The sequence below is a fragment of the Bartonella pachyuromydis genome (assembly GCF_039543065.1).
Classification (GTDB): Bacteria; Pseudomonadota; Alphaproteobacteria; order Rhizobiales; family Rhizobiaceae; genus Bartonella; species Bartonella pachyuromydis.
Genome location: NZ_BAABJA010000002.1, coordinates 230,686 through 283,059, shown reverse-complemented (window position 1 = coordinate 283,059; position 52,374 = coordinate 230,686). Strand labels below are relative to the sequence as shown.

Sequence of the window (52,374 nt, the reverse complement as noted above, 5' to 3'; positions counted from 1 at the left end):
AGAAAGAGATCTTAGCCTTTACTCCAGAGAAAAATGCGGATCAAATAACAACAAATTAGATAAAATTGTATAAACTGTAATAGGTGGACTAAAAGGTGGTCTAAAAATCGTTATTTAAAGAAAAAAATCTATATATTTCAATACGTTAAAAGCAAAAAATGGTGCCCAGACGCGGATTCGAACCACGGACACGCGGATTTTCAGTCCGCTGCTCTACCAACTGAGCTATCTGGGCACGTTTCACAAAACACGTGAAACGTGTGCGGTTATAACATTAAAATTTTATCTGTCCAGTCATCAAAAGAAAAATAATGAATTTTTTATGAGTTTATCTCCATATTCTAGGCAATATAACGATGCGTTGTTATAAAATAAACTTGCTAGCTATATTACGATACGTTACTGTACCCTGATAGAAATGCTGTCTTATCGTGGTGATAACACGAGAAAATCTTTTGAAAGAATCAATATGAGAAGCATAATTTAAGAGGGATATTTTTTACAAGGTTTCTATGTATCTTAAGCTTACGAAATAAAGAAAAAGCATTTTTGATTTTTGTCTAAAGGGAATATTGGCTTTAGTCTTTATAATAATTCATTAAAGAAAGACAAGCCGTCTAAAAGGGGAGAAATAATGATCATGTTGAAAAAACCAAGTTGTCGTCCAAATAATCCGAATTTTTCTTCAGGTCCTTGTAGCAAAAGACCTGGCTGGACTTTTGAAGTTCTTAAAAATGCATTAGTTGGACGTTCGCATCGATCAAAAGAAGCAGAGTTAAAACTTGCTGAAGTTATTGATTTAACTCGTGAGGTTCTTGAAGTTCCTTCTGATCATCGTATAGGGATTGTTCCTGGTTCAGATACTGGTGCTGTTGAAGCGTCTTTATGGTCTTTATTAGGTGAGCGTGGCGTAGATATGGCGGCATGGGAAAGCTTTGGTTTTGGGTGGAACACAGATGTTGTTGAGCAATTAAAGCTTTCTGATGTGCGTCGTTTTGAGGCTCCTTATGGTGAGTTGCCGGATTTAACACAACTTGACTTTGATCGTGATGTTGTTTTTGCATGGAATGGGACAACTTCTGGTGTGCGTATTCCTAATACAGATTTTATTCCAGAAAAGCGGGCTGGATTGACAATTTGTGACGCTACATCTGCAGCTTTTGGGCAATATCTTGACTTTTCAAAATTAGATGTTGTTACTTTTTCATGGCAAAAAGTTTTGGGTGGTGAGGCAGCACATGGGATGGTGATTTTAAGTCCTCGTGCTGTTGAACGTCTTGAGAGTTATATTCCAGCTTGGCCGATGCCTCAACTTTTCTACATGACCAAAAATGGAAAATTGAATGAAGATATTTTTAAAGGGAAAATAGTTAATACACCTTCAATGCTTTGTGTTGAGGATTTTCTTGATGGGTTGAAATGGGCAAAGTCTTTAGGTGGTGCACCGGCGCTAAGGGCACGTGTCGAGAAAAATTTTGCTGTATTTGATGCTTTTGTTCGCAAAACACCATGGCTAGAATATTTGGCAAAAGATCCTAAAGTACGTTCTAATACATCTGTTTGTTTAGATATTGTCGACCCAGTGATTACTTCTTTAGATACTGAAAAGCGGGTATCTTTTATAAAAGCAATAGTGAATCGTCTTGATGAGGAAGGAGCTGCTTATGATATTGGTTCGTATAGAGCGGCTCCTCCAGGGCTTCGAGTGTGGACCGGTATAACAATTGAGGCTTCTGATCTTGAAATTTTAACACAATGGCTTGAATGGGCGTTTCAGGTTGAAAAAGCGCGACTTTAATGAATTGTTAGCGATTTTTATAACGCATTTTTTTCAGCAAAAAAATATGGGAGATTATGACAATTTTGCATATTCATCTGTTAAATAGACAATCTTCAAATGTTGCATGGATTGCTAAAGCGTGTGAAGGAAAAATGCATGATCTATTAAATTGGTGAAAATCACAACCAAAAATTCTCAATATTTTTGCTTTTATAGCAAAAAGGACTGATTGAAGATGAAGATATTTTATATCAAGAGTGTTTCTTTGTCTTTAATTATCGTAGATTTAAAAATTTAACTATCTGAAGATTGGGAAAAAGTCAAAATGAAGAGTCGCACTTATTCGAAGCTTTCGTTATAAGAAAACGTTTGTTTTTGAATGCTGGTTTTATTTGACAAAACACGACGGAGAAAGTTATGGCCAATGTAGTAGTTGTTGGTACACAATGGGGCGATGAAGGTAAAGGGAAAATTGTAGATTGGTTGTCTGAGCGGGCAGATATTGTGGTGAGATATCAGGGGGGGCATAATGCAGGACACACATTGGTTATTGATGGGGTTAGTTATAAATTATCGCTTTTACCGTCTGGTTTAGTTCGTGGAAAGTTATCCATTATTGGTAATGGGGTTGTTGTTGATCCTCATCATTTTGTAGAAGAATTAAAAAAACTACGTGAGAAGGGTGTGAAAATTACACCAGACATTTTGCGTATTGCTGAAAATGCTCCATTGATTCTTTCTTTGCATCGTGATCTTGATGCAATTCGTGAAAGTGGTTTATCGGGGTTAAAAATTGGTACGACAAGACGTGGTATTGGACCGGCTTATGAAGATAAGGTTGGGCGTCGTGCTATCCGCGTGATGGATTTGGCAGAAGCTGATACGCTTATGGCTAAAATCGAACGGCTTTTGGGACATCATAATGCTTTGCGTCGTGGAATGGGAGTTGCAGAGATTGATTCTCAAGCACTTTATGATGAGTTGATGCAAGTCGCCGATGAAATTCTACCCTTTATGGATTGTACGTGGCGTCTTTTAGATGACAGTGATCGGATGGGAAAGCATATCCTTTTTGAGGGTGCACAAGGTGCTTTATTGGATAATGATTTTGGGACTTATCCTTATGTGACATCATCCAACACAGTAGCTGGACAAGCATGTATTGGTTCAGGAATGGGGACTAGATCAATCCATTATGTTTTGGGTATTGCAAAAGCTTATACAACACGTGTTGGAGAAGGGCCATTTCCAACAGAGCAGATCAATGATATTGGTGAATTTCTTGGGATGCGTGGTAAGGAGTTTGGTGTTGTAACTGGTAGAAAACGTCGATGTGGTTGGTTTGATGCTGTCTTAGTACGTCAGATGGTAGCAATTTGTGGGGTTCAGGGTATCGCACTAACAAAACTTGATGTTTTAGATGGTTTGGATGAAGTCAAAATCTGTGTTGGTTATGAACTTGATGGTAAAAGAATCGATCATTTACCGTCATCCATGGGGGCACAAGCCCGTGTGAAGCCCATTTATGAGACATTAGAAGGCTGGAAGGAAGCAACAGCGCATGCTTTGAGCTGGGAGGACTTACCTATGCAGGCTATCCAATATATACGCTATATTGAAGAATTAGTTGGTACGCGGATCGCTTTATTATCGACTAGCCCTGAGCGCGAAGATACCATTCTTATTACAGATCCTTTTGAAAATTAATGATTATTTTTAAACTTCTGTGTAGATTTTTAATTTGCCTCTTGTCTTCTTTTCTATGAAGAATGGATTTAAGAATGAAAGAAAGATGCAAAAGAGCATTGTTTATTTTTCACATTCATTTTACATTACTGCGACAGTTGTATCAATATACAATATCAAGGACTATCAATTTAGAGGATTAAAAGAGAGACGTGTTGGGCTTTACAACTGGGATTTTTTCTCAGGTTGAGAAAGATTATAAAAGATATGGTAGATTTCGTTGGAATCTTAAAAAAAACAATCAATGCACAAAGCAATGCTACATCACAAGTGCGCGAACAGATTTATAAACGAGCTATCGAAACACTAGAACATCAGTTTGCAGCAGCGACAATACCACAAGCGATGGCTGATGAGCAAAGAAAGATTTTGCAAAGTGCTATTACAACCGTTGAGGAAGCATATTTAGCAGTTGAAAAGAAGCGATTTTCTTCAGTCGTTGGGTGGAGTTTTATAGATACAGCTGAAGATAACCAAAACATACAAAATTCTCCGTTTCCAAAAGAGAATGCGATTCTAGGGAGAGAAATAGAAGCAAGACAAAGTTCTGTTACAAGTTTAAAGGATAATAAGGCATTTAATGAGTTTTGTGCATCGGGGATACCAGATGCAGAACCTGTCAATATAAAGGATTATTTAGTTTCTCAGCATGTTGATGAGGAGATATTAAAAACTTCTCTTTTAACTCCTTCTTCACAAGGAGATAATCCACATATTGTTTCGCATATTTTTTCTCAAGCTGTACGTCGGGCTAATCAGTCATCGATGCAAAAGCGTGTTGTAATAAGTACTGCTGCTGTTGCTAGTTTTATTATTTTAGCTGTTGGTCTTTATTTTGTTGGTGAGCGTATATTTGTATCAAATAGTCATCAATCGTTGAGAGAAAATCTTCAAGTTTCTCATACATTACCAAAGACACTTTCAATCACGAAAAAGTTAACGAAACGCTTGTTAGAGGATGGGAGTGAAATTGATGTTGGTTTAGATCAAACAACAGATTCTTCAAATGAAGAAGGAACCTCAAAAGTTGTTACCAGCAATTTGCAGCCAGTTGAACAGGCGGGTGAAGCTATCTTTTATCAAGCACGTACAAATTATGATGCAGAAAAAGTAGCAACGGGAAGTGCTCGTTGGGCACTTATAAAGGAGTCTTACGGGAAAGGAGTTCCGGAAGAAACTGCGATACAAGGTGATATAACAATTCCCGATGAAGGGTTATCATTACGGCTCATTTTACGTCGTAATACGGATGTCTCTTTTCCTGCTGCATATATTATGGATCTTGTTTTTATTCCTTCTGATAAATTTTCAGGTCAAGCTATAAATAATGTTCAGGCATTAACTTTCAAAGCAAGTGAACATTCTATTGGTCAGGCTTTAGCAAGAACTGTTTCAACAAAGATTGGCGATGATTTTTTTCTTGTTGCATTGAGTGGCAATCGTCCATTTCTTGACCGAAACTTACAATTGATAAGGGAGTTGGATTGGATACGTTTGATATTAACGGATAAAAACGGACGCATAAATGAATTAACTTTTGCAAAAGGGCCAAAAGGGCAAGCTATTTTTAATGAAGTGATTGGACAATGGCTTGCGCAATCAAATAAATTAACAGTTCTTGGTCAAAAAAAATAAAACACTAACAAGGATGAGATAAAAGAGCACAAAAAGAACTCTCACAATCAAAACAATTTTATAGGTCAATTCAGAAGTGTAAAGCCAACATAGCACTACTTTAACTCTATTTTGAGAGTGTGCAAATAATTGGCTTTATACTTAGTTTAAGGATTTTACACATAATTTTGAGATAAAGCAGAGGCTCTAATAGAATCTTGTACTTTTTCAAAGGCACGCATTTCAATTTGTCTTACACGTTCCCGACTGATATTAAATTCATTTGAGAGTTCTTCTAGTGTTAATTGCTGATCATTTAAACGACGTGCTATGAATATGCGTTTTTCACGTTCATTTAGGCTATCTATAGCATTTGTAAGCATAGAACGACGATTTTCTAATTCACTTTGTTCAATCAAAGTTTGTTCTTGATTGTTGGAGTCATCCACCAACCAATCTTGCCATTCACCGTTTTCACCTGCGTTTGTGCGAAGAGGTGCATTAAGTGAAGTGTCACCACCAAGCCGGCGGTTCATTGAGACAACTTCATCTTCTGTAACATTTAATTTGATTGCAATTTCTTTTACTTGTTCTGCGTTAAGATCGCCACTATCAAGGGCTTGAAGCCTACTTTTTAATTTACGAAGATTGAAAAACAAACGCTTTTGATTGGCGGTTGTCCCTATTTTCACCAAACTCCAAGATCGCAACACATATTCTTGTATTGACGCTTTAATCCACCATATAGCATAAGTTGCAAGCCTAAAACCCCGTTCCGGTTCGAAACGTTTGACAGCCTGCATAAGCCCCACATTACCTTCTGAAATGACCTCTCCAATAGGCAATCCATAACCTCGATATCCCATTGCGATTTTAGCCACTAGACGCAAATGACTGGTTACCAATCTATGTGCAGCTTTTAAGTCATTATGTTCGCGGTAACGCTGAGCCAACATATATTCTTCTTTTGGTTCAAGCATTGGAAAACGACGCACTTCTTCTAGGTAACGATTCAATCCTCCGTCACCCGTCGTTACTGATAGTAAATTCATCTGGGCCATATAGCACCCTCCTTTTATGCGAATTCCCTTATAAGGCAAATTCTATTTCCGGATATTGTAAATATCTTTCTAATTTCATTCTAGCATAATTTTCAATTTTGTTCAAAAAGAGATATTTTATTGTGAAATCCTGAAAAGATGAAAAGTTTCAATTTATTTTTTTAAAATGCTGGATAAGTTCAGCCATATCTTGAGGGAGTGGTGAAGAAAAAGACATAATTTTAGCTGTCTCTGGATGTTCAAAAGTCAGGCTGGCAGCATGGAGCGCTTGCCGGTTAAATTGATCGATTGCATTCTTAATAATAGGATGAAGCTTATTCGTTTTTGTTTTAAAAGCACTACCATAAACGGTATCACCTATAAGTGGGTGTCCGATATGTGCCATATGGACACGGATTTGGTGAGTACGTCCAGTTTCTAGACGGCATTCTAGAAGACTAGCAACAGATGTTGAGTCCGCATGCGTTCCATATTTTTCTAAGAGAGAAAAATGTGTAATAGCATGGCGAGCATAGGGATGTTGGTTATGGACGACCGCCTGCTTTATTCGGTTATGGGGAGAACGTCCAAGAGATGCGTCAATTGTCCAAACATTACGGTGAGGTGTTCCCCAGATCAAGGCATGGTAACGCCGATCTAGTGCACTGGTACGTCCGTGGTCAGAAAATTGAGCACTGAGGCTTTTATGAGCAAAGTCATTTTTGGCGACGACCATGACACCACTGGTATTTTTATCAAGACGATGGACAATACCAGGGCGCTTAACCCCACCAATACCAGACAAACTCTTTCCACAGTGATGGATAAGAGCATTCACTAAGGTTCCTGTCCAATTGCCATTGCCAGGATGAACAACAAGACCAGCTGGTTTATTGATAACAATGACATGATCATCTTCAAAGAGAATGTCCAATACAATGGCTTCACCGCTAGGTTCTGCATCACGAAGAACAGGCATTGTCAATTCGATGATTTGGTTGGGTTTTAATTTTGTCTTTGGCTCTTTTATAAGGTGACCGTCAACTTTCAGATAACCTTCACGGATGAGGGTTTGTAGACGTGAACGTGACAAAGCATCATGATATTGTTTAGCAAGCCACTGATCAAGTCGTTGCCCAAGAGCACCTTCATCTGTTATTTTCTGTGTAACCATACGCTTCCTATTAAGTGTTTAATAAGACCCTTTTACCAGCATGAAATTGCTTTGGTATCAAGAAATTCTTTGATTCCCCAGTGTCCGCCTTCACGAGCACGTCCCGAAAATTTTACGCCTCCAAAGTAACTTCCACTGGGCAATCCACGTCCATTCACTTCTACCATACCAGAGCGTACTTGTGCAGCGATACGATGACATTTGTTGCGATCTTGCGATTGTATATAATTTGTGAGACCGTATTCGGTGTCATTAGCCAAGGCTATGGCTTCGTCTTCTGTATGAAAGGGAAGGATTGAGAGGACTGGACCAAAGATTTCTTCTCGAAAAATACGCATATAAGGTTTTACATGAGCAAAGACTGTGGGGCGTACATAATAACCACGCTCCATTCCCATTGGTAAACCAGTTCCGCCTGCGATAAGGGTTGCACCTTCATCAATTCCAGATTGAATAAGATCTTGAATTTTATCGTATTGTTGTTTAGAAACGACGGGACCAATATGATCTCCTGCTTGATGGTTTGGCCCCACTTTCGTCGTTTCAGCAATATCTTTGGCTGTTTTGATAGATTCGGCATAGATGCTTTGTTCGACAAGCATGCGTGTTGGCGCATTACAGCTTTGTCCACTATTATAAAAGCAGTGTCGTACACCGCGTTGAACAGCATCAGAATCAGCATCAGCAAAGATGATATTTGCTCCTTTACCACCAAGTTCCAGACAGACCCGTTTTAAAGTGTTGCTGGCATTTTTAGAGATATCTTTCCCTGCTTTGGTTGATCCAGTAAAGCTGATCATTTCTAGATCTGGATGGGCTGAAAGGTAAGCACCAACATTGGCGCCATCGCCGTTAATTAAATTAAAAACGCCTGCAGGCAAAGCAGCTTCATCTAAAATTTCTGCAAACAGCATAGCAGAAAGAGGTGCAATTTCAGAGGGTTTTAAGACCATAGTACAACCAGCCAAGAGAGCAGGGATAACTTTAAGAGTCACTTGGTTCATGGGCCAATTCCATGGGGTAATTAACCCTACAACGCCGATAGGATCATAATGAAGAATCGCTTGCTCATTTCCTTCTATTAGAATCTTTTGAAATGAAAACTCTCTGTAAGCTTTAATAAAATTGCGAATATGAGAACTACCGGTTGCGGTTTGTGCATGAAGTGCCATATCGATAGGTGCTCCCATTTCCATGGAAATGGTTTTTGCCATATCGCCTGAGCGTTTCTCATAGATTTCTAGAATTTTTTCAACGAATCTAAGACGTTCTTGAGGCAGAGTTGTTTTCCAACTCTGAAAAGCTACTTTAGCAGCATTAATTGCTTTATCTGCATCTTTTGTGCTGCCAAGGCTAATAACAGCACAAGCTTCTTCTGTTGATGGATCAATGACATGAAAATCATGAGGCGTGCTTGGATCGTCCCATAGACCATTGATATAAAATTTCCGCTTATTAAACATGATGAGCTCCCTATTTTTTCTATTTTTGTATGATTAAATTTCGTCCTATTTGAGCCTTTTTAAACAAAAATAACAAGGATAATCTTCTCGAAGGTAAAGGAATTAGCTTATTTTATAACAACAAGGTTAGAGGATTTAAAGCGCACACCCCCATTGTCTATATGACTTGTATTGAATGAAATGGGAAGGAAAGAGACATCTGAGCAATTTCTCTTTCATTTTTTAATCATAGGATTTTCTTTACGAAAAATTAACTATAACTCAATGAGATCCTAAATTCGGCAATTTATTCAATATTTATAGGAGAATTTTCATTAAGAAAAATAAGAACATTGTTTTTTGTTAAAAAGTGACAGTCAGCAAAAGGTTATTAACCTTCATATGATAATCTCTATGCATTCTTTTTGAAGAAATAACTATTCTCATTGCTATAAGTTTGTTGGATAATTATGCACAATTCGAAAAAAAAATCTATTTCTACGCCTTCTTTTTCTGATGAGACTACAAAATATATCTCAGAAGAGAATGAACCTGCTAAGATTGCTGAGATATTTTCTTATCCGGAGATATGGAAAAAGGCATTTGCCCTTGGACAAAATGTGCGCTTTACGCGAACACCAGAAGTTGAGATTTTACGTCGTCGCATAGAAACAGACCCAGTTTTTGCAAAACAGTTTAAAGTTTTTACAAAAAAAAAGCAGGAAAATCTTACGAATATTGTACACTGTAATAAGAATATAGAAAATTATCCTTCAGCACAAAAGGTCATCAATCCTCAATCGATAGAAAATAAAGCGTCAATTCGTCATACAACAGCTTTAAAGCAATTATCACAGCAAGCTATTCACAAACCACTTGAGAAGGTAAGCAGGGAGCATAAATTACCAGTAGAAAATATGATGCAAAAAACAAAACCTGTTTTGCATCTTTCTGATGATGCATTTTTCGAATGTGGATCTTTTATATTAGAACAGCTTGATGCACAAACTTTAGGAGAGCATGTAACATCGATTGATTGCACGAGTGAGCTTACACCCGATATAACTTCTACCTTTGATGAGTCAATTACTGCTCTTTACCGTGTTCTTGAATACCGCTTTCCACAATTTTATGATTCCATTACATCAGAATCTCCGGCCGAAATGACTCGGGAGATCGAACAAATTTCTCATTTAAAGCATGCAAAGAATAGTATTTTTAAAGAGAGTAACCCCTGTCATTCTGGGCGTACTGTTAAAGGGACTTTTGATAGATTAAGCGATGAAGAAACAACGAATAAGCTTGAAAATATGAGCAATGTTATTGAAGATACAACAGAAGGTATCACCAAAAACTTAGAAAAACTTTCTATATTGCAACCAAAAAGTAAAGTCTTCCGATCTGCTAACACATTGTTAAGCAAAAGTGATTCTATTTTTGCATTAAATATTCAGTCTTTTGACGATAATACTTATGAGTTTCCTCCGATCGATTTATTACAAGAACCTGTTTTTCATGAAGGTACGATGATTCCGCAAGAAACATTAGAGCGCGGTGCTGGACTTTTGGAAAGTGTTTTGGAAGATTTTGGCATTAAGGGTGAAATTATCCATGTTCATCCAGGACCAGTGGTAACAATGTATGAATTTGAGCCAGCCGCTGGAGTAAAATCATCGCGGGTTATTAATCTTTCCGATGATATTGCTCGTTCTATGTCTGCTATTTCTACGCGTGTTGCTGTGATTCCTGGACGCAATGTTATTGGCATTGAATTACCCAACGCGGTTCGTGAAACTGTTTATTTACGGGAATTAATTCAATCAAATTCTTTTCGTGAAAGCCAATTTAAACTCGCTCTTGCTTTGGGGAAGGGCATTAATGGTGAGCCTGTCATTGCAGAATTAGCAAAAATGCCTCATTTATTGGTTGCAGGAACAACAGGATCAGGTAAATCCGTTGCAATTAATACAATGATTTTATCGATTCTTTATCGCATGTCACCACAACAGTGCCGTTTGATTATGGTTGATCCTAAAATGCTAGAACTCTCTGTTTATGATGGCATTCCACATCTTTTAACGCCTGTTGTGACGGATCCCAAAAAAGCAGTAACAGCTTTAAAATGGGCAGTTCGTGAAATGGAAGAACGTTACCGAAAAATGGCTAAGTTAGGTGTACGTAATATTGATGGTTTTAATGCACGCGTTGCACTTGCAGTACAAAAAGGCGAAACGATCATGTGTACCGTACAGTCAGGATTTGATAAAGAAAGTGGAGAAATGCTTTACCATGAAGAAGCAATGGATCTCACACAACTTCCTTATATCGTGGTAATTGTTGATGAGATGGCTGATCTTATGATGGTGGCAGGTAAAGAAATTGAAAATGCCATTCAACGTTTAGCACAAATGGCACGCGCGGCAGGTATTCATCTTATTATGGCTACGCAGCGTCCTTCAGTTGATGTCATTACTGGTACGATTAAAGCAAATTTTCCTACCCGTATTTCTTTTCAGGTTACATCGAAAATAGATAGTCGTACAATTTTAGGAGAACAAGGTGCTGAAACACTTTTGGGGCAGGGGGATATGCTCCATATGGTAGGTGGTGGGCGCATTGTACGCGTTCACAGTCCATTTGTTTCTGATGCAGAAGTCGAAGCTATCGTTGCGCATCTTAAAATGCAAGGAAAGCCTGATTATTTAGCCACCGTAACGGATAGTGAAGAGGAAAATAAAGAGGATGCAGCCATTGATTCAGATGGTGGAATTTCTACGGAAGAAAATCTTGGTGATGATGGTGACGAACTTTATATGCAAGCTGTAAAGATTGTTATGCGTGATAAAAAATGTTCAACCTCTTATATTCAACGCCGGCTTGCAATTGGTTATAATAAGGCAGCTTCTCTTGTTGAGCGCATGGAAGAAAAAGGCATTGTTGGAGCTGCTAATCATATTGGGAAGCGTGAAATTTTAATAAATGATTACAGTAAGTAAGCAAGATAGTTTTTTAAATGATGACTTAAAAAATACGGAATGGTTGTTATTTTAGAGATTAATGTTTGTTTGGTTTTATAAGAACAAGTGTTACCACGCACTTGTTTTTTATTGTGAAATATTAAAAACATGGAATGGGGAGTAACAAAATAGAAGCAATATTTTGTATGAATGCTGCTTTTGTGCAGTGTAGAATGATACAAAAAAGGGTTGGAGATGTCTTTAACATTTTTAGATTATCTGGAATGTAAAGAAATTAAACAAGCCTTTATGCGAGGAAAGATGGTATTGGTTCTTTCTTCTGATTGTAAAAATATTCTTTGGTCAAATGGTGCGGCGGCATATTTTTTGGGCTTTTCTTCTGTATCGGCTATCATGAAAGAAAGCTCCTTTTTAAACCAAGTGAAATATCACAAGATATTGAAGGATGCGCAATGTGCAGGTGTTGTCGTATTGGACGGTTTAAAGCGCACAGCAGAATTTTCTGTAGTTTCTATTGATAGTATAGATTTGGGCAAGGTTTTTTTACTGGAATCTTTGCTGGCAGAAAAGATTTCTCTTATTGCTGGATTGGATGAGGCACCAATGTCCGTTGCAATAATTGATGAAGATGGGACAGTGTTGGAGGCTTCCTCTCATTTTTCATTTATTGATGAAACGGTCAAGATTCTCCTACAGACGGTTGATGATGAAATGCCAGTCAAAACCATTTTATCTATAGCAGATGTTCGTACACAAGTTGGCATTATACGTTTAAAGGTGAAACCAGCACATTTTTTAATTTTATATGCGCCACTAGAATCGGATGAGTTAAACAGTGATCAAGAAACTTTTCATTTTACGCCCCAATTTCTGCCACAACGGTTTACTTGGAAAATGGATAAGAATGGACGGTTTTGTGATATTTCAAAAGAGTTAACTGAAATTGTTGGGCCTCTTTCTTCCTCTGTTTTAGGATTAAGTTTTCATGAACTTGCTCATCAGTTTAATGATGAGCGATATCAAATCCTCAGTGGTTTTATTGCAGAAGCTTTACCTTGGAGCAAACAAATCGTGTGTTGGCCTGTGGATGGTTGTCGAGAACGGCTTGATGTTGAATTGTCTGCGGTGCCAATTTTTAATGTTCAACAACAGCTTAAGGGTTTTCGAGGCTTTGGTATTTTGAAAATACAAGAGGAACAAAAGAAAAAAGATGAAAATCTGTATATGAAAACGTCGAATCTTTCAGAAAGTGAACGTTCAGCTTTTCATGAGATTGCAGAACGATTGCGTGGAGAATTGCATTCATCTGTAGATAGATCGCATTTAATTGAAGAAACAGTTGTTCAGTTGCCAAATGTACAGATATTATCAGAAAATACTACAGACCAAACTCAGATAAAAGAGCCGGCCGTTGTTTTATCATTGTTGGATACAGCGACGAAGGGTGTTTTTTGGTTGGATGGACAGGGGGATATTCAATCGGTCAGTCGTGCAGCTTTAACGCTAACGGGTTATGAAATAAATGAATTATTAGCACAGCCATTCTCCTCATTATTCACTTCACAAAGTCAATCTTTAGTAGAAAAATATTTTAAGTTAATCTGTATGAAGGGGAAAAATCAGGTTTTTCATCACGATGAAACAGCTATTTTAGTAACAAAAAGGCACAAAAATATAAGAGTTTCTATGACGATTATATCTCTAGCACGACAAGATGATTATGCTGTTATATTACGTGATATGACAGGATCAATTTTACCAAGTGATAAACGAGTAGAAGAGAATAAAACAGTTGGTGTTGTTCATGAAATGCGGACACCTTTAAATGCTCTTATTGGTTTTGCAGAAATTATGAGAGATGGTCGTTTTGGTGTGATAGATAATGAGCGTTATCGTGGATATTTACGTGATATTATCTCATCTGGAAAACATATATTATTACTGATTAATCAATTACTAGAATGCTCGAAAGCCAATTATTCTAGCTCAAATAATCAGATCAAGGCACCTCTTATATCTGAAGGATTTGATGTCATAGCTTGTTTGCGTGCGAGTATGGCATTTCTTGAGACACAGGCTAATCATAATGGCATTATCATGCGTATTGTTGCTCCAACGCGTGTACCATCTATTGGTGTATCACAACAGACATTTCGGCAGATTATATGGAATCTTCTTTCTAATGCCATTCGTTTTACACCATCAGGTGGGCAAATTATTGTTCATGTTTCTTATGAAAAAAAAGAGCGTGTAAAGATTTCCGTGAGTGATAACGGTATAGGGATGAGTGATGAGGAGATCGTACAAGCACTACAACCTTATGGACAGATAAAGCGCAAAGATGGGCGCTCTGGTGACAGCGCTTTTATGGGAACTGGTTTAGGGCTACCAATGTGTAAAGCTATGGTAGAAGAAAGTGGTGGCCAACTTTTGTTATTTTCAAAACCCAATCATGGAACAACTGTGGAATTGTTTTTTCCATATGTTTTATGAAACATTCAAAATATTGATTTATATAGATAATTTATCATTATGCAGATTGAATTAAAAATTCAAATAGTGAAGATTCTCTCATTCCAAATCTCTCTGTGTTAAATCAACAAAATCATTCTCCTGCAGGTCATAAGTGGAATGAGCGTGCGGATGAAATTGTATAAGAAAGGACAAAAAATACCTCTTATGAATATTCTCAAATGCAAGAGTCGTCGCACCATTGGGGACATGCAAATATAACAATGATGCTAGCTTGCTTCTCCACAAGCGTAAAGATATGGGGGCTCAGCAGACCACGTATAAATTCACTTTTTCTTAGCCAAAAGATCTCTGATTTCTGACAAAAGTTGTCCTTCTAAAGACATCTCTTTAGAGCTTTCCTCTTCTTGTTGTTTTCGACGGAGTCTATTCATAGCTTTAACAAAGAGAAAAAGCACCCAAGCAATAATAAGAAAATTGATAAGTAAAGTGATAAAGTTACCATAGCTAATGGTTGCCCCAGCTGCTTTAGCCGCACTCAATGTTGCTTGTTTTTCACCGGCAAGCTGAATAAACATATTAGAAAAGTCGATCCCACCTGTAATAAGCCCAATGATTGGCATAAAGATATCATTAACGACTGAATTGACCAAGCCACCAAAAGCACCTCCTATAATCACACCGATAGCAAGGTCAATCATATTCCCTTTTAGGGCAAATTCTTTGAATTCTTTAAGCATTACGTTTTCCCCTTTATGAAAAGATATACGATAATTTTAATTACCGCTTTTGATGAAAAAGAAAAGGGCGGTTTTCATTTTCTTAATAAGCATCATATTACAAAGAATAAAATTTTTTGCCAATAATATTATGGTATATCAAAAAATCTCATGAAGACTTCTATATGAGTTAAATAACTTCTTATAGAGTTTAGAATAACAAAAATATTTTTTAAATAAAGATTTATCAGTTTTCTACTAGAGAAAAATACACTTAAGTTATAAAATTATTACAAAATGTTTATAATAACTTTTTGCAGAAGATTTTAATTTTCAATCTCTACACAATTGCGAAAAAGTAAGAAAAATTTTTCTCAAACCAAAATGCTTTTTTCTTCTTTACAGTGTGTAAATATAAACGTGAAGGGCAATGATGTTATCAACTTTCAGTTATATTATAAACTTTCTTGTAGTAGTGGTACGTTGTTAATTGAGATGATATGCCATCTTTATCAACGATCTTTTATATTGAAAGATTTACGTGATGTGCAGTAGATTAGTTTTGTGTTTGGAGAAGAATTCATGAGTTTCTTTCGTTGTATTGGTCGTTCTGCTTTATTTATGTTGGACCCAGAATATGCGCACCGTTTAGCAATTATAGGTCTAAAAAGTGGACTGAGCAATTGTGACAAGATTTTCGATAAGCGTTTTTCTGTGACTGTTGCGGGTCTTGAGTTTGAAAATTTTATCGGTCTTGCCGCGGGTTTTGATAAGAATGCAGAGGTTGTCGATGCTATTTTTCGTTTAGGATTTGCTTTTACTGAAATAGGTACAGTTACGCCAAAGCCTCAAGCGGGAAATCCTAAACCGCGGCTTTTTCGCTTAAAAAAAGATGAGGCGATTATTAATAGAATGGGCTTTAATAATGATGGGCATCACATTGTTTACAAAAGACTTCGAACGTATAATCAATTTGGTATTGTAGGAATCAATATTGGAGCTAATAAGGATACGATCAAGAAAATTGACGATTACACTGCTGGTATTGCGCACTTTTATGATGTTGCTGATTATTTTACAGTGAATATTTCTTCGCCAAATACACCAGGTTTACGCGCTTTACAAGCGCGTGATAGTTTACATCTTTTGGTAGATGCGATTTCACAAGCGCGTGGTATACAAAAGGAAAAGCATGGATTTTCTGTTCCTATTTTTTTAAAAATTGCTCCTGATTTATCGGAAAAGGAGTTGGATGATATTGCTGAAGAAATACAGCATTCTGATTTTGATGGTGTTATTGTTTCCAATACCACCCTTTCACGCCAAGGACTTAAAAATAGCCTCTTAAGTACTGAGGAGGGGGGACTTTCTGGGCGTCCACTCTTTGAGCTTTCTACTACTGTACTGGCAAAAATGCGTAAAAAATTAGGGAAGGACATTGCAATTATTGGCGTTGGTGGCATAAAAGATGCACAAACAGCTTTGGAAAAAGTGAAAGCTGGTGCAGATTTGGTACAATTGTATAGTGGAATGGTTTATGAGGGACCAGATCTTGTAGTAACTATTCTCAAAGAAATTTTGCAGTTTATGCAGCAAGATGGGATTGATAGCATAAAAGCTTATCGTGATCAGAGTGTTGAAGATTGGGCAAAACGTGCACTTCCTTTGTGAGGAAACTATTTTTTCTGATGAAAACTATGAGATTTTTTTAAAGGGGCTTGCAAACTCTTTTGATCTTCCTTATGTCACAGGGGTAAGGAATAACTATTTACACAGTAGTAAACAGTTATGGTACATTTGCTTTTATGCGGTTGTAGCTCAGTTGGTTAGAGCGCTGGTTTGTGGCACCAGAGGTCGTAGGTTCAAATCCCACCAACCGTACCATTTTCCTTTATGCAACTATTCTCATTTCTTTTGTTTTTTTGCCCTTAATAACTCCGCACTTCTTGGCCTTTTTTTACGTGTGAGTAGTAACAGAACAAAAAGCCTTTCTTTCGTGTTTTTCCTTTTTTTGTCCAAAAAAAACAAAGCGTCTTAATGAGCAGAGATCTTGTCTAAAAAGGCATTTGCTCGATTTATTATTTATTTTCAATGGAATAGAGAATTTCTGCTTTTGAGTGTGCAAGTGCACTTTATGATGAGACATAAGATGCGAATCTGTAAGCTTGGATGTCAGTAGGCTTATAGTAACAACAAGCTTAGATATATAGTTGGCAGACACCGTCATGATTTGAGTTTTTTTTCTAGATTGTGTTTAGCTATGCTGCATGTGAAGCAATTTTAAATTTATACGTGGTGATATGTCGTCAAATTGGAGATTCAGTGCTTCGATTTCTCAGAAATGTGACGTGCACCAGAATATAGCCATATTGAGGATGGGCTTGCGCCAATTGATAAGCTTATTGATAATGTTTGTAAGTGCCATAATAGCGCGCAAAAAGAAAGAGAAAATCGCTGTCTTTATTATGCGAAACAGCGCGCCAATTTAAAACGCGAAATGATTGCTCTTGCAAAGCAAGGTAAAAAAGCAAAATGTCAAAATGTGGTAATGCGAATTGATCTAGCTGACTTGCGTAAGCGAAAAGAGATAAAACAAGCACAAGAAACTTTGAAAAATAAAGAGAACAGCTTATACGAGACTTTGCATGAAAGTAAATTTGCAGAGGATATAGAAATAAATAGGATAAAAGGAATTGCGACGTACAAAAGAAATATTCATAGACATATTTTATACTAAGCATAACGGAGAAGCACAAAGATGAGTATAATAGCGGGTGATGGATTAACTGGAGTATAAGTGGGTATTGCTAGGGCAGAGTTTTTGGTTAAGAATTGCACTCCGTACGCTATAAGCTCTTTGCATCCTTTATATAGGCGTTGAGGTTATCGCTCAATGCAACGTAAATGGTCTGTTTTGCCTTTAGCGCTTGTTTGGCTGCGTCCATAGTGCTGCTGCTCTATCAGCCGTTATGGTGATAATTTCCTCGTCCAAAGAACAGATCAATTGATTGCGTCATAGGGTATGTGTGCCTTTTCCGACCAATGTTTTTTTTAAAGCAGCTGTTACCTCGTGGCAGGGTTGGGTGTGCCTATATGATCAGCTTTCCAAAGAAATGGAAGCGTTATCGCGATAGCCACCAATAGTAGTCCACCGATAAAGGTAGTTGAAAATTGCAATGATATAAAAGAACTAAGGATGCCAACCAAAAAGCTTCCTACCGGCATTCCAGTATAGCCTATCACCCGAAAAGCAGAATTAGCTCGCCCGAGAAGCTGCTTTGGTGTGAGACGCTGCCTGAAGGCGGTAACACCAATAAACCATAAGCTTGCTCCAACGCCAGCAATAAAGGTGATACCCCATACGACGAGAGCACTTTTTGAAAAGGCAGGAATAAGCAGCAAGGCAACCGTTCCTAAGCCGTCAGCGAGAACAGCTAGGCGCACCGGTGCATAGCGTATACGCGGCGCAAAGAGAGCACCTGCCATTGTACCAAGCGCGTAGGCTGCAAACATCACGCCATATTGGCTGCTATGGAGGCCCAGATACCGACCGTCGGTAACGAAGAAGATGAACGAGGTTAGGAATGCACCAAATACCACCGATAGAAAGAATGTGAGTACTGTAAGGGAAATAAGATGCCGATTTGAAAAAATGAAATGAAAGCCGGCAATTATATAACGGAAAGTGAAGTTTTCTTTATTAAATGCTGGCGATGTCGGAACAGCACAGCGAGCGGTAAAAATCAACGTGATAAAAAGCACGATTAACAGGCCGAAAAATAGCAATGTGCTATGCGCTAAAATGCTGCTTGTTATGATAGGGGCAAGAAAAAAGGAGACACAGAAATCTAAAAACAAAACAATTGAGTAGAAGGACATTAATCGTTCTCCCTCCATGATAAGTGGTGGAATTGTCATGATATAAGCTTCGGCAGAAACGACGATGAATCCAGCAATGGTTGCATAGAAGAAAATTTGTTCGGCTGGAGAAATCAGTATCATAAGCAGTACGAACAGTACAATATGCAGTAGCATGAAGATGAGGAGAGCAGAGGTGGCAAGTTTTATTTTGTCGCAGCGATCAAGTAAAGCACCTGCAAGGATGCCGAAAATTGGCCACGCTAATGAGAAGAGACTTTGCGCCCAACTTACTCCGACTACGCCATATCCAGATTGTCTTGCTAATAGCGGAATGGCAGTGCGCAAAGCACCGCTGAGTAAGGTGAGCAGAATAACTGTTAGGCAAAAATAACGTATGTTCTTATTGGCAAAAAGCGTGAACATTCTTTTCTCCTTAAGATGCCACACAGATTTCCGCTGGTCTATCAAGTACGGCGGTTGTATTCAGCATGTTTGCGATATAGTCATCGAAGATATTCCTATCTGCTTGAGGTAGAAGAAAACACATGAGGTTGGAATACTATTGCCAACCACACTGAGTCAGCTAGAGATCGTTACCACTTTCTACGATAAGGTCTGCGTCTATGAGCTGTTGTAGATTATTGTATACGAAAAAAGGGAATGCGGTCCAGTCAATTCTTTCTTTGTTGGCATAGTCGTTATAAGGTAGCCGCATACACAAATCCTTAGAGACTTGTCGCTCCGCTGATACCCAATTGTAGTATACTTTGGATTTTCCTTTAAGTTGTATGTCGGTAATGTATCCGCTTCGACTGGGATTGGTTCGTGTGACGAGTGAGCCGAGAATCGATAGTGCTGACGTCCCGAAGCCAACCACCTAATCGTCATGATAATTATGCAAATATTTGTGATATCGGAAATAATTAGCGGAACTTGTTTTAGCGAGCATTAGAGGAGTGTTATTAGCAATTTTGATATAGGAATGTCGGCTTGCTTGTGTTGATTATTAGGGTTGGATGATGTGAGTATCTTAGTACGTTTTCATCAATCCAAAACCGACTTATTTTAGACAAGAGTTAAATGTGTCCTTTGGGATTATTATTATGATTAGTCATAGGCACCCTTTTAAAAAGGGGGCCATATGGATGAGCTTGGAACATGGTATTTTATGGGGGCACTTGCCTGCATATGCATTTTCGTATAGGTTGATTGAGCAGTTGGCTTTATGATCGAAGCCGTTGTATGTTTTTCATGTTTTTGCTCTCATGCAGATGATAAGATAATCGCGGAATGTGTGCAGCGTAATAAAATTGATTCCACATCTGTAAAATGAGGTCATAAAAGGCGATCATATGGCGGTCGTGGGTCTGCGGAAAAGTGTTTATGATCATGTGATTTGTGAGAGCGTACTGAGAAAGAATTTGCGCAAAATCTCGATAATGTTTCTGATGTAAGATTATTTTTTTAACTGCCAAGAATTTTTAAAATAGCAACGTTCATTGGCTCTTATACGTCAGATTGAGCAGTATGAGCGCGCGAGGGCGAACAAAAGCTTTATTTTGGCTGGAGACAAAAGGAGCAAGCAGCGAGTTTGATTTGCGGCTTAAAGAATTGATGAAGATCAAATGCGGCAAGGCACATTTTGAAGCACTAGAAACGGACGTGGCATATAACCAGATGCCGGTGTCCAGTTGGCACGACTATAAGCGCGGGGTGAGGGCAGAGCTGGCAGCTGAGGCGGGTAGTATTACCGCGCAGCGCGTAAATGATGCTAACGCGCATGTACTAAGCACCACCGTTGCCGCACAGTAGGGAGACAAGCACATATGGGCAATTCCGAGTATTCACTCCTTTTGATTGTACTGTATCGTTTCTTGTATAAGAACGTGAGCTGAAGGTTAGTGTATGTAAGTTTGTATATTACATACTACATTTATATAGTAGTTACCGTATATTATATAAATTTTCTTTATATTTATAAATAACAGTTTTAAATCACTATTTATTGTTATAAGTTAACATGTATGGAGAACGAGGCATTAAATGGGGAGGGGTAAATGCTTACAGTACTTAATTCAGTGCGTGACCAGCAGTTTAAGAGAGATGGTTTGCGGTTTGAAGCCAATTTTGTAACTGATATAGAAGCTCCGTTTGGTTAGTTTAATCAGAAGATTATGTCTAGCGAAGGTCCGCTTATTTCTGACTTTGTGACGCATGAGAGCAGTTTTAACTACAGCACTTATGGTATCCACATTGGGCAAGATGACCGTCTGACCTTCATGGGAGATAATGGTAAGTATATTCATGGGCATTTTGTTGATTGTCGGGAAGGAAGCCCAACTTTGCATCATCATGTAGCGATAGCATTTGCACCGAGTGTCTATCGCCGGCTTATTGTTCCACGAGGTGTCGCTCATACTTTTGATAACATAGAACGTATCGTGACACGGGATGAGCCTATTTGATATAGTGATATTGATAATCCTGCGTAAAATATCGACAATGATGTTATCTCTGTGGATAGAAGTAAAGAGCTCGAGTCTTTTCCTATAGTGAGGGGTAATGCGCATAGGTTGCCTGATAACGGACATCTATTCTTGTCTAAAATATCACAAAAACTTCTTAAGAACCTAAGAGTTATTTAGCGCATTACCCTGTCTATATTGATGGAGAAGAAAGATTTATTATGCTAGAGCCGAAGGCATGGGCGGATGATAGTACAGAGCTAGAGCAATTATTAATGGTTCCATCTGCGCTAGGGATGGGAGTGGGACGCAACCGTTATGCGCTTACGGGTGCGAAGTCTTGGACGCTGGTGCCGAATACGGAAGCATGTGTAGCAGATATTTTGAACCTTTCTGCATGCTGTGATGAACGACAAGTGCATAAAACCAAATATGTACATGCACGTACAAAAAAGTTGTACACTTTTCTTAACCACCAAGGATTAGAGCTTGAACTTGAGTTTGTTGATTTACGCAAGGGCTCTCAAAGTTTTGGGACTGTTTCGCGACTACAAACAATCTGCGATCCCCGATTTCATGTTTCTATTGAGCTAGGCGTAGCTTATTCGGCTCGGTGTGCTAAAGATGTTTTGGTTCGCTGTGAAGGGCAAGTTTTTGTATATGAGAATGAGCCGCGGATGGATATTCCAATGTTTGGTCAGGACGCTATTGTGGTTACCGATGCTTTATTAAGAGATGGTCTCAATTGTCCCAAATTGCGCTGCCCAGATACGATCCTTTATCAAATGGCTAAATATGAACAACAAAACAGCTAGGCTGTTGTTGTAGAGTCTGCACTCGCTGCTGAACATTAAAGAGAAGGAGAATAAATATGGAAAAGTAACAAAATTTAGAATTAAAACTATGGAAAGAAGAGTTAGAGCTTCTTGTAGCCTCTGCTAAGGATGAAGGCGAGCTTGCGGCATTGGAAGCTTTTCAAAAAGCTATGAGTCCGCATTTCGATGATCCAAGTGCTTTGCGAACGCTTTTAGGAAAAATTACTATGAGCCTATTTTCTTTGGACCCTAATTTAGGTGTGCAGAATTTTGCATCGCTAGAAGAGCTAAAAGCGGCACTGCCAGCTCATGTAGAGTTTGTCGCCGCTTAATATGAAAGAAGCTGGGATGCAGGTTCGCTTTTTCAGTGAAGAAAGAAGAAAACTTTCGATTTTTATCGCGATCGGTTGTTTTCTTCTTTTATCGGAAGCCATTTATGATCTCGTTTTTGCCAATATCGCCTACTCGCTTACAGGGAAAACGACTTCCGTCACAACTACTTATGCGATTGGGTATGTTGCTGAAATCATCGTGATGATATTGGGGGCGGGTTTTATAGATCAGTTTAACAAATGGCGCTTATTCATCGCTACGCAAATATTAAATATTATGGTGTTTGCGTTGGTGATGATTGTTTTGTCGCGTGATTATATTCATATTATCTCTCTATGGGGTTTTGCTTTTTTTGTTGATCTTATCCATCATTATTCGCGGCTGATTTTTTTTCTCTTACGCCTTTTCTTTTTATTAAAGAGCAAATCTTTTTGGTTAATTCTACTAAAGCGGTGGCCTATGGCCTTGCTAATACTATTGGCCCTACTTTAGGTGCTTTGGCCATTCTCTATATAGGCTTAAACACTTCTTTGTTAGTCTCTATTGGTTTGATGTTGGCCAGCCTTATTTTTACGCTTAGCATGGCGGTGCGCAGTCCTTTAGAAGAGCAAATTAAGGGCATACAAACAGTTCAAAAAGCTGGTTTAAAGGAGCGGTTTAAGAAAAGCATATGGGGTACAGCGTGCGCTGTTTATCAATTGTTGAAGCATCTTCGTTGGCGTGTATTTCTTTTGAGCTATTCGAGTTGTGTTTTAGTGATTGGTGTTTTGGTGTTGTTGTGGGTATCATTTTTACGTGGTTTCCATGGCTTTGCAACCCAACAAACAGGCTATTTATTTAGTGTTGCAACAACAGGCGGTATTATTGTCGCACTGGTTTTCCGCCGCTATGGGCAGAAAGCGGGTATAGTGATGGTTTTACAGCTGTCACATTTTATCATGCTAGGAGGAGTTGTTTTGGCGCTTGGGATACGAGGGAATATTTATATGGCGGGTGTTGGCATGTTTATTTTTTCCTTTGGCTCGTCCTTATATTTTCGGTCAACAGAAAGCGTTATGCAAATAGCGATTCCAAAAGATGTTTTTGGCAGCTGGTATGGTGTGATTGATTTTATCACGCGTTTTTTGGGCTTGCTTGGTATTCTTGTAGCTGGTTGGGCTTTTGATACTCTGGGCGCTTACGCCCTTTATAGTGTTCTGCTTGGTTTGTTATTTGTAGCGGCCTTTGCGTGGCGTGGTAATAAAATAGCATGGATATCGGCCTTGCCAAAAACAGAAGCAGATATTCGCTAAAATCTTATTTGCATCGGGTAAAGTTTAGTAGATAGATTTTTCAGTTATAAGTCTTTTGCATCTTTTTAGTCTATGGGGTGCAGCTGGATTGCACTCCGTTACTTGCGGCGGGATAAGTAGTTTTTATTTCTTCCTTTGTACTTCAAATTTTTACTATAGAAGGACGCCTAGCGATAAAATGATTACTGACGTTTATAGCACCATAGGGGTCAAACTTGATCCTGCTCGGACACTACATATTGGCATGACTTTTTTGGCAAAGCAGGATTGAAATTGGATCAAGAAAAAAATGATGAATTATTGTCTTGTCCCTATAAAGAGCGTAAAGAAAATCTTCGTAGATATATGAGAATTGAAAATAAGTTCACGTGTCAGCTTGAGGAAAATATGCAGGATGCATTTTATGAGCGGTATCTTGCTATCTATGCTCCTCTTAATGCTCAACGAGATTATCAGGGAGTTACCATACAGTTATGGCGCAAAAATAGTAGCTCAAAATATCATCACGGCAACTAAACGACTGTGTGAACGCCAGCCTTATGGAGACGAGCCATTTTTTATATTCGATGTTGATTCTGCGCTGGAACGGGTTCTGCGTTTGCAAGCGGTCTGTCAGCAATATTTTCCGGACCCAGTTATCGCTGTTTCGGTTAAGTCATGCTCGTTAGGTTTGTTGTTGCGACTAATCGCTGAGCACGGACTTAGCGCAGAAGTATGCTCGGCAGATGAGCTTCAGCTAGCTTTAAAGGCTGGTTTTACTGGCGATAAGATTGTATTGAATGGGCCTTATAAATCTCTCAACGATTTTTCTCAAGGGATTGCTAAAAATGCACTGATTCATGTCGACAGTCCGCACGAACTCAAGGCCATAATTGATCTGGTTTCTGCTACTGACCGCGTAGTGGGTCTTGGCTTAAGATTGGCGCATTTTTACAAAGATAGCCAGCGTTCTCGTTTTGGAGTGACAGTGGAAGAATTTGAGGAAGAAATCGTTCCCTTGCTGCAATCTTGCAGGAATGTTTATCTTAAGGGCTTTCATCTTCATATCGGTTCAAATCTGGAAAGTCCGGCACGAATTATTGAGAATTTTCGTGATTGGCTTCCTTTCCTTTTAAAAAATATGCCTAAGGGAGGATATCTTGATATAGGGGGCGGATTTCCAGCAGACTCCTTCTCAGCAGATGCTGAAGTTATGGCTACGAAACCACGGGAGTTTTTCCAAGGAATTTTTAATGTTTTATCTGAACAAGACCCCACTTTACCTGCTAGATGGAAATTGTTTTTTGAGCCTAGTAGGTATATCAGCGAAGATCATGGTTATACTGTAGGGAGAACTGTGAGTATTAAAAAGCGCGGTCAGGTCGATATTATACAGACAAATCTTAGCATTAACTGGATACCTTCTGTGCGTGTTTGGCATCATTCGCTTGTGCCGTTAGAGGAGAAAAAAAACGCTTGTGGTAAACATGCGTCAGATACTAGCAGGTTTTAGCGGTTTTGAAAATGATTGTCTTTTTTTTAGGGAAGATTATGGTTTGGGCAAAGATCAGTTGTTTATTATTCGCGGTTGCGGTTCTTATGATTTACAAACTGCTCATGAATGGACGCGTCTTAAACCTCCCGTATATGCTTTATACAAAAAAGATATCGTAACAGCTAGGCTTGCAGAAAATGCCTTACCAGCTGGATGAGTGGATTTATTGCATGCAGAGGAAGCTATTAGTGTGGATAAAAATATTCAACTCGCACCCGCTTCCTCGAGATACGCTTCCGAACTTTTTAATATCATAGATCGTAATAGAAAGGAATTCAGTCAATATATGGCTTGGCCACGTTATGTTATGAATGAACATGATGAAGCTATTTTTCTTGACGTTTGCTTTTTGCAATATCAGAAGAATGATGGAAAAACATATGCTATTTTGTTTGATGAAGCTCCAGTGGGATTACTTTCTTTCAATAGGATTGATAGTGGTAATAAGATCGCTTATATTGGCTATTGGCTATTGGCTATTGGCTATTGGCTATTGGCTATTGGCTATTGGCTATTGGCTATTGGCTATTGGCTATTGGCTATTGGCTTGATTTAAAAATTCAAGGAAAAGGGATTATCACTAAATCTGTGAAAGCCTTGATACAGCCTTATTTGAAATCTGGCGAAATAAAAAGATTTGGCATAACATGCTCAGTAGACAACCCAAAAAGCAACGCAGTAGCGCAGCGCTGTGGCTTTGAGCTTGAGGGCAGATTGAGAAAAGCTGAATTGTTGAACGGCGTTTTTCATGATCAGAATATTTATAGCTTTATAATGTGTGATTAGCTAAAAAAGTATTTCTTGATATATTGTATGGACTGTACCGATGAGGTAAATTGTCAATACTGAATAAAATTCAGTTGCGCAACTAAGAAGTCATATATACAGCGTCTGGAGAGAGGCAAAAAAAATCATTGAGGGGGTTAGTGCTTTAAATCAAGCTAGATTTGTTATCAGAATAGGAAATTTGCCTTTCGTTCATCTGTCCACCAATGCTGAGTGTTTCTCGTTGTCTCAAGCGTTTATCGCAGTTGCGGTAAGGCGCAGTTAATGAGACGTTATGATTGGGTATCTTACTGTATAGATTTAGCAAGCAGAAGTGGTGATGTATATCGCTTTTTGTGGCCATGAAGAGTAGAGATGTCATAATTACGCTGAGCATCCACTATAAGATTTTATACGATTATTGCTTGCCAGAATGGCTTTAGGACTTTTGTTTTTTACAAACAGAACGTTAGCGCCGATATATCGTGTGCAGTGCCATTTTTCACTATGTTTAATATGATAAGCAGTTTATAATGATAACAAGGTCTCTTTCGCCTTGATGAGAGTTGCATATTCTCTAAAATGAAGTTGATAAGAATTTTTAGTAACGCTTAAACATGAGATGATACCATAAGAGCGGGCTTTGATTGTTTTTTTAATTGGTGTGTTATGGCTGTGAAAAATGGTAAACAAATGAAAAAAAAGGGTTCTAAGCCTGTCGCTCGTTTCCTAAAAAATTTAAGGGGTGTAAACAATTGGGAGCAAGTTTCGCAGTGGCTCGCTTTCCGTAAGGTAGAAGATATTGAATGTATTACGCCTGATCAAGCGGGTGTGCCTCGTGGCAAGATGATGCTTTCTAAAAAATTCACCTCGGAAACATCATTGGCATTACCTTCAGCGGTTTTTGTTGCAACAATTTCGGGAGATTATCCTGAAGATGGTCATGGTTTTGAATATCCCAAAACAGATGGTGATTTACGCCTTGAGCCTGATTTGTCTACATTAAGCATTGTACCGTGGGAAGATGCTCCCACAGCACAAGTGATTTGTGATCTTGTCTATCAAAATGGACAGGTTGTGGATTACACACCACGAAATGTTTTACGAAAAGTCATTGATTCTTATACGAAAATGGGACTAAAGCCTGTTGTTTCACCGGAAATTGAGTTTTATTTGGTAGAAAAAAATCCAGATCCTGATTATCCTTTAGTTCCTCCAGTTGGCCGTTCTGGACGTTCAATTGGTGGGGGACAAGGGTATTCGATTGCCGGTGTGAATGAATTTGATGAGTTCATTGATGATATTTATCATTTTTCGGAAGCACAAGGGTTGGAGATTGATACACTCATTCATGAGGAAGGGGCAGGTCAATTTGAAATCAATTTACGCCATGGTGATCCAATCGAATTAGCTGATCAAGTTTTTATGTTTAAACGAACAATTCGTGAAGCAGCACTAAAGCATAATATGTATGCCACTTTTATGGCCAAGCCTATTCAAGGGCAGCCAGGTTCTGCGATGCATATTCATCAATCAGTTGTTGATAAGAAGACGGGTATGAACATTTTTACACAAAAGGATGGTGAAGAAAGTGTTTGGTTTCGTCATTTTATTGGTGGGTTACAACGACATATGGCAGGAGCACTTGTAATGCTTGCTCCTTATGTAAATTCTTATCGACGTCTTATGCCGGATATTTCAGCACCTGTTAATTTACGATGGGGATATGATAACCGCACCACAGCGTTTCGTGTACCTCGTTCTGCTCCTCAAGCTCGGCGTGTTGAAAATAGGCTTCCCTCGTCAGATGCTAATCCTTATTTAGCTCTTGCAGCTTCTTTGGCTTGCGGTCTCATTGGATTACAGCAAAAGCTTGAACCCGACGAACCAACAACAAGTAATGTGAATGCTGATAACATTGAATTACCGCGTGGTCTTATTGAAGCGGTCAATTTATTTGAACAAGATACAGCGATACGTGCTATCCTAGGAGATGTGTTTGTCAGTACTTATGCTGCAATCAAACGACAGGAATTTGAAACTTTTATGGAAGTAATTAGTCCGTGGGAGCGCGAATATCTCTTGCTTAATGTTTGAGGTTTATCACGATGATTGATTATAATCCGATTTCTCCGGGAATTTCGTGGTATGAGGATACTTTAGAAGAGCGCCCCTCTTATCCATTTTTAAATGAAAATATACAGTGTGATGTCATTATTATTGGAGGTGGATTTACCGGCCTTTCAGCTGCTTATCATTTAGCGAAGTCGGGAGTGCAGGTTGTTTTATTTGAAGCTTCCCGTTTTGGTGATGGTGCTTCAGGGCGCAATGGTGGACAATTAGGAACGGGGCAACGACAATGGGTAGAAACACTAGAGAAAAAATATGGTTTTGAGCGAAGCAAGGCTCTGTTTGATTTGGCTGAAGAAGCCAAAAGAGATATCTTATCTTGGTGTGCAAAGCCTGATTGCCAATGCGATTTTATGGGAGGGCAGCTTTCTGTTACTCATAAAAAACGTGAACTAGCATCTTACCAACGGCATATAGAGACAATGCAACGTTATGGTTATCACGGTCTTACTTTTATGGACAGGGATGAAACTGCAAAACGGCTTGGCTCCTCTTTTTATCATGGTGGTATTTATGATGCGAATACGGGCCATATTAATCCCTTAAAGCTTATTGTTGGGTTAGCAAAAAATGCGAAAAATGCTGGTGCTAAGCTTTATGAGAAAACACAAGTAACAGGAGTAGAACGCGGTGGTAGCCATTGGAGGGTGATAACAAAACGGGGGAATATAAAGGCGGAGCATGTGTTACTTGCGACCAATGCTTATAAGCTTGGACTTCAAGGATTGATTGAGAAAAAGATTTTTTCTATTCGCTCTTATATCGGAGCAACGAAACCTTTGGCAAAAGAGAGTCCGATTCTTCGAGGAGGAGAATCGGTAGATGATTCTCGTTTTATGGTTCGCTATTTTCGCAAAAGCATTGATAATCGCTTATTATTTGGTGGAGTAGAAAGCTATGATAATCAGTATCCTGCAAATTTAGAAAAACGTATAAGACGTCAGATGACTGAAATTTACCCTCATCTACACTCTGTTAATCTAACCCATCATTGGGGAGCAACTGTCGCCATTACGGTTGAACGTATGCCTTATGTTCGCCAACTTTTCTCAAGGATGACTTATTGTGGTGGTTATTCGGGCCATGGCGTTATCCTTGCTCCTTTTATAGGGAAATTGTATGCTGAATGGTTGACGGGAAAACGCGAGCGTTTTGCTTCTTTTCAAAACTTAAAAATTTCGTCTTTTCCAGGGGGAAGAATTTTGCGTTATCCGTTGGTGTTTTTGGCAATGCACTGGTTTTCTTTGCTAGATCATTTTTAATGAATTACCCTTTACAATGAAGAAAATTAATGGCTTGTTTAAGATCTATCTGCTTTAATGATGTGAGCCTCTCTAAATTGTTCCAGCTTTTATAATTGAATGGGAAGATAGACAAATTTATGGTAAGTAAAATTATTCCAGTCTCTCCATTTGATTGTGTTGTTTTTGGTGGTAATGGTGATTTAACATCACGCAAACTTATACCTGCTCTCTATCATTGTCAGTGTGTTGGACAATTGAGCGAGCCAACGCGTATTATTGGAGTTGCGCGTTCAGCATGGAGTCATGAAGAGTATCAAAATTTTGTTCGCACTTCTTTAGAAAAACATGTTAATCAAAAAGATCTCAATCAAATTGAACTTCATCGTTTTCTTGCGCGTTTAAGTTATGTTTCTGTTGATGTTACCTCAAACCGAGGATGGCAAGATCTCGCTCTATTGCTGTCAAAAGATTCAGCTGATATTCGAGCTTTTTATCTAGCGGTTGGTTCTCCACTTTTCCGTGATATTGTGGAAAGATTAGGGCAAAATAATCTAGTGACGCAGCAAACACGGATTATCATTGAAAAACCTATTGGCCATGATACCAAAACAGCAGTTGAACTCAATGATATATTTGCAAAAGTATTTCATGAAGATCAAATCTTTCGTATTGATCATTATCTTGGCAAGGAAACTGTTCAGAATTTGATGGCATTGCGATTTGTTAATACGCTTTATGAGCCATTATGGAATTCCAATTATATTGATCATGTTCAGATAACGGTTGCTGAATCTCTAGGGTTGGAGGGGCGTGCAGAATATTATGAAAGTGCAGGTGCACTACGTGACATGGTGCAAAACCATATGTTGCAGTTGCTCTGTTTGGTGGCTATGGAAATACCATTTACTAATAGAGCGAATGCTGTGCGTGATGAAAAACTGAAAGTTTTGCATTCTTTAACGCCTCTTGGTATTCACAACGTAGAGCAACATACTGTACGTGGGCAGTATCTTTCCGGTATCTTGGACGGTGTTCTTATGGGATCTTATCTTGATGATCTGGGAAAAAAATCCAGCAAGAGCGAAACATTTGTAGCACTTAAAGTTAAGATTAACAATTGGCGTTGGGCAGATACACCTTTTTATTTACGAACTGGTAAGCGGATGTCCACGCGGATGTCTGAAATTGTTGTTGTTTTCAACCCCATTCCTCATAACATTTTTAATGTAGATTCGGATGAGATTTTTTCTAATCGGCTTGTTATTCGTCTTCAGCCTGATGAAGGAGTAAAACAATGGTTGATGATTAAGGATCCAGGTCCAGGTGGCATGCGATTTCGTCATATTCCATTGGACATGAGTTTTGCGTCTGCATTTTCTCAGCGTAATCCTGATGCTTATGAACGCTTATTAATGGATGTTATTCGTGGTGATCAAACACTCTTTATGCGTCGTGACGAGGTTGAAGCGGCTTGGCGTTGGATTGACCCTATTCTTGAGGGGTGGCGGGTAAGAAAGCAGCCTATTCATGGATATGGTGCTGGTTCATGGGGACCATCTGCTTCAACGCTTTTGATGGAACGCGATGGACGGATGTGGAATAATTTAGTTTAGAGCAATAACGATGCATGGAATAAATATTGACCATTTAAATTTTAAAACACCAACAACCCTTGCTTTGGCGTTGGCCGACCATGTTGCAGCAGAACTGAGTGTAGCGATTCTGGAGCGTAAGCGTGCGATTTTAGCAGTTTCTGGTGGAAAAACACCAAAACTATTTTTTCATTATTTATCAAAAGCTGATATCGATTGGCAAAATATTATCGTCACTTTGGTTGATGAACGTTTTGTACCTGCTCATCATGAGCGTTCAAATGAACATATGGTACGGCATCATTTGTTACAAAATTTTGCCGCTAAAGCGCATTTTGTAGGGCTTTATCATGAAACACGTACCGTTGAGCTTGCTGCTTTTTCAGCAGCTAGTCGAATCAATACTTTATCTCAGCCCTTTGATATCACTGTTTTAGGAATGGGAAATGATGGACATACTGCGTCCTTTTTTCCTGATGCGGATCGTCTAAAGCAAGCACTTGATCTTCAAACACGAGCACTTGTTTTACCACTTCATGCAAAAAGCGCCATTGAGCCAAGACTCACCTTAACTTTGCCAGTTATAATTCAATCGCGTTGCATTATTCTTCATTTTGAGGGGGGGCAGAAACGCGATTGTTTTGAAGCGGTTTGCCAAGATGGATCTGAAATGGAAATGCCTGTTCGCGCTGTTTTACGCAATGCCCATCATCTTGTTCAGGTTTATTGGTCTCCGAATGAAAATGAAATAAACGAAGTGAATACATGATCTCTCATCATTGATGATGAGATCTGTAAGTAAAAAGGGGGGGAAACATGGCACTTTCCAAGACAATTGCTCAGGTTACACAAAGGATTTATGAACGTTCTCTACTAACGCGAGAAATTTATTTAAATCATATTGCGAAAGCACAGACCAATCGTCCCAAGCGAAGTTTTTTGGGTTGCGCCAATCAAGCGCATGGTTTTGCTGCTTGTAGTCCAATAGACAAAGAGCGTTTGAAGCGTAATATTGCTGGGAATATTGGTATTATTACTGTATATAATGATATTCTTTCAGCACATCAACCTTTTGAGTCTTTTCCTCGCCTAATTTAAAGAAGCTGCACGCTTAGTGGGTGGTGTTGCACAAGTCGCAGGCGGTGTTCCCGCGATGTGTGATGGTGTAACACAAGGGAATGCGGGGATGGAATTTTCTCTTTTTTCACGAGATGTGATTGCAATGGCTACCGCTATAGGCTTATCATACGATATATTCGATGCCGCACTGTATCTTGGGGTTTGTGATAAAATTATACCTAGTTTAATGATTGGTGCGCTCACATTTGGTCACTTACCGGGAATTTTTATACCAGCTGGCCCCATGACGAGTGGTCAAGGGAATGATGAAAAAGTGAAGATACGCCAGCTTTACGCGGAAAATAAGGTAGATCGTCAAACATTGTTAGAATCAGAAGCACGTTCTTACCATGAACCAGGAACATGTACATTTTATGGGACGGCTAATTCAAATCAGATGATATTGGAGATGATGGGGTTACAGATGCCAGGTAGCTCTTTCATCAATGCGAATACACCATTGCGTGATGCTTTAACAAGGGAAGCTACAAAGCGTGTACTTGAAATGACAGCTCTTAGTGATAATTATAATCCACTTGGTATGATAGTGGATGAGCGTTCTTTTGTGAACGCTATTGTAGGCTTAAATGCAACGGGAGGATCTACCAATCATACGATTCATTTGATTGCTATGGCTGCTGCTTGCGGTATTCGATTAACATGGCATGATATTGCAGAAATTTTGTCAGTTGTCCCTCTTTTAGCACGAATTTACCCCAATGGTGTGGCTGATATCAATTGTTTTCATGCTGCTGGTGGTGTGGGATTTGTTATTCGTGAGCTCATTGAGGCGGGATTAGTGCATGAAGATGTTTGTACAGTTTTTGGTACAGATCTCAATTCTTATGCAATTGAAGTAAAGCTTGATTCTGATGGTCATATAGTCCGTGAGCCTGCTATCAAGGAAAGTGCTCATCATAAAATATTAGCAGGATGGAGAAAACCATTTCAGTCTGAGGGTGGGATTCGTGTTTTATCGGGCAATTTGGGGACAGCTATTATGAAAGTTTCATCTGTTAAGCGTGAGCATTGGCGTATTGAAGCTCCTGTTCTTGTCTTTAATGATCAAGAGGAATTGCAAAAGGCTTTTAAATCTGGGGTATTGAATAACAAAGATTTTATCGCTGTTATTCGTTATCAAGGGCCAAAAGCCAATGGCATGCCAGAACTTCATAAATTAACAACAATTTTAAGTGTTTTACAAGATCAGGGGCAAAAGATCGCATTGGTAACGGACGGTCTCGTATGTCAGGTGCATCAGGAAAAATTCCTGCCGCAATTCATGTGACCCCAGAAGCTTTGGATAATGGTCCTCTTGCGCGTTTGCAAGATGGTAATATTATTTGTCTTGATGCGCATGTGGGAAAGTTAACTCTTTTGGAAGATTTATCAAAATTTAACGCACGCGCAATTGTAACGCCTGATTTTTCAAAGAATGAATACGGTGTTGGGCGTGAGCTTTTTCATGTTTTTCGCAAGTGCGTTAACCGCGCGGATCAAGGGGCATCTGTTCTTATGACATGAATAAAGTACGAAAAGAACGACAGCGATATTTATACAATCAATATTTAAAATTTGGGCACAGGTAAATTATGTGCTCGAGCAGCCGCTTTGAGCGTATTAACCATCAGCATAGCAATTGTCATCGGTCCAACTCCTCCTGGAACAGGGGTGATTGCAGCTGCTTTTTCTTTTATTTCTTCAAAATCAACATCACCAACAAGACGCGTTTTCCCCACACCTTTTTCTGGAGCAGCAATGCGGTTAATGCCGACATCAATTACAACGGCACCTTTTTTAATCCAGTCTTTTTTGATCATTTTTGGGCGCCCTACAGCTGCTACTAAAATATCGGCGCTACGACACACATCATCAAGATCACGGGTACGACTGTGGGCTATTGTTACAGTGGCATTGGCTGCTGTTAAAAGGGCGGCCATAGGTTTTCCGACAATGTTAGAGCGACCAACGACAACAGCATCAAGACCAGATAAGTCTTTTCCACATTGTTGTTCAATCATCATCATGGCGCCAGCTGGTGTACAGGGTATGATAGCATCATCAAGGGCATTGGCTGCTAATTTTCCTATATTGATATAATGAAAACCATCAACATCTTTTTGGTAAGCAACAGCTTGTGTGATACGATCCGTATTGATGTGGGAGGGTAAGGGCAGTTGCACTAAAATGCCATGAATTTTAGGATCGGAATTTAATGTTGTAATAAGTTGAAGGAGTTCTTGTTCTTGCGTTTCTTTGGAAAGCATATGCTTGCTTGAAAAAAAACCACACTCTTCAGCCTTTTTGCTCTTTGATGTCACATATACTTGGCTTGCAGGGTCATCACCAACAATGATAACGGCAATACCAGGTTGTATATTACAGTGATTACGGAGTTTTGTTGTTTCAGCCTTAACCTTTACAATAATCTCTTCAGCGAGTTTTTTTCCGTCAATAATATGATTCATGAGAGAGATCCTTTCGATAGGGCTATTTGTTTTTGTGTAAAGCATTTGCTGACAATACAATAGGGTTTTATAGCAATACTCATATAAGAACTATAAGAATGGTTCGATAGTGTTATATGGATTCTATAGTTTTTAGAAGATTTTAAAATAATTGCTTTGTAAAAAAGCAGCAATATTGCTGTTTGAATAAACTTTGGATAAAAACAAGAAGAATGAAGTTCTCAAATAAGATAGAGCAAAGTTTAATATTATAAGAAGTTTTTTTACAATCATTTAGATTGTTTTTTATCTGTTGCTGGGGTGAAAGTGTAGAGGAATATTGTGCGCGCCAGAATAATAAAATTTTTGAGCGGAATTTTTGTTACCATTACTTTTGTGTTTGGAGTTGGTATTCTCATTTTACCTTATCTTGTGTCTACAGATGTGATCCGTATTCGTTTAGCGCAGGAGTTGAGTGCATGGACAGGCTATAATGTGCAATTGCGAGATCCTCCGCGTTTGAATCTTTTTCCCTATCCTAAAGTATACCTTTCCGGTGTTACTTTAACAGCAAAAATGAATCACATTGTACCATTGATGGAAGCTGAATCCATAGAAGTTGATCTATCTTTGATAGATCTTTTGTGGGGGCATATTTCTTTTTCAGAGACGCGTATTGTACGTCCCCAATTTGTTATGGAAAGACCTATTAAAACAGTAGCAGATTTTTTTGAGAGATTTCCACGCTCACAAGGTGCGTTAGGATTAGCAATACGCAATGCACGTGAAATATTGAAGCATAATCCGGATGATCCAGATATAGACCGCCTTTTGAACCAGCCTTTTGGGCGGATTGCTATTGAGAATGGTGTGCTCGTATATCATGATAGTATCTCCAATATAGCAGAAAAAATAACAGGACTAAATGCGACTTTAGATTGGTCAGAATTGAGCAAAGAAGCTCGGTTTCGTGCAGATGCTCGTTGGCATGGGGAATTAACAAAATTATCTATTGATACCGATCAAGCGTTGCTGCTTTTAGCAGGAGGGAAAAGCCAAGTTAAGGCAAGTCTCAATTCTGTACGTGGTGGTATAACCTTTATAGGACAGGCACAATTGTCTGAATATTATATTTTTGACGGAAAAGTATCGATGCATTCTCCGGGATGGAATCAGACGTTATCTTGGATTGGAGGAAGTCAGTTTTGGGGACATAGGTTAACAGAGCCTATTGTATGGGAATCTCGTTTTTTAGCGCGGCCGATGCACATCCAAATGGATAATGTTACATCTATGATAGGAACAGTAAATGCGCGTGGAGCTTTGGAAATTGATTTTTATGATCGTGTACCAATTATAATGGGATCTTTAGCATTTGATAACCTCGATTTTAATCTCTTAAGAGCAGCGTTTTCTCCCGTTAACAAGAAGAGTCTACTCCTTGATATGACAATTTTTGATCGTATCGGGGTGGATGTAAGGCTTTCTGCACCGCAAGCAAAAATAGGCAATATCACGCTTACCAATTTAGCTGCTGCAATACAAATAAGAAATGGGCATGGTATTTTTGATCTTGGTCATGTAAATATTTTGGGTGGATCCCTGCAAAGCAATATAGAAATTGCACCAGCTGGTGAGAAAGTACGACTTGAAGGACGCGCGACAGGGACTTCAATTGATATGAAAACTGCTTTGGAGGTTTTGGGGATTGTCCCATTTGTACAGAGCAAAACAAACTTTACTATGACAGTACGAACGTTCGCCCGTTCTTGGTCAGAATTTTTTGCAAAAATGCAAGGTGAATTAGCACTGAATATGTCTTCTGGTCGGCTATTAGGATATGATTTAAATGATTTACAAACAAAGCTTTCAAAAAGTGAACAATTTCTTTTAATAGGTAATAATACCCTTTTAACAGCGTTTGATCTTTGGAATATTCAAACCAGCTTTTCTGATGGTACGATAAAGATAACAGAATCATTGATGCGTACAGCAGACTGGAATTTATCGATTTGGGGAATAATTACATCTACTATCATGCAAAATCAGCAGAATGCTTTTACATTACAGGCACAGTTGCGAAAAAGTCATAGTTCAGAAACTCTATGTAGAGATGTCGAGTGTCTTGCTAATAGCCTTGCACAACCTTCTACTTTTTCTCTTAGCTCTCAAGGACAAAAGCACGGTAATTTCTGGATTGTAAAAGATATCGATGCAGATTAACAGCTCGTAGCAAGAGTTTTAGAAAATTTCTAACAAATAGAACATTGTTGTAGAATTTTTAAAGATAAGCTAACCTGCATTTATTGAAACTTTAGAAGAAATACCATAACCATCTTTGCTGATTGTATGATCCTCATCAGCTCCAACGGAGCCAATTCCTACAGTAATGAGAACAAAGGCTAACAGAGTAGTAATAGTAATAATTGTAGCTTTTTTAGCAGTCATATTTTCCCTCCAATCATACAATCAATGATTGAATATAATGATAAACGGTATGTTGTTATAAAATTGTAGATAAACAGAATCGTTTATTGTTCGATTTGTTCCACAACTACCTCATAAAGCTAAAAAATTCTATAATTCTTTCATATGTTATAGCTCTATAGATATAATTTTTTCTTTTTGTTATATGTTTTTTTCATTTTCTCGATAATTATAATGGGTTTTGGTACGATTTTTTATGCGCATAAATTATAAACTTAAAAGATTATTTATCCGACAACCACTTGCTTTGAATGAAGAAATAAAGATAGAGGGGGAGCAAGCTTCTTATCTTGTACGTGTTTTGCGGATGCAAGAAGGAGCGGAAATTTTACTTTTTAATGGACAGGATGGTGAATGGCTTGCTAAACTCATTATGATTAAGAAAAAATTTGTTGTGGCTCAGCTTATCCATCAAGAAAGATTACAAACGACGCATTCGAATCTCATTTACTGCTTTGCTCCAATCAAAAACGCGCGTTTGGATTATATGGTGCAGAAAGCTGTTGAAATGGGGGTATCGACTTTGCAGCCTGTTATAACGCATCACACACAGGTTACGCGTATCAATATGGCGCGCATAGAAGCTAATGTTGTCGAAGCTTCTGAACAGTGTGGCATTTTATCTTTGCCTGAATGTGCAACTGCTGTTTCATTGGCAGAACTTTTAGCAAATTGGAATACAACGCGACCGTTATTTTTTTGTGATGAAGCATGCAAATCCTATAATCCATTACATCTTCTACAAAGGCACGAAATTACAACATCTGGTGTTCTCATCGGACCAGAAGGCGGTTTTAGTGAAAAAGAGCGAGACTTTTTAAAAAAGCACTCTTTTGTAATTCCAATATCTTTGGGACCACGTATTTTACGTGCTGATACTGCTGCTGTTGCTGCTTTAGCTCTTCTTAATGTTACGGTGGGGGATTGGTCAATTAATTGAGAAGCGTGTAAGAATTATTCTAAACGATTCATTTAAATGATGTCACTGATGATAGGATACAATAAGTTATGGCGCTTGATATAAATGATGAGAGTGAAATTGATAACTTAGATTCCTTGGTGAGATATTTCCAAGGGGGATGTAAAGAAGAGCATGATTGGCGTATTGGTACAGAGCATGAAAAATTTCCGTTCTACATAGATGGTTTTAGCCCCGTTCCCTATGAGGGTTCAAGTGGGATTCGTGCACTTCTAGAGGGAATGCAAGAAGCTTTAGGATGGCAACCTATTTTAGATGAGGGGAATATCATTGGGCTTATAGGATCAGTTGGTCAAGGTGCCATTTCTTTAGAACCTGGAGGACAATTTGAATTATCTGGTGCACCACTCAAAACAATTGGTCACACTTATTGTGAGCTCATGGAGCATTTAGTGCTTCTCAAGAAAATTGCAGCACCATTGGGCATTGGTTTTTTGGGAATGGGTGCTAGTCCAAAATGGACCTTAGCACAAACTCCGCGAATGCCTAAATCACGTTATAAGATTATGGCTAATTATATGCCAAAAGTGGGTCATAGTGGTCTTGATATGATGTATCGCACATCGACAGTTCAGGTTAATCTTGATTTTTCATCTGAAACTGATATGCGGCGAAAAATGCAAGTCTCCATGAAGCTACAGTCTGTTGCGACTGCATTATTTGCCAGTTCACCTTTTACAGAAGGGAAGCCAAATGGCTTTTTATCTTGGCGCTCTGAAATTTGGTGCGACACGGATAATCAGAGATCTGGAGTTCTTCCTTTTGTGTTTTCTGAGAATTTTGGTTTTGCTGATTACGTTGAATGGGCACTTGATATACCCATGTATTTTGTTGTGCGGGACAGCCATTATTACGATTGTACACATATAACATTTCGTCAGTTTATGAATGGAGCATTAAGAGGGCAGATTGCAAATTTAGTACCCAATATGGGAGATTGGATTAATCATTTATCGACTTTATTTCCTGAAGTTCGTTTAAAAAGATTTTTAGAAATGAGAGGAGCTGATTGTGGCTCTTGGCAACGTATCTGTGCATTGTCGGCTTTTTGGGTTGGACTTCTTTATGATAGTGAAGCACTAAATGAAGCTGAGGCATTGACAAAAGATTGGTGTTTTGAAGAAGTTTTGGAGGTGCGTGAACGTGTTCCTAAAGAAGGATTAAGAACACCTTTTCGTCAGACCACTATTTTAGAAATAGCCCGTCAAGCTGTTGCTATTTCATACAAAGGCTTAAAAAATCGCAGACAGTATGATGCTGATGGTTTGGATGAGACAATTTTTCTGGATCCTTTAGAAGAAGTGATTGCAATGGGACAGACAGATGCGGATAGGTTTTTGTCTTTTTTTCATTCACTTTGGAGTGGTAGTGTAGAACCTCTATTTTTAGAATGTGCCTATTAAATTTTTAAAGAAAAAGACTGCTTTGCATTTTTAAAGAGATGCGTATTGTTATTACTCATTTATGGCTTCTCTTTAGAGAGGTATTGCATCTGGCTATCAAACCCATTTCCCATCCGAATTCAATGAAAGGGTATAATGTTAACAGTGATTGGGCATTGTCATTTTACTTAATAGATGTAATGGATTGGCACCATTATAATATTACTTCAATAAAAATTGTATATCTGCTTTTAAAATTAATATGGCTCATAAAGAGGCATGAGCTATTTCTTAAACGTCTCTATCAACATAACGATTGTTCATTCGTAATGCATAAGAAGACAATTTTTAAATTTACATAATGTGAATTCAAAGTAAAAAATTAATTATAATAAACTTAGTTTTATTTTTATATTAAAATATAGCATTTATGCCATATTTTATATGATAAATTATGGCATTTGAAATAAAATCATAAGCACAAATTTTTGTGCTAGTAAGAGAGATAAAACCTTTATTATTAGATAAAAGAATATATTTCCCTATTTCTATCTTTTAATACAGTATATCCTGCAAAATATCTGTAAAGCAAAAAGGCACACAATGGCTGTATTTTACGAGTTAGAGGATTGAGTGTTATCATTCTCTCGTATCCGTAATATGCTTCTATCGGTTGATCTCAATAGGAGAATTAGAGTTTTTGTATACTTAAACATTGAACTATGAAAGTCCATTTTACATTTTACTAAAAAAATCTCTGCTAAATTATTCCAATCAGCATCGTATTTAATTACATTAGCTTGGAAAGCCTTAATTATTTTTAAGCTGTTAGATACGAAGGACAGCCTTTTCATCAAAATCAGCAAAATGTCCGCAAAAAAGCAAGCGTTTAAAATAATATTTTTAAATGTCTAGCTCTAAAGGCTTAATTGTCAACACTATTAAATATTTCTCACAGTATTTATTGTTATATTCTTTAGATATAACGAGTTCAATTTCTCTTTTTAATACCATTATGTATCTTTTATCGGTCTTCTAATATCTTATAAAGCATATTATATTAAATGAGGCTATAATTTTAGTATATCCAAATAATACCAATACAGATAACAAAACTTACTTAGGAATCAAAAAATTGAGTTTTTATTTATAATAAACAGAAAAATTTTAAATAAAATGACTATGGTACCAAATGTTGCTTAATTATTTTATATCGATTGTATAGTATGTGCTATTTTATTGATAATTTATTCCAATTTATCTTAAACACTATACACAATATTTATATAATAAATTGATTTATAATGCTAACTTATTGTTTTTCATATTGAATGAAAATTTCCGGATATTATAAAATTTTCTCATTTTAAATCCCCTGATGGTAAAACAATTAAAACCATTTTTTGCATATTGCAAGCGAGATTGATGTGTAGATAAAGCTATTGAAAGAAGGAGTAAAAATGCCTCTTATAAGCCATCTAAATAGGAGGGGTTTCGAAAAATTTGGAGCTAGTAACTAGTAAACAGTATGATTGTACCGGCTTATATCTTGATAATTTTTAAAGAGATCGGTGCCCAATGTCTTTGCATTATACTATTCAAAGGTTACATTTTTGCGGTGGACTTTGGAGCGTTGAGAGATATTTCTTTAAAACCAATGTACGAATGCGCAGCACAACAGCATACTATGGTGCTTTATAAGGGGTGTGATTCCATTAAAAGAACGCGATAAATAAAAGAAAAGGAGTTTTCATCTAAAGCCGAGGAAAGATATATAAAGGTTCTTTCCAATAGAGTGATGGGTATTTTAAAAGAAATGATAATAAAAATAATTTAAAATATTGCGCATAAAATTGGCAAAGATGATGTAGGGATATATGAAGGAAAATAAGCTATAAAATTATCCAACAATTTAGATAGCTTTATGAAAAATTTTGTTTTTTTATAAAACAGAAAAAATGCTCATATTATTTATCTAATCAGTTATACTAGAATTATGTTTTAGTTTTGAGATATAATGTACACTCTATTTAATTCATAAACGTTTATGGATTAAAAGAAGGATAATTTCAATTAATTTTTTATCTTAGTTAAACAGCTATTAGTAGATAAAAATTCCTCTTTTAGCCGATAAATTAAAAAATAATGATTTTGTAAAATATTTGTAAGCTTTATATTTCATTTTCGAATATCAAGCATTGATTTTAAATTGTGCATATTATTCATCTCAAGCATAACAAGAGTGGGCATAAACAATGACATTTAATTTTTTTATTAATCTATTTCTATTTGTTATTTTCTTATTATGGCTTGCACAAAGTAAGAAAATGGAATGGAGCCTCTCACTACGTGTTATGCTAGGGCTTATTCTTGGTTTGATTTTTGGAAGTGTTTTGCAGATTATATATGGAGAAGGTGAAGCCACTTTGTTGAAATCCGTTGAATGGTTTAACATTGTTGGTAATGGCTATATTTTATTACTACAAATGATTGTGATGCCATTGGTTTCTATCTCTGTCGTTTCAGCAGTTGCTCATTTACATTCTGTTTATGCTGTTGGCAAAATGAGTATAATGACAATTTCAATATTGCTTTTTACCACGGCTCTTTCAGCGTTGGTTGGCATTTTAGTCGTTAATGCCTTTGGGTTAACAGCAAGTGGTTTGATCTATGAAGGGCAAAATATTTCTGCTGTTCTCGGGGATCGTATTTCTCAACTTGGAGATATGAATGTTCCAAAGATGATTTTATCTTTGATTCCTAAAAATCCTTTTGCTGAGTTAAGTGGAGCTAAACGTACATCCATTATTAGTATTGTTATTTTTGCATCATTTTTAGGCGCTGCGGCTCTTCTTTTAAAGAAAGATGATCCAGAAAAGGGAGAAAAAGTACTTTTATTTATTCAAGTGACACAAGCTTGGATTATGCGGTTGGTCCGTATTATAATTGCTTTGACGCCTTATGGTATTTTTGCACTGATGACTAAAGTAGGAGCATCTTCGCACGTTTCAGATATTTTAAATTTATTGGTTTTTATTATTGCGTCCTATGTTGGTATTCTTCTTATGTTTGGCATTCATGGTGTGTTGCTTGGCATATCAGGAATTAATCCCTTTCGTTTTTTCAAAAAAGTTTTACCGGTTTTAATATTTGCTTTTAGCAGTCGTTCGAGTGCTGCGAGTATTCCTTTGAATATTGAGGCTCAAACGCAATGGATTGGTGTACCGCAATCAATAGCCAGTTTTGCAGCTTCTTTTGGAGCAACAATTGGACAGAATGGTTGTGCAGGTCTTTATCCAGCAATGCTTGCATCTATGATAGCTCCTTCTATGGGGATTAATCCTCTTGATCCTATGTGGATTGCTACTCTTGTTGGTGTTGTAACCTTGAGTTCTATTGGTGTAGCTGGTGTTGGTGGTGGTGCTATTTTTGCTGCATTAATAGTATTGCCCATTATGGGTCTTCCTGTTTCATTGGTTGCTGTACTTATGTCCATTGAACCTCTCATTGATATGGGGCGTACAGCTCTCAATGTAAGTGATTCAATGTTGGCTGGAACGATAACCAGTCAGATGTTACGGACAACGGATAGAAGCATCTTTGAAAAATAATTTCCGTGTTGAATCTACAGTTTTTTAGACTGTTTTACTAAAACATCAGCAAGAGATATTTGTGCTGATCCTGGCTTTATGGGTTTTTGCTGATTTGGATGAGGAGCCCAACCAGACAGCCAAATGAAAGAAAAATGCGCACGAATGCGGCCATCAGGATCGCTAAATTGCTTTGCATAAATTTCAGCTGCGCGGAGAAAAAAGCGTTTGGATACGGGACGCCGTGAGCGATTGATGAGCGCATTTTGCATGCCCATAGCTTTAAGATCATTGATGAGATCAAACATTGTATTATAGCGTATGGTAACATCTTCAATATCTGCGACGGGCAGAGCAAAACCAACACGCTGTAAAAGAGCACCTATCTCACGAATATCGGCAAAAGGATAGATCCTAGGGCTTGCTCCGCCATAGATTTCCATTTCAGCTTGTAGAAGACACTCACGTAATTCTCTAAGCGTACCAGCTCCTGCCATAACAGCCAGAAATAAGCCATCTGGTTTAAGAATATTTTTTATCTGATTAAGAACGCCAGGGGTATCATTGGTCATTTGTAATGAAAGAAGTGATACAATAAGGTCACAATAATGGGGCGGAAAATCAAGAAACTCTCGAGAACGTAAATGAAATTTTTTGTCATGGCTTTGATAAAGCATATCGGTTTCAACACGTTCTATAAAATGGACTTTTTCAGATTTCAGGAGAGCTTGCGCGGCAAGATCTGTATGGCTGTGTAGATCGAGCGCTAACGTAAAGAGACGATCAATAGTACTAAGGCGCCTAAAGAGATCTTCAGCCATATAGGATAGTAAAAAGTCATGTCCTTTTTTTGCTTTTTGGAAAGCACGTTTACGGAATTGTTCAATGCGGTCGTGATCAAAAATGAAAGGATGCGACATATTGTTAAAGTCTCTCAATTTGTAATGCGTACATTTTGAGAAGGTTCATTTTTGTGCAAGCTCTGTCAAGCTTAGGATGTGAATGAAAAACAAATTTATAAGAAGTAAGAGTTTTTAAAGGAATTAAAGTTAAAAAATGTAAAAGGATTTTTTGTATAGGGAAGCTATAAAAGCCTAAATTAACGATGTTATGCTTGCAAGAAGTGGCTTTAAATGGCGGGGGTTTATTAAGTAAGTTCATTGAGCGCTTGCTCACAGTTTTGTATCCGCCTCTTTGTCCTGGATGTAAGCAAAGAGTTTCTGCTTGTGGTACGATTTGTCCTGAATGTTGGAGAGGGCTCCAATTTATCACAAAACCCTATTGTCCTGTTATGGGAATTCCTTTTGTTTGTGATATGGGGGATGGTTTTCTCAGTGGTGAAGCTCTTAAAAATTCCCATCCTTTTTCGCGTGTTCGTTCAGTTATTGTTCATAAAGGTGTGGCGCAAGCTTTGGTAACGCGGTTGAAATATGGAGATCATGTAGAACTGGCATCTTTCATGGCGAATTGGATGATATCTGCTGGGCGCGAGATTATAGATGATTGTGATGTTATTATTTCCGTTCCTTTGCATTTTCGTCGTTTTTTGAAGAGACGTTATAATCAATCTGCTGAACTTGCTCGTTATATTGCAGGAGCGCGAAAAAAAATTTTTAAGCCTGGCTGGCTTGTGCGTTGTCGACATACCCGTCCTCAGGTGAATTTATCGGCAAGGGAACGAAAACTGAATGTATTGAACGCCTTTGAGGTTCCTGATAAAGTTAAAAAATACTTAAAAGGGCGCTCTATTTTGCTTGTGGATGATGTTTTCACAACAGGTGCAACAGTTACAGCAGCTGCTACAACATTAAAGCGTGCAGGTGCGCGTCAAGTTGATGTATTAACATTCTCGCGTGTACTAAACGAGGCTTCTATTTTTCCTAATTCTTGAGAGAAGCCTTAAACCAAAAAGAGTTTGAAAATATTGGAGAATAACATAATGAAAGAGATCACACTTTATACACGTCCTCATTGCCCTTATTGCACAAGAGCACGAGATTTACTTGATAAAAAAGGAGTAAAATATACAGATATTGATGCTTCAACTTCTCTTCGCCAAGAAATGGTACAGCGAGCCAATGGACGTAACACATTTCCGCAAATTTTTATAGGTGATTATCATGTTGGCGGTTGTGATGATTTGTACACTCTAGAAGAAGAGGGGAAGCTCGATTCTTTGTTGCAAGACGTAGAGAAATTATAACTAATATGCTTTCTGGGTGTTTTTTGCCAGAAGCATATAGTTCACATCCATATCTTTTGAACGATTCCAGCTGTCATTGAATGGATTGTAAGTAATACCGACCTCATCAATAACAGTGAGAGCGTTTTGGGATAGGAAATTTTTAAGCTCTTGAGGTTTTAAGAATTTTTTATAGTCATGGGTTCCTTTGGGAAGCCAACGAAGGATGTATTCAGCGCCTATAATAGCTAATCCCCATGATTTCCATGTGCGGTTGAGTGTCGAAACAAACATCACCCCTTGTGGTTTGAGCATTTTTGCTGTGGCTGTTATGAAGAGATTAACATCAGCCACATGTTCAACAACTTCCATATTGAGGATGATATCAAATTGTTCTCCGTCATTGGCAAGTTCTTCTGCGGTTGTGGTACGATAATCAATGGAAAGACCATTTTGGGCGGCATGAATTTTCGCAACTTCAATGTTTGTATGTGCGGCATCAGCTCCCACAACCATAGCACCAAGACGTGCCATTGGCTCGCATAACAAGCCACCACCACAGCCAATATCAAGAATTCTCAAATTTTCGAAGGGTATAAGTGAAACAGGATCACGATTAAATTCTAAACAGATTTTTTCTCTAAGGTAAGCAAGACGCGTTGGATTAAATTGATGAAGTGGGCGAAATTTCCCTTGTGGATTCCACCATTCCGCAGCAATACGTGAAAAATGTTCAATTTCATTTTGATCAATAGTCGTATGCTTTTTATTTGTCATGTCGCTCTCCTTTCTCTTTTTTATGATTAAGTCAGGTGGATTTCATTTAAAAGTCAAGAGAAATTAATATAAACATAACGAAACTTGCACAAATGATAGATATTCGGTATGTGAAAGGGTAGTTTGCTAATATGGTAGTAAGTCTCTATACTCACTGTTGTTTGAGGTAAGAAATATATAAGGTAAGAGTGTGAGTGATGGCACGCATTGTCATGAAATTTGGTGGAACATCTGTAGCAAATATTGAACGTATTCATAATGTTGCACGGCATGTTAAGAGAGAGGTGGATGCAGGCAATGAGGTTGCGGTTGTGGTATCCGCGATGGCTGGGAAAACCAATGAGCTTGTTCAGTGGACTTGTGAGGCTTCACCAATATATAAAGATGCTTACGAATATGACGTTGTTGTTTCTTCTGGGGAACAGGTAACGGCAGGTTTGTTGGCTCTTACACTTCAAGAAATGGGAGTGAATGCTCGTTCATGGCTTGGTTGGCAAATCCCTATTCGCACCGACAGTGCGCATAGTCGTGCACGTATTACAGATATTGATGGATCTTTTTTAATACAACGTTTTCAGGAAGGTCAGGTAGCCGTTATTGCTGGTTTTCAAGGAATATCTCCAGATAATCGGATTTCTACTTTAGGGCGTGGGGGATCAGATACGAGTGCTGTTGCTATAGCGGCAGCTATACAGGCGAACCGCTGCGATATTTATACAGATGTGGATGGTGTTTATACAACGGATCCGCGTATAGAGCCTAAGGCACGTCGTTTATCAAAAGTTGCTTTTGAAGAAATGCTGGAAATGGCTTCTCTTGGTGCAAAAGTTTTACAGGTTCGTTCTGTTGAATTGGCAATGGTTCATAAAGTCCGTACTTTTGTACGTTCGAGTTTTGAGGATCCCGATGTATTAGATATGGGGGATACAATGAATTCTTCTGGAACACTTATTTGCGATGAGGATGAAATCGTGGAACAACAAAATGTTACTGGTATTGCTTTTGCTAAGGATGAGGCACAAATTTCTCTCCGTCGGCTTGCAGATCGTCCGGGGATCTCTGCAGCAATTTTTGGTCCCTTGGCTGAAGAGCGAATTAATGTCGATATGATTGTGCAAAATATTTCTGAAGATGGCTCAAAAACTGATATGACTTTTACTGTACCATCAGCTGATGTGGACAAAGCCGTTGCTCTTCTTGAAAAAAATCGTAAAGAAATTGGGTTTGATGTTATCCAATTTGAGAGTGATCTTGCCAAGGTCTCTGTTATTGGTATTGGAATGCGCAGTCACGCAGGTGTTGCAGCTACAGCATTTAGGGCTTTGGCTGAAAAAGGTATTAATATTCAGGCAATCACAACCTCAGAGATTAAGATTTCTATTTTGATTGATAGTGCTTATACTGAACTTGCTGTGAGAACATTACATGCTGTTTATGGACTTGATAAGGGATAAGTATTTTTTAGTTCTAAAAAATATGAAATATTCGTGTGTGTAAGACAGTAAAGAGCATATCATTAAATTTCCAAGAGAAGAGAATTAAATACCATCTTTTCAAAATATATATGTTAGATAGGAAATTTTGTGAATGATAAGATGATCCTATAGTTTTGATTTCAGAGGATTATTTGCGCAATTATGAAAAAGAGGGTTAATAAGATGCATTCCACTGGTATTTTGTGTTCTCGCAAAGTTATGTTAAAGAGTTTCATCTGTACCCTCCTAGGTTTAGTTTATTTTTCTCATAAAAAGTGAATAAAAATCTCGAATAAATGTTTGTGCAATAGTTACTCTTAAAGAAATATTTGTCTAATTGGGAAAATGTGTAAAAAATCTCTTCCTCTTTTTTATAATGATTTATTTGCTTTTGTAAATCTTGGATATAGAGCCTTTACGTCCAATACATTAAAAACTTTTCTCCTAGCTTTTTCCTAGTCCTAAATAACGAAGTTTTCTACCACTATAGATTTAATAGACAATCCAATTTTTCTGATTGGTTCCACTTGCTGAGTATCTGTATGGTTCACTTCGTAGGTTTTACAAAAAATTTCTGCTTTGAAGATTCACTGTATTATCTAAAATACTGAATATATAGAGTCTGATATTATTGTTCCAAAGATGATATTTTATAGCACAATAGGATAATTCTCAATCAACCAAAGGGGTGTTCATTCTGTTTTGAAAACCACAGTTGTCCCAATGGCCATGGGTTGAGATACTTAAAAGCTTTATTTATTTTTTCCAATTATCTGCAATGAGCAATTTTCTCTGTCATTATCGTTTTATTGATTCTCTCCATGAGTAGTATTTATCTGCATTTGTTGACTAAGATTTTATCATTTCACGCAGATAAGAATATATTGCGATATGCGGATAATACATTATTTTTATTACATTTCTTTTATAAAATTTATCAGAAATATAGATTTTTAAGGGAAATAAGCCTTTTTCACTTACGTATTACTTTAAATTGAAGAGATAAAACAGGTTTTAAAATTTTTCTTCTTTATCATTACAATAAATTTCAGTGCAATAAATAAACTAAATTACTTTTTAAAAGCGAACATAAAATGCAACTGTTATTGATTTCATTGAGAACTATGAAGAGCTTTTTTATTGCGTTTTATGTAAATGAATCCATATCCAAGACCTGCAAGAGCCGATAAACCAGATCCACAAAGGACACCAATTTTTGCAGAATCAAGCAGGATAATATCCTTAAAAGCAAGCATTGAAACAAAGATGGACATTGTAAAGCCAATTCCTGCTAAAAATCCAATGAGTAAAATACCTGCCCATGTCATCTGAGGAGGAAGGCGACATAACCCTGATTTTACTGCGAGATAACTGGCAGCAACAATCCCACAAGGTTTACCAACAAAGAGACCAATCACCACACCAAGAACAATTAACAGTGACTCATGAGAAGAAAGATCAAAATTTGCAAAACTAACACCAGCATTTGCAAAGGCAAAAATTGGCATAATGGCGTATGCAACCCATGGATGCAATGCTTTTTGAACACGTACTACTGGTGCAATCATATCGCGTTGTCCTTTGCGCATTTTTTTCAATGCAGTTGAAATATGATGCAGATCTGTTTTGGCATTTTTTTCTTGAAGAACTTGCATTGCATTGCTTAACATGGTGAGCGGCGCTACAAGGGTACGGGTAGGAAAAACAGGGGTCATCATGCCTAAAATTACGCCGGCAAGGGATGGATGAACACCTGTTGCCATTAGCCCCCACCAGATGATTGCACCAGGCAGAATATAAAGCCATGCTGATGCAAGGCCAATCCATTGAAAAAAGAGCACTAAAGCAATACCTGCTGCGGCAATAATAAGGCCACTAGGGTCAATATTTGTTGAGTAGAAGAAAGCAATAATAAGAACAGCAATAATATCATCAATAATTGCTAAGGATAAAAGGATGATGTGAAGGTTAGAAGGAATTCTTTTTCCAAGGAGAGCCAGAATGCCTAGCGCAAAGGCAATATCTGTTGCTGTTGGCACAGCCCAACCATGCGTATGCCCCCCATTAAAGTTCAAACTAAAATAAATAACCGCTGGAAGACAAACTCCACCTACTGCTGCGACGATTGGTAGTACTGCTTGTTTAAAGTCGGCAAGGGCACCTTCATGAATTTCACGTCGAATTTCCATTCCTGCGACGAGAAAAAAGATAGTCATAAGAGCATCATTAACCCAAAAATGCAAATCCCACGAGAGGGAAAAACGGCCAAAGCTAAAGCCAAAAGGTGTATGCCAAAAGGCTTCATAAAGAGGAGCATATTGAGAATTGGCAAAAATGAGAGCAGCAGCAGCAGCTAATAAAAGAACAATACCGCTGAGAGCTTCGATATGGAGAAAACGCTCGATAGCAGAAAGTGCTTGGTTGGTAACACGAGAAGCACGATTAGGTAAGCGATTTGAAGATAAATCAGACATGAACAACTCCAATTATCGGCGATTTCACAAATATATATTTTTGCACAAGCTACTCTGTATGATGCTTTTCTGTATCATACAAAAGAAAAAAGAGGAATAAAGCTTTTTAAATTATAGACAACAACATCATGTTGAATGCGAAACATGGTTTTTAATGAGATACTTCATTTTTTACATTGAGATGTACTTTGCTCAAAACTGTGGACAAATTGTTTTGTAAGGCAGATTCAAGATCAGTTATTGTGAGTCCTTTTTTGTCTTTTGCTTGAACTTTTACAACTAAGGTTTGAGGATTTTTAGCAAACTCACCAAAAGCCTTTGAAATTTTTTCTGCTTCGTCATGATTTTTTAGCAATAGTTTTGGAGTTTGTGTCATCATCAGATAGAAATTATCATAGAGTTCTTTTTTGAGATCATGTTTTGTATCACTAAGATTTTGTGCAAGATAAGAAAAAAGCTTATCAATAAAACCAGCATCTGTATAGCTTATATCAATATCCGTAAGACCAAGATTTTGAGAAGCAGCGATCATGAAATCTTTTTGAGCAGAAAAAAGTTTTTCATCAACATTAACAATTTTTGCTACTATTTTTCCAGTTCCGATATTTTCTATGTTGAAAGACATTGCATTAAGAGAGAGCATATGTTTTTTTTCATCATAAGAAACGTCTAATTTTCCTGAGAGATCAAAACGTTCAAGATTTATTTTTTTGAGTAAATTGAGGTCTTTTTCTTCTATTTTTTTAGGTAAAACTGAAAAATTATTAAGAGAAAGAAGAAGTTTTTTGGGTATGGGCTGTTTCCACAGGCTTGGTTTAAATTGGAATGATTCAAGCGTTGCTTTCAACTGTGGTATATCAATGGTGAGGTTATTCATTTCCGCATCAGCTGAGGTAATAGCGAGCAGTGTGTTTAGAAGAATGGCATTTCGTGCTGTTTTTTCAACGTCCTGATTGTTTTCTTTTCTTGCGTTAAGGTAAGCTTTGATCAATTTTTCAGGCGTTTGTTTAAGTGGCTTCATTTTTAGACCAGATGTTTTAAATTGCCCGAGAGAGAAAGAAGCATTTTTTTCTGCTTCTTGAAAGAGATCAACTTTTATCTTACTCAACGAAATGGGGCCTGTAATGGTTTTTCCTTGAGTGAGAACATTGTTTTTCCCCATAATAATAGAATATGCATAATTAATATCAATATCATGCGCTTTTATTGCATCACTTGTAGCGACAAGATGCATCTGTTTATCACCATTTTCCGCTATCGTTGTAAGGTCTATATTTTTGATACCAACAGAACGAATATGGCCCTTTTTTAAATCAGAAAGCTGAAAGCCTTTTATTTCAAATTGTTCAATATTTTTATTGGTATTTTCTACCGAGAACTGTATGTCCGGAGCAATGATTGAGGAAAGTTCGATACGCATAATTGATTGTAAAAGGCGCGATGTGATTGTGTTATCCTTTTCTTTTAAGAAGACACTATTAAGAGAAATTTGAGGAATTTTTACATGAACATCACGATATTTTAAATCAACATTATAAAATGTAAAAGTGCCAGGAATAAAAGAAATAGGAGGACGGGCAGAAAGTGCACCAATTTTAAGTGATATGTCGGAAGGGGTTGGGAGCGTAACATTTGTTAAATTAACTTTGCCGATGATGCTGACATCGGATGTTTCTGCTCTTATAAAGCGACGTGCTATTTCTCGTTTCACAAAATTGTTAAGATAAGGTTTTGCCATATAAAAGCCACCAACAATTATAATTGTTAAGATAGCAAAAAATCCAATAACACAAGTTAGCCAATATCTTAGATTACTGCGATATCCACTATTAAGATTAACCATTATTTCTTCTTTCGCTTTTATCATTTTATGTGAGAATATAAACAAGTTCCTTTAAGCAACGACAAAGGTTCAGACAGAGTATGTACCAAACAGTTATCTCCCTCCACTCTCTTTGTACATGTAGAATCATTCACATCTTTTTAGCAATATGCTTTTATCAGCTGTCACCAAATTTCTTTAATTTCAGCGTTTTATAGAAAAGCCTTCATAATGAGAGAAGAGCAGCTTATGGCGATTGCGATTATGCGTATCATTTAGTTATTTTAAACTGCATCTATGTCAGCTTTTATCTTGCTGCTATTTATAGGAACAGTTAAAAAATAAAAGATATGTTGTTATTCATTGTAATCTAACGGGGAGAGATGGGTGTCATGACAGAAGATCAAATAATGGCGTTTTCTATCATTATTCTCATGATGGTTGTTTTTATTTGGGATAAATTCCGTTATGATCTTGTTGCTATTTGTACATTATTAATTGCTTGTACTGTTGGTCTTGTCAGTCCGAAGGAGGCATTTAGCGGCTTTAGTAATGATATTGTTATTATTGTAGGAAGTGTGTTTGTTGTCAGTACTGCTGTATCGCGTTCTGGTATTATGGAGTTTATTATCCAACGAATATGG

40 protein-coding genes, 2 tRNA genes and 1 pseudogene (1 of these 43 only partly in view) are annotated in these 52,374 nt (G+C 37.8%); 31 read left to right on the top strand and 12 right to left on the bottom strand.

Annotation, left to right across the window (positions count from 1 at the left end; translation table 11 throughout):
• Positions 1-159: 159 nt before the first annotated feature.
• Positions 160-235: transfer RNA gene (locus ABD917_RS03045), tRNA-Phe, on the bottom strand.
• A gap of 399 nt (positions 236-634) precedes the next feature.
• On the opposite strand from ABD917_RS03045, the gene ABD917_RS03040 reads away from it, so the two are divergent.
• The 3 genes from ABD917_RS03040 (at position 635) to ABD917_RS03030 (ending at position 5,161) form a co-directional block, all read left to right on the top strand.
• The gene (locus tag ABD917_RS03040) at positions 635-1,798 is read left to right on the top strand and encodes a phosphoserine transaminase (RefSeq protein ID WP_345118623.1); all 1,164 of its coding nucleotides are present in this window, start codon (positions 635-637) and stop codon (positions 1,796-1,798) included.
• 399 nt (positions 1,799-2,197) lie between these two features.
• On the top strand, positions 2,198-3,487 hold the full coding sequence (locus ABD917_RS03035) for an adenylosuccinate synthase (protein WP_345118622.1): 1,290 nt from the start codon (positions 2,198-2,200) through the stop codon (positions 3,485-3,487).
• A 246-nt stretch (positions 3,488-3,733) separates the two neighbouring features.
• On the top strand, positions 3,734-5,161 hold the full coding sequence (locus ABD917_RS03030; protein WP_345118621.1) for a hypothetical protein: 1,428 nt from the start codon (positions 3,734-3,736) through the stop codon (positions 5,159-5,161).
• A gap of 155 nt (positions 5,162-5,316) precedes the next feature.
• On the opposite strand, the gene rpoH is transcribed toward ABD917_RS03030, so the two are convergent.
• From rpoH to ABD917_RS03015, 3 genes are all read right to left on the bottom strand, one after another.
• The gene (gene rpoH, locus ABD917_RS03025; protein ID WP_345118619.1) at positions 5,317-6,201 is read right to left on the bottom strand and encodes an RNA polymerase sigma factor RpoH; all 885 of its coding nucleotides are present in this window, start codon (positions 6,199-6,201) and stop codon (positions 5,317-5,319) included.
• A gap of 148 nt (positions 6,202-6,349) precedes the next feature.
• Entirely contained in the window at positions 6,350-7,354 is a 1,005-nt protein-coding gene (locus tag ABD917_RS03020; protein WP_345118618.1) for an RluA family pseudouridine synthase, read from the bottom strand.
• 32 nt (positions 7,355-7,386) lie between these two features.
• Complete coding sequence (locus ABD917_RS03015) at positions 7,387-8,817, bottom strand: aldehyde dehydrogenase family protein (RefSeq protein ID WP_345118617.1); 1,431 nt, start codon at positions 8,815-8,817, stop codon at positions 7,387-7,389.
• A gap of 449 nt (positions 8,818-9,266) precedes the next feature.
• Here ABD917_RS03015 and ABD917_RS03010 point away from each other — a divergent pair, with 449 nt between their 5' ends.
• A complete protein-coding gene (locus tag ABD917_RS03010; RefSeq protein ID WP_345118616.1) occupies positions 9,267-11,792 on the top strand; it encodes a DNA translocase FtsK in 2,526 nt (841 codons plus the stop codon).
• Between the two features lie 216 nt (positions 11,793-12,008).
• Complete coding sequence (locus ABD917_RS03005) at positions 12,009-14,267, top strand: PAS domain-containing sensor histidine kinase (RefSeq protein WP_345118615.1); 2,259 nt, start codon at positions 12,009-12,011, stop codon at positions 14,265-14,267.
• Positions 14,268-14,572: 305 nt separating this feature from the next.
• Here the strand turns inward: ABD917_RS03005 and mscL are convergent, their stop codons facing one another.
• The gene (gene mscL / locus ABD917_RS02995; protein WP_345118614.1) at positions 14,573-14,986 is read right to left on the bottom strand and encodes a large conductance mechanosensitive channel protein MscL; all 414 of its coding nucleotides are present in this window, start codon (positions 14,984-14,986) and stop codon (positions 14,573-14,575) included.
• A gap of 561 nt (positions 14,987-15,547) precedes the next feature.
• On the opposite strand from mscL, the gene ABD917_RS02990 reads away from it, so the two are divergent.
• The 3 genes from ABD917_RS02990 to ABD917_RS02980 all read left to right on the top strand — a co-directional run bounded on the left by ABD917_RS02990 (position 15,548) and on the right by ABD917_RS02980 (position 17,702).
• Positions 15,548-16,636, top strand: a complete 1,089-nt coding sequence (locus tag ABD917_RS02990; protein ID WP_345118613.1) for a quinone-dependent dihydroorotate dehydrogenase — start codon at positions 15,548-15,550, stop codon at positions 16,634-16,636.
• 136 nt (positions 16,637-16,772) lie between these two features.
• Positions 16,773-16,849, top strand: a tRNA-His gene (locus ABD917_RS02985).
• 613 nt (positions 16,850-17,462) lie between these two features.
• Positions 17,463-17,702 (top strand): hypothetical protein, encoded by a 240-nt coding sequence (locus tag ABD917_RS02980; protein ID WP_345118612.1) that lies wholly within the window; start codon positions 17,463-17,465, stop codon positions 17,700-17,702.
• A 326-nt stretch (positions 17,703-18,028) separates the two neighbouring features.
• On the opposite strand, the gene ABD917_RS02975 is transcribed toward ABD917_RS02980, so the two are convergent.
• Positions 18,029-19,249: an MFS transporter gene (locus ABD917_RS02975; RefSeq protein ID WP_345118611.1), complete on the bottom strand. Its 1,221-nt coding sequence runs from the start codon at positions 19,247-19,249 to the stop codon at positions 18,029-18,031.
• Between the two features lie 1,104 nt (positions 19,250-20,353).
• On the opposite strand from ABD917_RS02975, the gene ABD917_RS02970 reads away from it, so the two are divergent.
• From ABD917_RS02970 to edd, 15 genes and pseudogenes are all read left to right on the top strand, one after another.
• Complete coding sequence (locus ABD917_RS02970) at positions 20,354-20,638, top strand: restriction endonuclease (protein ID WP_345118610.1); 285 nt, start codon at positions 20,354-20,356, stop codon at positions 20,636-20,638.
• Between the two features lie 362 nt (positions 20,639-21,000).
• Positions 21,001-21,291 carry a dTDP-4-dehydrorhamnose 3,5-epimerase family protein gene (locus tag ABD917_RS02965; protein WP_345118609.1) on the top strand — a complete coding sequence of 97 codons (291 nt, stop codon included), beginning with the start codon at positions 21,001-21,003 and terminating at the stop codon, positions 21,289-21,291.
• 221 nt (positions 21,292-21,512) lie between these two features.
• Positions 21,513-22,106 carry a hypothetical protein gene (locus ABD917_RS02960; RefSeq protein ID WP_345118608.1) on the top strand — a complete coding sequence of 198 codons (594 nt, stop codon included), beginning with the start codon at positions 21,513-21,515 and terminating at the stop codon, positions 22,104-22,106.
• Between the two features lie 149 nt (positions 22,107-22,255).
• Positions 22,256-22,438: a hypothetical protein gene (locus ABD917_RS02955; protein WP_345118607.1), complete on the top strand. Its 183-nt coding sequence runs from the start codon at positions 22,256-22,258 to the stop codon at positions 22,436-22,438.
• Between the two features lies 1 nt (position 22,439).
• Complete coding sequence (locus ABD917_RS02950; RefSeq protein ID WP_345118606.1) at positions 22,440-22,931, top strand: hypothetical protein; 492 nt, start codon at positions 22,440-22,442, stop codon at positions 22,929-22,931.
• On the top strand, positions 22,871-23,731 hold the full coding sequence (locus ABD917_RS02945; protein ID WP_345118605.1) for an MFS transporter: 861 nt from the start codon (positions 22,871-22,873) through the stop codon (positions 23,729-23,731). Before ABD917_RS02950 ends, ABD917_RS02945 begins: the two co-directional genes overlap by 61 nt.
• Positions 23,732-24,134: 403 nt before the next feature.
• Positions 24,135-25,223, top strand: a complete 1,089-nt coding sequence (locus tag ABD917_RS02940) for a type III PLP-dependent enzyme domain-containing protein (protein WP_345118604.1) — start codon at positions 24,135-24,137, stop codon at positions 25,221-25,223.
• A complete protein-coding gene (locus tag ABD917_RS02935; RefSeq protein ID WP_345118603.1) occupies positions 25,198-25,422 on the top strand; it encodes a hypothetical protein in 225 nt (74 codons plus the stop codon). Before ABD917_RS02940 ends, ABD917_RS02935 begins: the two co-directional genes overlap by 26 nt.
• A gap of 129 nt (positions 25,423-25,551) precedes the next feature.
• On the top strand, positions 25,552-25,821 hold the full coding sequence (locus tag ABD917_RS02930; RefSeq protein ID WP_345118602.1) for a GNAT family protein: 270 nt from the start codon (positions 25,552-25,554) through the stop codon (positions 25,819-25,821).
• Entirely contained in the window at positions 25,773-26,051 is a 279-nt protein-coding gene (locus ABD917_RS02925; RefSeq protein WP_345118601.1) for a GNAT family N-acetyltransferase, read from the top strand. The genes ABD917_RS02930 and ABD917_RS02925 overlap by 49 nt, the downstream gene beginning before the upstream one ends.
• Positions 26,052-26,699: 648 nt before the next feature.
• Positions 26,700-28,127 carry a glutamine synthetase family protein gene (locus ABD917_RS02920; RefSeq protein ID WP_345118600.1) on the top strand — a complete coding sequence of 476 codons (1,428 nt, stop codon included), beginning with the start codon at positions 26,700-26,702 and terminating at the stop codon, positions 28,125-28,127.
• Between the two features lie 11 nt (positions 28,128-28,138).
• The gene (locus tag ABD917_RS02915; RefSeq protein WP_345118599.1) at positions 28,139-29,422 is read left to right on the top strand and encodes an NAD(P)/FAD-dependent oxidoreductase; all 1,284 of its coding nucleotides are present in this window, start codon (positions 28,139-28,141) and stop codon (positions 29,420-29,422) included.
• Positions 29,423-29,541: 119 nt separating this feature from the next.
• Complete coding sequence (zwf, locus tag ABD917_RS02910; RefSeq protein ID WP_345118598.1) at positions 29,542-31,017, top strand: glucose-6-phosphate dehydrogenase; 1,476 nt, start codon at positions 29,542-29,544, stop codon at positions 31,015-31,017.
• 10 nt (positions 31,018-31,027) lie between these two features.
• Positions 31,028-31,765, top strand: coding sequence for a 6-phosphogluconolactonase (pgl, locus tag ABD917_RS02905; RefSeq protein WP_345118597.1), 738 nt, complete (start codon positions 31,028-31,030; stop codon positions 31,763-31,765).
• 47 nt (positions 31,766-31,812) lie between these two features.
• Positions 31,813-33,639 (top strand): annotated as a pseudogene (gene edd / locus ABD917_RS02900) (phosphogluconate dehydratase).
• A 44-nt stretch (positions 33,640-33,683) separates the two neighbouring features.
• On the opposite strand, the gene folD reads toward edd, so the two are convergent.
• Complete coding sequence (gene folD / locus ABD917_RS02895) at positions 33,684-34,583, bottom strand: bifunctional methylenetetrahydrofolate dehydrogenase/methenyltetrahydrofolate cyclohydrolase FolD (protein ID WP_345118596.1); 900 nt, start codon at positions 34,581-34,583, stop codon at positions 33,684-33,686.
• A gap of 321 nt (positions 34,584-34,904) precedes the next feature.
• On the opposite strand from folD, the gene ABD917_RS02890 reads away from it, so the two are divergent.
• The gene (locus tag ABD917_RS02890) at positions 34,905-36,785 is read left to right on the top strand and encodes an AsmA family protein (protein ID WP_345118594.1); all 1,881 of its coding nucleotides are present in this window, start codon (positions 34,905-34,907) and stop codon (positions 36,783-36,785) included.
• Positions 36,786-36,854: 69 nt separating this feature from the next.
• Here ABD917_RS02890 and ABD917_RS02885 read toward each other — a convergent pair whose 3' ends face one another.
• Positions 36,855-37,010, bottom strand: a complete 156-nt coding sequence (locus ABD917_RS02885; RefSeq protein ID WP_345118593.1) for a hypothetical protein — start codon at positions 37,008-37,010, stop codon at positions 36,855-36,857.
• A 235-nt stretch (positions 37,011-37,245) separates the two neighbouring features.
• Here ABD917_RS02885 and ABD917_RS02880 point away from each other — a divergent pair, with 235 nt between their 5' ends.
• From ABD917_RS02880 to ABD917_RS02870, 3 genes are all read left to right on the top strand, one after another.
• On the top strand, positions 37,246-37,989 hold the full coding sequence (locus tag ABD917_RS02880; RefSeq protein WP_345118592.1) for a 16S rRNA (uracil(1498)-N(3))-methyltransferase: 744 nt from the start codon (positions 37,246-37,248) through the stop codon (positions 37,987-37,989).
• A gap of 68 nt (positions 37,990-38,057) precedes the next feature.
• Positions 38,058-39,431 carry a glutamate--cysteine ligase gene (locus ABD917_RS02875; protein WP_345118591.1) on the top strand — a complete coding sequence of 458 codons (1,374 nt, stop codon included), beginning with the start codon at positions 38,058-38,060 and terminating at the stop codon, positions 39,429-39,431.
• A 2,234-nt stretch (positions 39,432-41,665) separates the two neighbouring features.
• On the top strand, positions 41,666-43,021 hold the full coding sequence (locus ABD917_RS02870; RefSeq protein ID WP_345118590.1) for an L-cystine transporter: 1,356 nt from the start codon (positions 41,666-41,668) through the stop codon (positions 43,019-43,021).
• A 14-nt stretch (positions 43,022-43,035) separates the two neighbouring features.
• Here the strand turns inward: ABD917_RS02870 and ABD917_RS02865 are convergent, their stop codons facing one another.
• Complete coding sequence (locus ABD917_RS02865) at positions 43,036-43,920, bottom strand: methyltransferase domain-containing protein (RefSeq protein ID WP_345118589.1); 885 nt, start codon at positions 43,918-43,920, stop codon at positions 43,036-43,038.
• Between the two features lie 185 nt (positions 43,921-44,105).
• Between ABD917_RS02865 and ABD917_RS02860 the strand changes: the two genes are divergently transcribed.
• Entirely contained in the window at positions 44,106-44,891 is a 786-nt protein-coding gene (locus tag ABD917_RS02860) for a ComF family protein (RefSeq protein ID WP_345118588.1), read from the top strand.
• A gap of 48 nt (positions 44,892-44,939) precedes the next feature.
• A complete protein-coding gene (gene grxC, locus ABD917_RS02855) occupies positions 44,940-45,203 on the top strand; it encodes a glutaredoxin 3 (protein WP_345118587.1) in 264 nt (87 codons plus the stop codon).
• Here the strand turns inward: grxC and ubiG are convergent, their stop codons facing one another.
• Positions 45,204-45,959, bottom strand: coding sequence for a bifunctional 2-polyprenyl-6-hydroxyphenol methylase/3-demethylubiquinol 3-O-methyltransferase UbiG (ubiG, locus tag ABD917_RS02850; RefSeq protein WP_345118586.1), 756 nt, complete (start codon positions 45,957-45,959; stop codon positions 45,204-45,206). It lies immediately after the preceding gene.
• 197 nt (positions 45,960-46,156) lie between these two features.
• Here ubiG and ABD917_RS02845 point away from each other — a divergent pair, with 197 nt between their 5' ends.
• On the top strand, positions 46,157-47,413 hold the full coding sequence (locus tag ABD917_RS02845) for an aspartate kinase (RefSeq protein WP_345118585.1): 1,257 nt from the start codon (positions 46,157-46,159) through the stop codon (positions 47,411-47,413).
• A 1,133-nt stretch (positions 47,414-48,546) separates the two neighbouring features.
• Here the strand turns inward: ABD917_RS02845 and nhaA are convergent.
• Both nhaA and ABD917_RS02835 read right to left on the bottom strand, forming a co-directional pair.
• Entirely contained in the window at positions 48,547-49,908 is a 1,362-nt protein-coding gene (gene nhaA / locus ABD917_RS02840) for a Na+/H+ antiporter NhaA (protein WP_345118584.1), read from the bottom strand.
• A 151-nt stretch (positions 49,909-50,059) separates the two neighbouring features.
• Positions 50,060-51,751 (bottom strand): hypothetical protein, encoded by a 1,692-nt coding sequence (locus ABD917_RS02835; RefSeq protein WP_345118583.1) that lies wholly within the window; start codon positions 51,749-51,751, stop codon positions 50,060-50,062.
• 371 nt (positions 51,752-52,122) lie between these two features.
• Here ABD917_RS02835 and ABD917_RS02830 point away from each other — a divergent pair, with 371 nt between their 5' ends.
• Positions 52,123-52,374 carry the 5' portion of an SLC13 family permease gene (locus ABD917_RS02830; protein WP_345118582.1) on the top strand. It continues 1,521 nt past the right edge of the window, so only the first 252 of its 1,773 coding nucleotides appear in the window; the start codon lies at positions 52,123-52,125; its stop codon lies beyond the right edge, outside the window.

Coding starts and splice junctions, on each gene's coding strand:
- ABD917_RS03040 (WP_345118623.1), top strand. CDS start 635: ATGATCATGTTGAAAAAACCAAGTTGTCGTCCAAATAATCCGAATTTT.
- ABD917_RS03035 (WP_345118622.1), top strand. CDS start 2,198: ATGGCCAATGTAGTAGTTGTTGGTACACAATGGGGCGATGAAGGTAAA.
- ABD917_RS03030 (WP_345118621.1), top strand. CDS start 3,734: ATGGTAGATTTCGTTGGAATCTTAAAAAAAACAATCAATGCACAAAGC.
- rpoH (WP_345118619.1), bottom strand. CDS start 6,201: ATGGCCCAGATGAATTTACTATCAGTAACGACGGGTGACGGAGGATTG.
- ABD917_RS03020 (WP_345118618.1), bottom strand. CDS start 7,354: ATGGTTACACAGAAAATAACAGATGAAGGTGCTCTTGGGCAACGACTT.
- ABD917_RS03015 (WP_345118617.1), bottom strand. CDS start 8,817: ATGTTTAATAAGCGGAAATTTTATATCAATGGTCTATGGGACGATCCA.
- ABD917_RS03010 (WP_345118616.1), top strand. CDS start 9,267: ATGCACAATTCGAAAAAAAAATCTATTTCTACGCCTTCTTTTTCTGAT.
- ABD917_RS03005 (WP_345118615.1), top strand. CDS start 12,009: ATGTCTTTAACATTTTTAGATTATCTGGAATGTAAAGAAATTAAACAA.
- mscL (WP_345118614.1), bottom strand. CDS start 14,986: ATGCTTAAAGAATTCAAAGAATTTGCCCTAAAAGGGAATATGATTGAC.
- ABD917_RS02990 (WP_345118613.1), top strand. CDS start 15,548: ATGAGTTTCTTTCGTTGTATTGGTCGTTCTGCTTTATTTATGTTGGAC.
- ABD917_RS02980 (WP_345118612.1), top strand. CDS start 17,463: ATGATTGCTCTTGCAAAGCAAGGTAAAAAAGCAAAATGTCAAAATGTG.
- ABD917_RS02975 (WP_345118611.1), bottom strand. CDS start 19,249: ATGTTCACGCTTTTTGCCAATAAGAACATACGTTATTTTTGCCTAACA.
- ABD917_RS02970 (WP_345118610.1), top strand. CDS start 20,354: ATGAGCGCGCGAGGGCGAACAAAAGCTTTATTTTGGCTGGAGACAAAA.
- ABD917_RS02965 (WP_345118609.1), top strand. CDS start 21,001: ATGTCTAGCGAAGGTCCGCTTATTTCTGACTTTGTGACGCATGAGAGC.
- ABD917_RS02960 (WP_345118608.1), top strand. CDS start 21,513: ATGCTAGAGCCGAAGGCATGGGCGGATGATAGTACAGAGCTAGAGCAA.
- ABD917_RS02950 (WP_345118606.1), top strand. CDS start 22,440: ATGAAAGAAGCTGGGATGCAGGTTCGCTTTTTCAGTGAAGAAAGAAGA.
- ABD917_RS02940 (WP_345118604.1), top strand. CDS start 24,135: ATGAGCGGTATCTTGCTATCTATGCTCCTCTTAATGCTCAACGAGATT.
- ABD917_RS02935 (WP_345118603.1), top strand. CDS start 25,198: ATGCGTCAGATACTAGCAGGTTTTAGCGGTTTTGAAAATGATTGTCTT.
- ABD917_RS02930 (WP_345118602.1), top strand. CDS start 25,552: ATGGCTTGGCCACGTTATGTTATGAATGAACATGATGAAGCTATTTTT.
- ABD917_RS02920 (WP_345118600.1), top strand. CDS start 26,700: ATGGCTGTGAAAAATGGTAAACAAATGAAAAAAAAGGGTTCTAAGCCT.
- ABD917_RS02915 (WP_345118599.1), top strand. CDS start 28,139: ATGATTGATTATAATCCGATTTCTCCGGGAATTTCGTGGTATGAGGAT.
- zwf (WP_345118598.1), top strand. CDS start 29,542: ATGGTAAGTAAAATTATTCCAGTCTCTCCATTTGATTGTGTTGTTTTT.
- pgl (WP_345118597.1), top strand. CDS start 31,028: ATGCATGGAATAAATATTGACCATTTAAATTTTAAAACACCAACAACC.
- folD (WP_345118596.1), bottom strand. CDS start 34,583: ATGAATCATATTATTGACGGAAAAAAACTCGCTGAAGAGATTATTGTA.
- ABD917_RS02885 (WP_345118593.1), bottom strand. CDS start 37,010: ATGACTGCTAAAAAAGCTACAATTATTACTATTACTACTCTGTTAGCC.
- ABD917_RS02880 (WP_345118592.1), top strand. CDS start 37,246: ATGCGCATAAATTATAAACTTAAAAGATTATTTATCCGACAACCACTT.
- ABD917_RS02875 (WP_345118591.1), top strand. CDS start 38,058: ATGGCGCTTGATATAAATGATGAGAGTGAAATTGATAACTTAGATTCC.
- ABD917_RS02870 (WP_345118590.1), top strand. CDS start 41,666: ATGACATTTAATTTTTTTATTAATCTATTTCTATTTGTTATTTTCTTA.
- ABD917_RS02865 (WP_345118589.1), bottom strand. CDS start 43,920: ATGTCGCATCCTTTCATTTTTGATCACGACCGCATTGAACAATTCCGT.
- ABD917_RS02860 (WP_345118588.1), top strand. CDS start 44,106: ATGTTATGCTTGCAAGAAGTGGCTTTAAATGGCGGGGGTTTATTAAGT.
- grxC (WP_345118587.1), top strand. CDS start 44,940: ATGAAAGAGATCACACTTTATACACGTCCTCATTGCCCTTATTGCACA.
- ubiG (WP_345118586.1), bottom strand. CDS start 45,959: ATGACAAATAAAAAGCATACGACTATTGATCAAAATGAAATTGAACAT.
- ABD917_RS02845 (WP_345118585.1), top strand. CDS start 46,157: ATGGCACGCATTGTCATGAAATTTGGTGGAACATCTGTAGCAAATATT.
- nhaA (WP_345118584.1), bottom strand. CDS start 49,908: ATGTCTGATTTATCTTCAAATCGCTTACCTAATCGTGCTTCTCGTGTT.
- ABD917_RS02835 (WP_345118583.1), bottom strand. CDS start 51,751: ATGGTTAATCTTAATAGTGGATATCGCAGTAATCTAAGATATTGGCTA.